At 47.1% G+C, this 57,671-nt stretch carries 55 protein-coding genes (2 of these 55 only partly in view); all 55 read left to right on the forward strand.

Translation table 11 applies throughout. The annotated features are described in order from the left end of the window. Positions 1 to 243, forward strand: the end of a protein-coding gene (gene fliM, locus ACIFQM_RS15810; RefSeq protein ID WP_192510529.1) for a flagellar motor switch protein FliM. The gene continues 756 nt to the left of window position 1, outside the view; the window shows 243 of its 999 coding nt (coding positions 757-999); the start codon falls outside the window, past its left edge; its stop codon occupies positions 241 to 243. Then, positions 233 to 1,540, forward strand: a complete 1,308-nt coding sequence (fliY, locus tag ACIFQM_RS15815) for a flagellar motor switch phosphatase FliY (protein WP_430040244.1) — start codon at positions 233 to 235, stop codon at positions 1,538 to 1,540. Before fliM ends, fliY begins: the two co-directional genes overlap by 11 nt. A gap of 29 nt (positions 1,541 to 1,569) precedes the next feature. Beyond that, positions 1,570 to 1,935 carry a response regulator gene (locus tag ACIFQM_RS15820; RefSeq protein ID WP_014281090.1) on the forward strand — a complete coding sequence of 122 codons (366 nt, stop codon included), beginning with the start codon at positions 1,570 to 1,572 and terminating at the stop codon, positions 1,933 to 1,935. A gap of 12 nt (positions 1,936 to 1,947) precedes the next feature. Further along, complete coding sequence (locus tag ACIFQM_RS15825; protein WP_014281091.1) at positions 1,948 to 2,481, forward strand: flagellar biosynthetic protein FliO; 534 nt, start codon at positions 1,948 to 1,950, stop codon at positions 2,479 to 2,481. Then, a complete protein-coding gene (gene fliP, locus ACIFQM_RS15830) occupies positions 2,478 to 3,233 on the forward strand; it encodes a flagellar type III secretion system pore protein FliP (RefSeq protein ID WP_430040241.1) in 756 nt (251 codons plus the stop codon). The genes ACIFQM_RS15825 and fliP overlap by 4 nt, the downstream gene beginning before the upstream one ends. Positions 3,234 to 3,270: 37 nt before the next feature. Further along, entirely contained in the window at positions 3,271 to 3,540 is a 270-nt protein-coding gene (gene fliQ, locus ACIFQM_RS15835; RefSeq protein ID WP_014281093.1) for a flagellar biosynthesis protein FliQ, read from the forward strand. A 9-nt stretch (positions 3,541 to 3,549) separates the two neighbouring features. Beyond that, complete coding sequence (gene fliR / locus ACIFQM_RS15840) at positions 3,550 to 4,335, forward strand: flagellar biosynthetic protein FliR (protein ID WP_430040238.1); 786 nt, start codon at positions 3,550 to 3,552, stop codon at positions 4,333 to 4,335. Next, the gene (flhB, locus tag ACIFQM_RS15845) at positions 4,335 to 5,447 is read left to right on the forward strand and encodes a flagellar biosynthesis protein FlhB (RefSeq protein WP_430040611.1); all 1,113 of its coding nucleotides are present in this window, start codon (positions 4,335 to 4,337) and stop codon (positions 5,445 to 5,447) included. The genes fliR and flhB overlap by 1 nt, the downstream gene beginning before the upstream one ends. A gap of 23 nt (positions 5,448 to 5,470) precedes the next feature. Next, positions 5,471 to 7,504: a flagellar biosynthesis protein FlhA gene (gene flhA, locus ACIFQM_RS15850; protein WP_430040236.1), complete on the forward strand. Its 2,034-nt coding sequence runs from the start codon at positions 5,471 to 5,473 to the stop codon at positions 7,502 to 7,504. Next, positions 7,501 to 8,907 carry a flagellar biosynthesis protein FlhF gene (gene flhF / locus ACIFQM_RS15855; RefSeq protein WP_430040234.1) on the forward strand — a complete coding sequence of 469 codons (1,407 nt, stop codon included), beginning with the start codon at positions 7,501 to 7,503 and terminating at the stop codon, positions 8,905 to 8,907. The genes flhA and flhF overlap by 4 nt, the downstream gene beginning before the upstream one ends. Next, positions 8,904 to 9,791: a MinD/ParA family protein gene (locus ACIFQM_RS15860; RefSeq protein WP_430048623.1), complete on the forward strand. Its 888-nt coding sequence runs from the start codon at positions 8,904 to 8,906 to the stop codon at positions 9,789 to 9,791. The genes flhF and ACIFQM_RS15860 overlap by 4 nt, the downstream gene beginning before the upstream one ends. A 30-nt stretch (positions 9,792 to 9,821) precedes the next feature. Further along, positions 9,822 to 11,342 carry a chemotaxis-specific protein-glutamate methyltransferase CheB gene (gene cheB / locus ACIFQM_RS15865; protein WP_430040230.1) on the forward strand — a complete coding sequence of 507 codons (1,521 nt, stop codon included), beginning with the start codon at positions 9,822 to 9,824 and terminating at the stop codon, positions 11,340 to 11,342. 33 nt (positions 11,343 to 11,375) lie between these two features. Further along, positions 11,376 to 13,475 (forward strand): chemotaxis protein CheW, encoded by a 2,100-nt coding sequence (locus tag ACIFQM_RS15870; protein WP_430065759.1) that lies wholly within the window; start codon positions 11,376 to 11,378, stop codon positions 13,473 to 13,475. Positions 13,476 to 13,537: 62 nt separating this feature from the next. Continuing rightward, positions 13,538 to 13,999 (forward strand): chemotaxis protein CheW, encoded by a 462-nt coding sequence (locus tag ACIFQM_RS15875; protein ID WP_014281101.1) that lies wholly within the window; start codon positions 13,538 to 13,540, stop codon positions 13,997 to 13,999. 3 nt (positions 14,000 to 14,002) lie between these two features. Further along, on the forward strand, positions 14,003 to 14,629 hold the full coding sequence (locus ACIFQM_RS15880; RefSeq protein WP_025684945.1) for a chemotaxis protein CheC: 627 nt from the start codon (positions 14,003 to 14,005) through the stop codon (positions 14,627 to 14,629). Then, the gene (locus ACIFQM_RS15885) at positions 14,622 to 15,119 is read left to right on the forward strand and encodes a chemotaxis protein CheD (protein ID WP_025684946.1); all 498 of its coding nucleotides are present in this window, start codon (positions 14,622 to 14,624) and stop codon (positions 15,117 to 15,119) included. Before ACIFQM_RS15880 ends, ACIFQM_RS15885 begins: the two co-directional genes overlap by 8 nt. A gap of 2 nt (positions 15,120 to 15,121) precedes the next feature. Further along, positions 15,122 to 15,544 carry a hypothetical protein gene (locus ACIFQM_RS15890; RefSeq protein WP_430040225.1) on the forward strand — a complete coding sequence of 141 codons (423 nt, stop codon included), beginning with the start codon at positions 15,122 to 15,124 and terminating at the stop codon, positions 15,542 to 15,544. 5 nt (positions 15,545 to 15,549) lie between these two features. Further along, entirely contained in the window at positions 15,550 to 16,338 is a 789-nt protein-coding gene (locus ACIFQM_RS15895; RefSeq protein WP_013309911.1) for a FliA/WhiG family RNA polymerase sigma factor, read from the forward strand. 45 nt (positions 16,339 to 16,383) lie between these two features. After that, positions 16,384 to 17,793: a DUF342 domain-containing protein gene (locus ACIFQM_RS15900; RefSeq protein ID WP_430040224.1), complete on the forward strand. Its 1,410-nt coding sequence runs from the start codon at positions 16,384 to 16,386 to the stop codon at positions 17,791 to 17,793. Positions 17,794 to 17,869: 76 nt separating this feature from the next. Further along, positions 17,870 to 18,190 carry a hypothetical protein gene (locus tag ACIFQM_RS15905; RefSeq protein WP_430040222.1) on the forward strand — a complete coding sequence of 107 codons (321 nt, stop codon included), beginning with the start codon at positions 17,870 to 17,872 and terminating at the stop codon, positions 18,188 to 18,190. A gap of 41 nt (positions 18,191 to 18,231) precedes the next feature. After that, a complete protein-coding gene (locus ACIFQM_RS15910) occupies positions 18,232 to 18,858 on the forward strand; it encodes a DUF6115 domain-containing protein (RefSeq protein WP_430040220.1) in 627 nt (208 codons plus the stop codon). Continuing rightward, positions 18,855 to 19,502 carry an endolytic transglycosylase MltG gene (locus tag ACIFQM_RS15915; RefSeq protein WP_430040216.1) on the forward strand — a complete coding sequence of 216 codons (648 nt, stop codon included), beginning with the start codon at positions 18,855 to 18,857 and terminating at the stop codon, positions 19,500 to 19,502. The genes ACIFQM_RS15910 and ACIFQM_RS15915 overlap by 4 nt, the downstream gene beginning before the upstream one ends. Positions 19,503 to 19,760: 258 nt before the next feature. Beyond that, the gene (gene rpsB / locus ACIFQM_RS15920) at positions 19,761 to 20,459 is read left to right on the forward strand and encodes a 30S ribosomal protein S2 (protein ID WP_013309916.1); all 699 of its coding nucleotides are present in this window, start codon (positions 19,761 to 19,763) and stop codon (positions 20,457 to 20,459) included. Positions 20,460 to 20,590: 131 nt separating this feature from the next. Continuing rightward, complete coding sequence (gene tsf / locus ACIFQM_RS15925) at positions 20,591 to 21,241, forward strand: translation elongation factor Ts (RefSeq protein WP_430040215.1); 651 nt, start codon at positions 20,591 to 20,593, stop codon at positions 21,239 to 21,241. A gap of 121 nt (positions 21,242 to 21,362) precedes the next feature. Continuing rightward, entirely contained in the window at positions 21,363 to 22,091 is a 729-nt protein-coding gene (gene pyrH / locus ACIFQM_RS15930) for a UMP kinase (RefSeq protein WP_013309918.1), read from the forward strand. After that, on the forward strand, positions 22,091 to 22,645 hold the full coding sequence (gene frr, locus ACIFQM_RS15935) for a ribosome recycling factor (RefSeq protein ID WP_430040213.1): 555 nt from the start codon (positions 22,091 to 22,093) through the stop codon (positions 22,643 to 22,645). The genes pyrH and frr overlap by 1 nt, the downstream gene beginning before the upstream one ends. An 84-nt stretch (positions 22,646 to 22,729) precedes the next feature. Then, positions 22,730 to 23,497: an isoprenyl transferase gene (locus ACIFQM_RS15940; RefSeq protein WP_430040211.1), complete on the forward strand. Its 768-nt coding sequence runs from the start codon at positions 22,730 to 22,732 to the stop codon at positions 23,495 to 23,497. A 17-nt stretch (positions 23,498 to 23,514) separates the two neighbouring features. Further along, a complete protein-coding gene (locus tag ACIFQM_RS15945; RefSeq protein WP_430065761.1) occupies positions 23,515 to 24,306 on the forward strand; it encodes a phosphatidate cytidylyltransferase in 792 nt (263 codons plus the stop codon). A gap of 81 nt (positions 24,307 to 24,387) precedes the next feature. Then, the gene (locus ACIFQM_RS15950) at positions 24,388 to 25,527 is read left to right on the forward strand and encodes a 1-deoxy-D-xylulose-5-phosphate reductoisomerase (RefSeq protein ID WP_430040207.1); all 1,140 of its coding nucleotides are present in this window, start codon (positions 24,388 to 24,390) and stop codon (positions 25,525 to 25,527) included. Between the two features lie 104 nt (positions 25,528 to 25,631). Further along, positions 25,632 to 26,903 carry an RIP metalloprotease RseP gene (gene rseP, locus ACIFQM_RS15955; protein WP_430040205.1) on the forward strand — a complete coding sequence of 424 codons (1,272 nt, stop codon included), beginning with the start codon at positions 25,632 to 25,634 and terminating at the stop codon, positions 26,901 to 26,903. A 50-nt stretch (positions 26,904 to 26,953) separates the two neighbouring features. Further along, the gene (gene proS, locus ACIFQM_RS15960; RefSeq protein ID WP_430040203.1) at positions 26,954 to 28,402 is read left to right on the forward strand and encodes a proline--tRNA ligase; all 1,449 of its coding nucleotides are present in this window, start codon (positions 26,954 to 26,956) and stop codon (positions 28,400 to 28,402) included. 183 nt (positions 28,403 to 28,585) lie between these two features. Next, on the forward strand, positions 28,586 to 32,902 hold the full coding sequence (locus ACIFQM_RS15965) for a PolC-type DNA polymerase III (protein WP_430040201.1): 4,317 nt from the start codon (positions 28,586 to 28,588) through the stop codon (positions 32,900 to 32,902). 312 nt (positions 32,903 to 33,214) lie between these two features. Next, complete coding sequence (gene rimP / locus ACIFQM_RS15970; RefSeq protein ID WP_014281118.1) at positions 33,215 to 33,676, forward strand: ribosome maturation factor RimP; 462 nt, start codon at positions 33,215 to 33,217, stop codon at positions 33,674 to 33,676. 102 nt (positions 33,677 to 33,778) lie between these two features. Next, a complete protein-coding gene (gene nusA, locus ACIFQM_RS15975) occupies positions 33,779 to 34,876 on the forward strand; it encodes a transcription termination factor NusA (RefSeq protein WP_430065763.1) in 1,098 nt (365 codons plus the stop codon). Between the two features lie 23 nt (positions 34,877 to 34,899). Further along, a complete protein-coding gene (gene rnpM / locus ACIFQM_RS15980; RefSeq protein ID WP_430040198.1) occupies positions 34,900 to 35,208 on the forward strand; it encodes an RNase P modulator RnpM in 309 nt (102 codons plus the stop codon). Further along, positions 35,201 to 35,524, forward strand: a complete 324-nt coding sequence (locus tag ACIFQM_RS15985; RefSeq protein ID WP_025720915.1) for a L7Ae/L30e/S12e/Gadd45 family ribosomal protein — start codon at positions 35,201 to 35,203, stop codon at positions 35,522 to 35,524. Before rnpM ends, ACIFQM_RS15985 begins: the two co-directional genes overlap by 8 nt. Beyond that, complete coding sequence (infB, locus tag ACIFQM_RS15990; protein WP_430040196.1) at positions 35,517 to 38,072, forward strand: translation initiation factor IF-2; 2,556 nt, start codon at positions 35,517 to 35,519, stop codon at positions 38,070 to 38,072. Before ACIFQM_RS15985 ends, infB begins: the two co-directional genes overlap by 8 nt. Positions 38,073 to 38,092: 20 nt before the next feature. After that, the gene (gene rbfA, locus ACIFQM_RS15995) at positions 38,093 to 38,443 is read left to right on the forward strand and encodes a 30S ribosome-binding factor RbfA (protein ID WP_014281122.1); all 351 of its coding nucleotides are present in this window, start codon (positions 38,093 to 38,095) and stop codon (positions 38,441 to 38,443) included. A 52-nt stretch (positions 38,444 to 38,495) separates the two neighbouring features. Beyond that, positions 38,496 to 39,473, forward strand: a complete 978-nt coding sequence (locus ACIFQM_RS16000) for a DHH family phosphoesterase (RefSeq protein ID WP_430040194.1) — start codon at positions 38,496 to 38,498, stop codon at positions 39,471 to 39,473. Beyond that, positions 39,470 to 40,405 carry a tRNA pseudouridine(55) synthase TruB gene (truB, locus tag ACIFQM_RS16005; protein ID WP_430065765.1) on the forward strand — a complete coding sequence of 312 codons (936 nt, stop codon included), beginning with the start codon at positions 39,470 to 39,472 and terminating at the stop codon, positions 40,403 to 40,405. The genes ACIFQM_RS16000 and truB overlap by 4 nt, the downstream gene beginning before the upstream one ends. A 57-nt stretch (positions 40,406 to 40,462) precedes the next feature. Next, a complete protein-coding gene (locus ACIFQM_RS16010) occupies positions 40,463 to 41,401 on the forward strand; it encodes a bifunctional riboflavin kinase/FAD synthetase (protein WP_430048615.1) in 939 nt (312 codons plus the stop codon). A 132-nt stretch (positions 41,402 to 41,533) separates the two neighbouring features. Then, the gene (gene rpsO, locus ACIFQM_RS16015) at positions 41,534 to 41,803 is read left to right on the forward strand and encodes a 30S ribosomal protein S15 (RefSeq protein WP_014281126.1); all 270 of its coding nucleotides are present in this window, start codon (positions 41,534 to 41,536) and stop codon (positions 41,801 to 41,803) included. Between the two features lie 245 nt (positions 41,804 to 42,048). Beyond that, positions 42,049 to 44,151, forward strand: coding sequence for a polyribonucleotide nucleotidyltransferase (gene pnp, locus ACIFQM_RS16020; protein ID WP_430040188.1), 2,103 nt, complete (start codon positions 42,049 to 42,051; stop codon positions 44,149 to 44,151). Positions 44,152 to 44,382: 231 nt separating this feature from the next. Then, positions 44,383 to 45,387 (forward strand): polysaccharide deacetylase family protein, encoded by a 1,005-nt coding sequence (locus tag ACIFQM_RS16025; RefSeq protein WP_430048612.1) that lies wholly within the window; start codon positions 44,383 to 44,385, stop codon positions 45,385 to 45,387. 66 nt (positions 45,388 to 45,453) lie between these two features. Then, on the forward strand, positions 45,454 to 46,719 hold the full coding sequence (locus ACIFQM_RS16030) for a M16 family metallopeptidase (RefSeq protein WP_430040184.1): 1,266 nt from the start codon (positions 45,454 to 45,456) through the stop codon (positions 46,717 to 46,719). Next, positions 46,697 to 47,143: a dUTP diphosphatase gene (gene dut, locus ACIFQM_RS16035; protein WP_430040182.1), complete on the forward strand. Its 447-nt coding sequence runs from the start codon at positions 46,697 to 46,699 to the stop codon at positions 47,141 to 47,143. Before ACIFQM_RS16030 ends, dut begins: the two co-directional genes overlap by 23 nt. A gap of 222 nt (positions 47,144 to 47,365) precedes the next feature. Beyond that, a complete protein-coding gene (dpsA, locus tag ACIFQM_RS16040) occupies positions 47,366 to 48,262 on the forward strand; it encodes a dipicolinate synthase subunit DpsA (RefSeq protein ID WP_430048609.1) in 897 nt (298 codons plus the stop codon). Beyond that, the gene (locus ACIFQM_RS16045; protein WP_430040178.1) at positions 48,262 to 48,855 is read left to right on the forward strand and encodes a dipicolinate synthase subunit B; all 594 of its coding nucleotides are present in this window, start codon (positions 48,262 to 48,264) and stop codon (positions 48,853 to 48,855) included. Before dpsA ends, ACIFQM_RS16045 begins: the two co-directional genes overlap by 1 nt. Positions 48,856 to 48,990: 135 nt before the next feature. Continuing rightward, positions 48,991 to 50,028: an aspartate-semialdehyde dehydrogenase gene (locus ACIFQM_RS16050; RefSeq protein ID WP_430048607.1), complete on the forward strand. Its 1,038-nt coding sequence runs from the start codon at positions 48,991 to 48,993 to the stop codon at positions 50,026 to 50,028. Positions 50,029 to 50,064: 36 nt separating this feature from the next. After that, on the forward strand, positions 50,065 to 51,282 hold the full coding sequence (dapG, locus tag ACIFQM_RS16055; RefSeq protein WP_430048605.1) for an aspartate kinase: 1,218 nt from the start codon (positions 50,065 to 50,067) through the stop codon (positions 51,280 to 51,282). A 41-nt stretch (positions 51,283 to 51,323) separates the two neighbouring features. Further along, positions 51,324 to 52,205 (forward strand): 4-hydroxy-tetrahydrodipicolinate synthase, encoded by an 882-nt coding sequence (gene dapA / locus ACIFQM_RS16060; RefSeq protein WP_430048603.1) that lies wholly within the window; start codon positions 51,324 to 51,326, stop codon positions 52,203 to 52,205. Between the two features lie 353 nt (positions 52,206 to 52,558). Continuing rightward, positions 52,559 to 54,238: a ribonuclease J gene (locus ACIFQM_RS16065; protein ID WP_430040174.1), complete on the forward strand. Its 1,680-nt coding sequence runs from the start codon at positions 52,559 to 52,561 to the stop codon at positions 54,236 to 54,238. 236 nt (positions 54,239 to 54,474) lie between these two features. Further along, positions 54,475 to 55,329 carry a ClpP family protease gene (locus ACIFQM_RS16070; protein ID WP_430040172.1) on the forward strand — a complete coding sequence of 285 codons (855 nt, stop codon included), beginning with the start codon at positions 54,475 to 54,477 and terminating at the stop codon, positions 55,327 to 55,329. Next, the gene (locus tag ACIFQM_RS16075; RefSeq protein WP_014281138.1) at positions 55,326 to 55,538 is read left to right on the forward strand and encodes a YlzJ-like family protein; all 213 of its coding nucleotides are present in this window, start codon (positions 55,326 to 55,328) and stop codon (positions 55,536 to 55,538) included. The genes ACIFQM_RS16070 and ACIFQM_RS16075 overlap by 4 nt, the downstream gene beginning before the upstream one ends. Positions 55,539 to 55,641: 103 nt before the next feature. Continuing rightward, positions 55,642 to 57,671, forward strand: partial view of a DNA translocase FtsK 4TM domain-containing protein gene (locus ACIFQM_RS16080; protein WP_430040170.1) — the 5' portion only. Its footprint extends 625 nt past the window's final position; only the first 2,030 of its 2,655 coding nucleotides appear in the window; it begins with the start codon at positions 55,642 to 55,644; its stop codon lies off the right edge, out of view.

Raw genomic sequence — 57,671 nt, forward strand, 5'->3', positions numbered from 1 at the left:
CGGGTCACAAAAGCGCAACTTCCCATTATTGCCGAGCTAGGTGAATCCCGAATAAATGTGGCCGAGTTTTTGGGCCTTTCGGTGGGGGACGTCATTTCATTGAACAAACCCGTCAAGGAAGGGCTCTCCATCCGGGTGGGCGAAAAACTGAAATTCTTTGGAAGTCCCGGCATGGTAAAAGATCGTGTTGCCGTACAGATTGATGAAATTGTCAGCGAAGGAGTTGAAGAAATTGACGAGTAAAGACTATTTGTCCCAGGAGGAAATTGATGCCCTGCTGAAACAGTCTGAAGCGGGCACGGATTCTACTCCCGCCAACAAGACCGTTGACGATTTTCTGACTCCTCTGGAGCAGGATGCTCTCGGAGAGATCGGTAATATTACGTTCGGCAGCGCAGCGACAGCTCTTTCCACACTGCTCGGTCAAAAGGTTGATATTACAACCCCTAAAGTTTCAATTATTACCCGTTCTGAATTCGAAACAACTTTTCCTAAGCCGCACGTTGCGGTACATGTGAATTATGTAGATGGATTTGAGGGTATTAACTCGCTCGTGATCAAAAAGCGTGATGCGCAGGTCATAGCGGATTTGATGCTTGGCGGTGAAGGAAATCCGGTAGATGAAGAATTGAATGAAATTCATATCAGCGCTGTGCAGGAAGCGATGAACCAGATGATGGGCTCGTCGGCAACCTCAATGTCTACTATGTTTAACCGTTTTGTTAATATTTCTCCACCTGGAATTGATATTTTGGATCCAATGCATGGTGATGGAGTATCCAGCCTGCCAGACGAACAGACGTTGATTACAGTATCCTTCCGTTTGTTGATCGGTGACCTGATTGACTCTACATTGATGCAATTGTTGCCTGTGCATTTTGCTAAAAAGATGGTGAGCATTCTGATGAATGGCGGAGAGGAAGATGAGCAACCGCAAGCGTCGGCACAGCAAGTAGCTGCAACGACTGCTCCAGAAGTGCCGCAACAAACCGAGATTCCGCAACAGCAACCCGCACCAACGTATCAACAGCCGCCTGTAGCCGCACAGATGCCTGTACAGACGCCGCAGGATGCAGGTTATGGACAGCAACCGCCTATGTACCCTCAAGACCCTGGATACGGTCAGCAGGGAGCACCAGGTTATGGAATGGCTGGAGGTGTCCCACCGCAGGCCCCTTATGGAGCGCCTCATCATTATGGTTCGATACCGGGACGAAATGTAAATGTGCAGCCTGTACAATTCTCAAACTTGCAGTCCGGTGCATTTGCGCAAGTGGATGAAAACAATTTAAATTTATTGATGGACATTCCCCTTAGAGTCACCGTAGAATTAGGAAGGACCCAAAAGCAAATTAAAGATATTCTAGAGCTCTCACAAGGTTCAATTATTGAACTGGACAAGCTTGCTGGAGAGCCAGTGGACATTCTTGTTAACAACAAACTGATTGCCAAAGGCGAGGTTGTCGTCATCGATGAGAACTTCGGCGTGCGTGTGACGGATATTGTAAGCCAATGGGACCGTATTCAAAAATTACAATAATAGCATAATTTAGGGAGGATTTATTTCAGATGGCAAACCGTATTTTGATCGTGGACGATGCTGCATTTATGAGAATGATGATTCGGGACATCCTGTCCAAAAATGGATATGAAGTAGTAGGAGAGGCCCAGGATGGATCACAGGCTATTGAAAAATTCAAGGAGCTTCGTCCGGACCTGATTACGATGGATATTACGATGCCCGAAATGGACGGCATTGCCGCTCTGAAGGAAATCAAAAAAATTGACGCGAACGCAAAGGTCATTATGTGTTCCGCGATGGGTCAGCAAGCGATGGTTATTGATGCTATCCAAGCAGGCGCAAAAGATTTTATTGTTAAGCCTTTCCAATCGGATCGGGTTATCGAAGCCATCAACAAAACACTGGGTGTGTAAGGCGCATCCGGTATGGATACACAACAGGGTGCCTCTGACGCATTGAGTACATCCAGCAATATAGGCAACATTGCCTGGGTCCTTTTCGTGCTGATCTTTATCATCGTACTGATCGTGTACTTGATACGGTTTTTGAGTAAAAGAAATCAGAGCTGGTTCAGCAACCGCTCCGTTCGCATACTGGGAGGCGTGGGGCTGGGTCCTAACAAATCCCTTCAGCTTGTTGAAGTTGGCAGCAGTGTGTACCTCATTGGTGTGGGAGAAGATATCCGGCTTGTTGACAAAGTATCCGATCCTGAAGAAGTGGAGCAAATTTTGGCCGCACTGGAGCAGGAAGCTTCTCTGCAGCGCGGCCCGATTGCCCCGCTATTCGCTAAAATTGCGGATAAGCTTCGCCGGAACACCGCGGCACAGCAGCAGCCTGAAGAGGAAACGTCTTTTCACGAGATGTTCGAATCCAAGCTTCGGCAGATGCCGAATCGTAAGGATAAACTCGAAAAGCTGCGCAATGAGGAGAATACTACAGATCGGTCGGGAGATTCATGAGAAAAAAGATTATACTTGCATGTTTGCTGCTGGTCTTGTTCAGCTTCATTTCGGTGACGGCGGCCTCTGCGGAACCGATTCCGAACATTGATATTCAAGTCGGCAACTCGGATAAAGGACAGCCCGGTGCCACCTCGCTGTCTATTATTTTACTTATTACTGTCATCAGTGTAGCGCCCGCGTTGCTTGTGCTTATGACAAGCTTTACGCGAATTGTGATCGTGCTGGGCTTTGTTCGCACCTCGCTGGGGACTCAGCAGATGCCACCTAATCAGGTGCTTGTCGGGCTGGCTCTGTTTCTTACCTTATTCATTATGGCGCCGACGTTCTCAGCTATGAACGAAACTGCCCTCCAGCCGTATCTCAAGGGGAATTTGACACAGTCGCAGGCGCTGGACAAGGCTGCGGTACCCATCAAGACCTTTATGTTCTCTCATACACGGGAGAAGGACCTACTGCTCTTTATGAAATACACCAAGATGGAAAAACCGAAAAACTATCAGGATATTCCATTAACGGTGATGGTTCCGGCTTATGCCATTAGTGAGTTAAAGACAGCATTTCAGATGGGCTTCATGATCTTCATACCTTTTTTGGTTATTGACATTGTGGTGGCGAGTACGCTCATGGCTATGGGGATGATGATGCTGCCGCCGGTGATGATTTCGCTTCCTTTTAAAATACTGCTGTTTGTGCTCGTAGATGGTTGGTATCTGGTCGTCAAATCATTGCTTCTGAGCTTTAACACATGAATGTTTCCCGTAGGGACAGCAATCAAGGAGGACGGCAATGACTTCGGAGTTTATTATTTCCCTTGCCGGACAAGCGGTGTACACAGTGCTTAAAGTTAGTGCTCCGATGCTGATTTTGGGACTGGTCGTCGGTTTGATTATCAGTATTTTTCAGGCGACAACCCAAATTCAGGAGCAGACTTTGGCATTTGTTCCGAAGATTGTCGCCGTATTACTGGCATTGCTCTTGTTCGGACCTTGGATATTGACGACATTAGTGGATTTTACGTTTAATATTCTGGACAATTTGTACAAATATATAGGTTAGGCTGAAGTTATGGACATGTTGTTACAGAGTTTTCCTGTTTTTTTGCTGATTTTTTGTCGGATTACCTCGTTTTTTGTTGTAGCACCTATTTTTTCGACCCGAGGAGTACCTAATATCTTTAAGGTTGGTATATCGGGATTTCTCGCATTGATTGTGTACCTCACTTATGGAATGCATCAGCAAGTACCGACGGATGCAGCGTATGTGCTGTTGGTGGGTCGCGAGGTGTTGATTGGGTTGTTGCTGGGTTTTACCGCTTATTTATTCATGACAGCGATCCAAACCGCAGGTTCCTTTATTGACCTTCAGGTGGGTTTCGGGATGGCCAGTGTGTTTGACCCGATGACAGGAGCTTCGTCGCCTTTAACGGGAAATTTCAAGTTTGCGATAGCCGTGTTGCTCTTTTTAAGTTTAAATGGGCATCATCACCTGATTACCGCTATTTTATACAGCTATGATTGGGTGCCGCTGACGAATAATTTTTTTGTAAAGCTGTATGGAGGCAGTGTGACGGAATTTCTGATTCGTTCCTTTGCTGAATCTTTTATGCTGGCTTTTCAAATTGCTGCTCCTATAGTAGTAGCTACTTTTTTAACGGATGTGGGACTCGGATTTTTGGCTAAAACGGCTCCTCAGTTTAACATTTTTGTAATTGGTGTGCCGCTTAAAATTATTGTGGGACTGTTCATGTTATTGCTTCTGATGCCGAGTTTTGCTTTTATTTTCGAAAAATTGTTTACTGTGATGTTCGAATCCATGCGCAACTTGTTGGATATTATGGGCAACCGTCTTTAATATCTGGTTTGGAGGAACGTAGTTTGTCATTTAAATATGCTATGAACCTGCAGTTGTTCTCAGGGGAAAAAACGGAAAAAGCCACACCCAAAAAGAAGCAGGATGCCAGGAAAAAGGGGCAGGTTGCCAAAAGTACGGAGTTGCCCGGAGCAGGTGTCCTGCTGGTAACGTTTTTCTGCCTAATGATTTTTGGCGGGTATTTCAAGGATCATGCGGTTCGCTTGTTTCGGGATGTTTTTGTAAATCGCTTATTAATGGAAGTAACGCCGAACACTACAATGCTGATGATGGGTGAGTATGGTGTGCAAATCATGATTATGCTGGCTCCTATTTTTATTGGGGCCATTGTCATCGGGATCGTGGCGAATTACATGCAGATCGGTTTCCTGTTAACCGGAGAGGGGATTACACCCAAGTTTAGCAAGATTAACCCGATTAAAGGATTTAAAAATATTTTTTCCATGCGATCACTGGTCGAATTCCTCAAATCTGTTTTAAAAATGACCGTGATCGGTTATCTGGTGTACGGCGTGCTGTGGAAAACAAAAGCAGACTTACCCAAGCTGGCCGAAATGTCCGGTGACCAAATGTTGAGCTTTACGGCTTCGTTAACAATGGAGCTGGGACTCAAAATTGGTGCGGTGCTGTTCGTTTTAGCAGTATTGGATTATATGTATCAACGCTATGAGCATGAGAAAAATCTGAAGATGTCCAAACAGGACATTAAGGATGAATACAAGAAAATGGAAGGTGACCCGCTGATCAAAGGGAAAATTCGTGAACGACAGCGTCGTATGGCCATGCAGCGCATGATGCAGGAAGTTCCCAATGCAGATGTCATCATTACTAACCCTACGCACTTTGCTGTGGCTTTGAAATATGATGGTTCGGAGATGGAAGCGCCGCAGATTATTGCGAAAGGGCAAGATTACGTAGCGCTCCGAATTAAGGAAATTGCCAAGCAAAACGGCGTTATAACGATGGAAAACAAGCCGCTGGCACGAGCGCTGTTTCAAAGAGCCGAAATCGGGGATGCCATTCCAGCTGATCTGTTCCAGGCTGTTGCCGAAGTGCTGGCGTATGTATATAAATTAAAAGGTAAAGTGAAATAAAGGGATCGGAGGCCAAGAGACCCGTGAAAATAAAAGAAATAACCGTCCTTGCAGGCGTCATCGGCATCGTTCTTATGATGATTCTACCGATCCCTTCATGGTTGCTCGACATTTTGCTCGTGATCAATATATCGATTGCTTTGATGATTCTACTTGTGTCCATGAACACGAAGGAAGCTTTACAGTTCTCTATTTTTCCTTCATTGCTGCTCATCACAACTTTGTTTCGTCTGGCGCTTAACATTTCGACGACCAAGCTCATTTTAGGTGAGGGACATGCCGGGGAAGTAGTGGCTACGTTCGGTAGTTGGATTGCAGGTGGACAAATTGCGGTCGGTTTTGTTGTCTTCCTGATTCTTGTGGTTGTGCAGTTTATCGTGATCACCAAGGGCTCCGAGCGGGTTGCTGAGGTAGGCGCACGGTTTACACTGGACGCGATGCCGGGTAAACAAATGAGTATTGATGCTGATCTGAACGCAGGTCTGATCAACGAACAGCAAGCCCGTGAACGGCGTAGTAAAATTGAGCGGGAAGCGGATTTTTATGGAGCAATGGATGGTGCCAGCAAATTTGTTAAAGGTGACGCCATTGCCAGTATCATCATTTTGATTATCAACCTGGTCGGCGGTTTTATTATCGGTATGGCTGTTCAGGGTAAAGGGTTTCAGGAGGCGCTGTCTACTTACTCCGTTTTGACCATTGGTGATGGACTGGTTAGCCAGATCCCCGCATTGCTCATTTCAACAGCGTCAGGTCTGATCGTTACACGTGCTACATCTGATGGAAACTTGGCGGATGATTTGACGGAGCAGCTCTTTTCATATCCAAAGCTAATTTACATCGTGGCTGCCACGATTGCTTTGTTGGGCTTGTTTACTCCTATTCATATCATTACGACCCTTCCACTGGCTGTTCTGTTGTTTTTGGCGGCCCGAAGAATGCAGGGCAATATGGAACGTAAGCAGATTGCTGATGAACAGCTGGAAGAAGAGCAACAGATTGAAGAGGTGCGCAGTCCGGAAAGTGTCATTAATTTACTTCAGGTCGATCCGATCGAATTCGAGTTTGGATACGGGCTGATTCCGCTGGCTGATACGCAGCAGGGCGGGGATTTGCTAGACCGGATTATTATGATCCGTCGTCAATGTGCGCTGGAACTGGGCTTGGTTGTGCCGGTCATTCGTATACGGGACAATATCCAGCTCAAGCCGAACGAGTATGTAATCAAAATTAAAGGCAATACGGTAGGCGGCGGGGAATTGCTGTTAAACCATTATCTGGCAATGAGCCCGGGATACGACGACGATTCCATTACAGGCATCGAAACGACAGAACCAGCCTTCGGATTGCCTGCGCTCTGGATTGATGAGAATACCAAGGATGTTGCGGAGCTTTCCGGTTACACGGTTGTGGACCCTCCTTCGGTTGTAGCTACTCATTTGACGGAAACGATTAAGAAACATGCCCACGAGCTGCTTGGCAGACAGGAAACGCGGTCGCTGGTCGACAATCTCAAGGAAAATTATCCGGTGCTTGTGGACGATCTTATTCCTTCTGTGTTGGCGATTGGAGATGTACAAAAAGTGCTGGCCAAGCTGTTAAAAGAAAAAATCTCCATCCGCGATATGGTGACCATTTTCGAAACGCTGGCTGATTACGGCACTTATACAAAAGATCCGGACGTGCTGACTGAATATGTTCGCCAGGCGTTATCTCGCCAGATTACTCAACAGTTCGCCCAGCAGGGAGAGACGCTACGTGTCATTACCGTGGGGCCAGGGCTGGAGAAGAAAATTGCCGAAAGCGTGCAACAGTCGGAGCAGGGCAGCTATCTGGCACTTGATCCGGTATCCACGCAGACGGTGTATCAAAGGATGATGGAGCAAATCAATCGTCTCATTCAATCTGGGCAGCAGCCTATCGTATTAACATCACCGACGATTCGTATGTATTTGCGGCAAGTGATGGAACGGACGATGCAGGATGTCCCGGTACTGTCGTACAGTGAGCTGGAGCCGAACGTTGAAATTCAAAGTGTCGGGGTGGTGAACTTATGAGAGTGAAACGATATGTAGTGGATACAATGCCGGAGGCCATGATGCAAATCAGAGGTGATTTCGGAACGGATGCCGTCATTTTGAGCACCAAGGAAATGAAGATCGGCGGATTCATGGGTATGTTCGGAAAAAAGAAAATCGAGGTCGTCGCTGCGGTAGAGGAGCAGCAGCTTCAAAAACCACGACGGGTCCAACCGTCACAGCAGCAGTCGGTTGAGGCTTTTCCACCCATGAATGCTCCTGAGCAGCAGGAAGTACCATCGTCACCAGTGGTTCCCAGACAAGCCGCACCTGAAGCCTATCGACGGGTAACGCAAATGACGAACAGTTCCAAGGAGGGGTTGGCTGATTTGCTGGCTGGCTCCGAACAAGCTGCCTCAAGCATAGAGCGTTCTTCATACGAGGCTGGTTATAATGTGGAAACAGAAAAAGAAGTTTTTACCAATAAATTGTTTAAGCTACCTTCAGAGGCAAGCCTTCCAGACAAGATAGGGGCAGAGGAAAATCAAGCCCTGCTTCATGAATTACGGGAAATGAAAGCTATGATGACTCGAATTTCCCGCAATTCTGTGATGGAAAATACTTGGCCGGAACCGTTACAAAAGATTTGTGAGCGTATGCTGGAGCAGGAAGTGGAACGCGATTTGCTGGAGCATTGGCTTGAACGGGTATATGAGCGCCGAAGTGAGCATCCGTCTGATCCTGAATCCTTTGATTGGGAACATGCTCTTCGTGCAGAAGTGGCCGGTTTCATTCGGGAAAGGCTGGACAAGGGCATCTCAAAAGATACCAAAATTGTGTATGTGGCAGGTCCAACCGGAGTGGGAAAAACGACGACCATTGCCAAGCTGGCGGCAGAACAGCTGTTTAAGCATCAACGCAAAGTCGGATTTATTACCTCTGACACGTACCGTATCTCGGCTGTCGAACAGTTGCGTACATACGCTACGATTTTGAATGTTCCGCTTGAAGTCGTGCAATCTCCCGGAGATGTTCACAGAGCTATTCAGCGTCTGGAGCATTGTGACTTGATCCTGATGGATACTGCAGGACGAAATTACCGTAATGAGCTACTCGTTTCGGAATTGCAAAGTCTGCTTTCACCTATTAAGGAAAGTGAGACGTATCTAGTGCTTAGCCTAACGTCCAAAAGCAAGGATATGCTCAACATAACCGGACATTTCAGTAAGTTTGGCCTTGGTAAGGTTGTATTTACCAAAATGGATGAGACAGGTAGTTGTGGTGGTATGTTTAATCTGTTGCACCAGTTTCCTATGCAACTGGCCTATATTACGAACGGTCAAAATGTACCTGACGATCTACTGCATCCAGATACAGAAATGGTGACAAACCTCCTGTTCGGAACCACAGAATCGTCAGGAGATACTGAGGATTCTGTATGAGTGATCAAGCCCAATCTCTTAGGCAAATGGCTTCAGCCCTAGATAAGTATCGACTGCCTGCACGTAATCGTCATGCCAAAATAGTGACAGTCACCAGTGGTAAGGGTGGTGTGGGCAAATCTAATTTCACCCTTAATTTTGCTTTGGCCTTGCAATCACTTGGCCGAAAGGTACTCGTATTTGATGCAGATATCGGTATGGCCAATATTGATGTGTTGATGGGTGCCAATTCAAGATACAATCTTCTTCACCTGTTAAAACGTGAAAAATCAATGGCCGAAATTGTTCAAACGGGCGTTGGAGGCTTACCTTATATTGCTGGAGGATCGGGCTTGAGCGAGCTGTTTACTTTATCCGATGACGATTTGAACTATTTTGCCGATGAGGTGGAGAAAATTGCCGCAGATATGGATTATGTTTTGTTTGACACCGGTGCGGGGTTATCTAAAGAAAATCTTAAATTTATCACATCCGCTGACGAATGTATGGTCGTAACTACGCCAGAGCCGACGTCTTTAACGGATGCTTATGCGCTGATCAAAGTCGTCAGTGGATTGCAAAAGGATACAGTATTCAAAATTATAGTCAATCGTGCCGATAACGATAATGAGGCCCGTCAAGTTGCTGATAAGATAGCGCTAGTTGCCCGACGATTTTTGGAGATCGACATTCCGTTGCTGGGACATATCAGTGATGACAATCATGTCATGCAGGCAGTCAAAAGGCAGGTGCCTTTTTCAATTGCTTATCCGGGATGTAAGGCATCCAGAGATGTGTTGAATCTGGCGCATCGCTTTGCAGCGATGCCACAGGCTCCACATTCAGGTGCTTTAAGTGGAATCAAAGGGTTTATGCAAAAATGGTTGCGGCGTTCGGCGCAATGATTTTGATGAAAGAAAACAGAGGTGTTTAACATGTGTGCTTACCGGGTGCTGGTTGTGGATGATTCGGCCTTTATGCGCAAAATTGTTTCAGATTTAATTGTAAGGGATGATTCGTTCGACATCGCAGGTACAGCCGCCAACGGCAAAGAGGCAGTAGAGAAAGTGAAGGAGCTACAGCCTGACCTGGTCACAATGGATGTCGAGATGCCTGAAATGAATGGCCTTGAAGCGCTCCCTCTGATTATGGCGGCCCATCCGCTTCCGGTCATTATGCTCTCTGGTATTAATGAACAAGGTATGAAGGAGACCATTATGGCTCTGGAAGCAGGAGCTTTCGATTTTATACGGAAGCCCTCCATCTCTCATGCTCAGGATATCCAGCAGGTGGGCAAGGCGCTATTGGAGCAGATGCACACCGCTATGCAAGCAGTCCGCAGCCGATTGGAGCGCAAGGAAGCTAACGAACGAAAAGCGGCGCTGGAGCAGATTCCAGAAGGAAAAGCTGTGGCTGACAAGGGAGCGGAAGGTAAGGCTCTTATTTCACCGATTGCTTCTGCAAATGCTGCACCGGTTCCGTCGAAGAGGGATACTGGAAAGTCTCTTCCGGCAGCCAAGCCTGAACAGAAACGGCCACAGACGGGCAGTTCTGTGTCTGACAGCCGTTTAAGTAAGCCGGTCGCCCAGCCACGGAAGACGGCGCAAGCACCTGTTACGCAGAAGAAGGAGGAGCCACCTAAGGCAGCTGAACGTACGCCAGGGCTACTAAATATTTCCGATACGGCTGCAGCCAAATTGTTGCACGCCACGGATAAGGGAGGGCTAATCAAGCCGGAGCCTCGAAAAACGGTGTCTACTACGCCGGTTCCTTCGGCTCCAGTTGCTTCTATGGCTGCTACGCCCCCAGTGACGGCGCCAATAGTTCCAGCAGTGCCTAAGGGGTTCTCTCTTAAAAAAGGAGGAGTGTATTCGCCCAACTTTCGCAAGCTGGTGGCAGTCGGATGTTCTACGGGTGGGCCGCGTGCGCTCAAGACGTTGCTGGAACACATTCCGGGGAATTTTCCCGCTCCGATTGTCATCGTGCAGCATATGCCGCCAAACTTTACCCGTTCGCTGGCACAGCGTCTGAATACGTTGAGTCCGCTCCGGGTGGTTGAAGCTGAGCAGGGGATGACGTTGGAGACTGGAACAGCTTATATTGCTCCGGGAGGATATCAATTGAGAATTGTGCCGGGAGCCAGTGGTAAATACACCGTATCACTGAAGACGGAAGAAGCTCGTAACGGTCACCGGCCTTCTGTTGACACGATGTTCGAATCGTTACTCCCGTTAACCACTCTGGAACGGCATCTGGTGTTGCTGACTGGCATGGGAAGCGACGGGGCTAAAATGATGAAAAAGCTTTATGATGCAGGGGTACAGTCCACATTTGCTGAAAATGAGGAAACTTGCGTAGTGTACGGAATGCCCCGCTCGGCTGTAGAGTTAAAATGTGTGCGCCACCTTCTGCCGATGCAGGAGATCGCCCCCAAGCTTGTACAAGTTGTGAAATAATCGGAGTGTAACTCATGGAGGAGGTGTCTCACAATGGACATGAACCAATATTTAAACATGTTTATTGATGAGTCGAATGATCATCTGCAATCTCTTAACGAAAAAATGCTTCAACTGGAAAGTAGTCCTACCGATCTGGGCATCGTTCAGGTGATTTTCCGGTCTGCCCATACCCTCAAAGGAATGGCTGCTACAATGGGTTTTGAAGACCTGGCATCGCTCACTCACCAAATGGAAAACGTTCTTGATCTAGTACGTAACAACAAGCTTGCGATGCAGGAATTTATATTCGATACCTTTTTTAAAGGGTTGGATGCGTTGGAGTCCATGGTACAGAACATTACAGAGGGTGGCGATGGAAAAGCGGATGTATCCTCTATTGTAGCTTCACTGCAATCCATCGTGCGTGGCGATTTCCAAAAAACTGGCACAGATGCTGTTACTGAGGCGGTTACGCCGAAAAAAGCGGCGGATAGTGAAAGCGCGGGTCTTGTGCTGGATCAGTTCCAGTATTCTGTACTGGAGCAATCTATTGCTGAAGGGCATCGGGTTCACTATATACAGGTAACGATTAGCTCAGAAAGCCAGTTGAAGGCTGCACGTGCCTTTATGGTATTTAATACGCTGGAGAACTCCGGTGAAATCGTAAAAGCTTATCCGTCTGTACAGGATATTGAGCAGGAGAAATTCGAACAAAATTTCTCGTTATATTACATAACGCAGAAAGAGGTAGGAGAGCTGGAGAAGGAAATTGCTGGTATTTCCGAAATCGAATCTGTCTCCGTTGTACAGCTGGATCAGGAATCGCTTAAGCAAATGAGCGAAGTCAAGGCTGGGCTGGCAGAGACTGCTGCGGTGCAGGAAGCCCCGGTAGCTGTACAACAACAGTCCGCTGCATCCCAGCCGCAGTCTCCAACTGCGGCCTCCGGTGCGAAGCCAGCTGATGGTAAAGCTCAAGTAGCCAAGCCTGCAGCACCTACGCACAACCGTACGATTCGTGTAGACATTGAACGTTTGGACGTATTGATGAATTTGTTCAGTGAATTGCTTATTGACCGTGTACGGTTGGAGCAGCTGGCGAGTGAGGCTTCTAATCCGGCGCTGACTGAAACGGTAGAACATATGAGCCGCGTAAGCAGTGACCTGCAAAATGTTGTGCTTAAATTGCGGATGGTACCCGTGGACACGGTTTTCAATCGTTTCCCGCGTATGGTGCGTGATCTAGCCAAATCGCTGGATAAAAAGTTGGATTTGGTCGTTACTGGCGCGGACACTGAAATGGACCGTACCGTTATCGACGAAATCGGTGATCCGCTAGTGCATTTACTGCGCAACTCTGTGGATCACGGCATTGAGCCAGTAGCGACCCGTATTGCGGCAGGCAAACCGGAGACAGGAACAGTTCATTTACGTGCTTTCCACAGTGGCAATAACGTTTTCATTGAGATTGAAGACGATGGAAGCGGCATTAATCGTGAGAAGGTACTGAAAAGTGCCATTTACAAAGGGATTATGACTGAGGAACAAGCAGCTGCAATGAGCGATGAAGAGGCCCATCAAGTACTTTTCGCTCCGGGATTCAGTACAGCTGAGGTCATTTCGGACGTTTCAGGACGCGGCGTTGGACTCGATGTAGTTAAATCTAAAATCACTTCCCTTGGTGGTAACGTTACGATTCATTCTGTCCTGGGAAAAGGAACTAATTTTTCTGTGCAGTTGCCACTGACACTATCCATTATTGCGGCCATGATGATACAGATCGGTTCCGAAAAATATGCGATTCCGTTGTCTTCTATTGTGGAGACTGCGATCGTCAAACGGACACAGATCCGTTCTGTACACGGCAACAAAATGATCGCTTTCCGCGAATCCCATATTCCGCTTATCTCCTTGAGTCAGCTGTTTGAAGTGCCAGACTTCAATGAGGATGAAGAAGAAGAGACAGAGGTTGTTGTTATCCGCAAGGGTGACCGTCTGGCAGCACTTTCTGTTCAGGATTTTTTGGGACAAAGTGAAATTGTCCTTAAAAACCTTGGCAAATACCTTCCGAACATCCAAGGAATTTCAGGCGCCACGATTCTGGGTGACGGTCAGGTTGCTTTGATCATTGACCCTAATGTTTTCATTAAATAATGTCTTCATTAAAAATGAAAGAAATGTGAAATTGCTGACATCCATAAGGAGGGTTTTTAGACATGGGAGAAGAAATTAAAGTTATCGTATTTAAACTTGGTGAAGAGGAATACGGTGTCGAAGTAGAAAAAGTCCAATCCATTGAGCGCATGGTGCCGATTACACGTGTTCCAAGAACATACGATTTTGTCAAAGGCGTATTCAATATGAGAGGTGTGGTCATTCCCGTTATTGATTTACGTGGTCGTTTTGGATTGTCTGAGGCGGAGTATACTGATCAAACCCGAATTATCATCGTTGCAGTGGGTGAGATGCAAGTCGGCTTTATCGTTGATTCGGCGAACGACGTAATTGACCTGAATACCGACAACATTGAGACACCACCGGAGGTCGTTGGCGGAGTCAAGGCTAAATATTTGCGTGGAGTCGCTAAAATCGGTGAAGAGCGCTTGCTCATCATGCTGAATTTGTCTGAGGTGCTGAATCGGAGTGAAATGAACCAACTGGAAGGCTTAGAGGATTAATTTATGGAAAATCTTGAGAATCTCGAAGATTTCAAGTTGGATGTTTTGAAGGAAGTCGGTAACATTGGTTCCGGGAACGCTGCTACAGCACTCTCCCGACTTCTGAATAAACCCGTTGATATGGGCGTACCTAAAGTACAGATGCTGCCTTTTGAGGAGATTGCCGAAAAGGTTGGCGGGAATGAGCAACTTGTCGTTGCGATATTTTTCAGAGTCGAGGGCGAAGCTCCAGGCAATCTCTTTTTTATATTGCAACCTCATGCAGCAAAAAGTCTGCTTTCCCGGCTGGCGAATATTCCCTCGGATGATGAGGACAGCTTTAACGAAATGGAGCATTCGGCTCTGTCTGAAATCGGAAATATTTTAGCGGGTTCATACTTGTCCTCGTTGGCTGATTTCACCCGGTTGTCCATGTATCCGACGGTTCCCGCACTAGCTTTGGATATGGCTGGGGCCATTCTCAGCTACGGATTGTTGCAGTTTGGTCAGATGGGGGATGCAGCCCTGTTGATTGACACATCGTTTCTGGAGGGGCAGAATCAGATTGAGGGTCAATTTTTCCTGATTCCGGATCCGGAATCGTTTGGTAAAATATTCAGGTCGTTAGGAGTCCCGATGAACGATGATTGAGGATAAAAGCATCATCAAAGTGGGCATGGCAGACTTGAACGTAACCAGCAATCCAAACTCGATTCGTACGACAGGACTTGGTTCCTGCGTCGGATTGACCCTCTACGATCCTCATTTAAAACTGGCTGGTATGGCACATGTAATGCTACCATCCTCAGACATTGCACGTGAAGGGCAGCTTAACATCGCCAAATATGCGGATACCGCGTTGCCGGAACTATTTGAGCGGATGCTGAAATTGGGAGCCGAACGCCGCAGACTGGTTGCCAAAATGGCAGGGGGAGCGCAAATGTTTGCCTTTGCCGGCAGCGGGGACACCATGCGAATTGGTCCGCGCAATGTGGAGTCATGCAAGGAAATGCTCGTAGATCTCGGTATTCCTCTGCTTGCGGAGGATACAGGTGGTAGTTATGGCCGAACGATTGAGCTGGACTGTGAAACTGGCGTTTTGAATATTCGAAGCGTACAAAAAGGTGTAAAGGAATTATAATCATGTTATTTGGCAGCTTACGCATTAATCTTTGGTCTGGAGTAGTCGGATTTATTCTGACTTTTGTGTTGTCCACTGGCAGCAATCTGCTGACCACGAGCTTAATTCGTGGCTTGGTCGCTTTCGTTTTTTGGTTCCTGCTTGCATTTGTGCTGCGCTGGACACTGGGTGTCGTAGCGCGGCCAGATCTGGGTAATGCCCAAAGCCGGGCAAGCTCTCAGGTGGATGGCGTGGGGGGGAAACTGGACCTGACGACACCAGACGAAGATGAAAACCTGAATGAATTGTTGAAGCCGAAACCAGAGCAGACGGACGGGAAAAACACCGATTTTGCGCCTTTAAACCCGCCTAAGCTGGTTTCAAACAAGGACTCTGAAGAATTGGCCAAGGCCGTTCGTCACCTGACAGACAAACAAGGAGGGTGAAGCCGATGAACGAGCGAAAAGCCGCTCATTTAAACCATTCCGAACTGTGGGAGCAATGGAAAGAACACGGTGACAAGGAAGCAAAAAAGCAGCTAATTGAGAAGTACCTGCATATTGTGGAATATGTGTCGGGACGCCTTGCAGTAGGTTTGCCTAAAAATGTATCTAAGGATGACCTGGCCAGTAACGGTGTCATGGGCTTGATTGATGCTCTTGAAAAGTTTGACTATGAACGTGGTTTGCAGTTTGAGACGTATGCTTCCTGGCGCGTTCGAGGAGCGATTTTGGATGGTCTTCGCCAAGGAGATTGGGTTCCACGTTCGGTCAGGGAAAAAGCGAAAAAAATTGAGGATGCTTACCAGCATCTAGAGCAGAGATACTTACGCACAGTAAGTGACGAAGAGATGAGCCATTATTTGGACGTCTCCGAAAAAGAGTTTCAAAATATGATCCAGGAGGTCGCTGTTATGTCGATCGTTTCACTGGAGGACCCGATCCGCGAAGAAGAATCGGAGACACGACTTTCCCTTTTAGTGGATGAAAAGGCGAAAAATCCGGATCACAAGGTCAATGAATTTACACTTCGTGATGCCCTTGCACAAGGCATTGACAAATTGACTGAAAAAGAACGTATCGTTGTTTCTTTATTGTATTACGAGGATTTGTCTCTCAGTGAAATTGCTGAGGTCATGTCGCTTTCCCCTTCGCGTATTTCACAACTACATTCCAAAGCCATATTGCGGCTGAGGGCGACACTGGACAAACAGCGGGATCTGCTAATGCGTAAAGATTAAACATACGGGAGGTTACAGTAATAGTTAGACGGAAGGAGCACCCCTGTGGAGAAGCAATATGCTTTGGACCAGTATTTAAAAGTGGTCGTCTCACCCGATAAACTTAGCGCTTATTTGGAGTTTGCCAAACGTGAAGAAGGCTTTTCGTGTTCTGTGGAAGAATTGGAGCGGTTCCTGAGTAACCAAAAAATAAGTCATGGTTTGATTACTGATGAGATTCATACGTTTGTGGCAAGATCGGAAGATTATTTCTTCACCAAATTGCTGATTGCTGAGGGAACACCGCCGATTCATGGTACGGATGGAAAAATTAATTTGGCTGAAGTTGTGACTGGTGAAGATGCACGTAAGCCGCTTGAAACCTCGGATGGACGAGTGGACTATAAAGAATTAACCCGTTTAAAAAATGTAAAGCGTGGACAATTGATTGCCGAGCGGATTGATCCATTGCCGGGTGTACCTGGTATTGCCGTCACGGGAGAGGGAATTCCTTATCTTCCAGGCAAAGAGGCACGTTTTAAAGTAGGGAAAAACGTAGTTGTTCATCCAGAAGGCGTTGCAATGTACGCAGCTATCGACGGACTGGTGACTACGACTGAAAAGGGTAAGCTCAATGTGTTTCCCGTATATGAAGTGAACGGGGATGTGGATTATAGCGTCGGCAACATTGATTTTGTTGGAACCGTCGTCATTCGTGGTAATGTCCTGACAGGTTTTCGTATTCGGGCGGCTGGCGACATTCGTGTCATTGGCGGTGTGGAAGGTGCTGAATTGGATGCGGAAGGTTCGGTTGACATCAGTGGTGGTATTATCGGATACCATAAGGGGTATGTGAAAGCTGCACAAAATGTGAAATGTTCTTTCATACAGGATGGTAATGTGATTGCGGGGGCCGATATACTTGTTTCCCAAAGCATTATGCATTCCCAGATCAAAGCCAGTAAGAATGTACTTTGCGGAGGGGCTAAAGGACTCATCGTAGGTGGTAGTGTACAAGCTGGTGAAAAGGTAGTGGCACGTACGATCGGTAATACGATGTCCACAGCCACTATAATCGAAGTAGGTGTACTGCCAGAGCTGCGCGATGAGTTGACTGAACTCCGGGCACGTTTGAAGCAACAGACAGACAGCCAGGATAAGACCAATAAGGCCCTCACCATATTGGACCAGCTTGCTGCTGCTGGACAGCTTGCCCCTGAAAGAATGGCGATGCGAATCAAGCTGACATCTACTAAAAAATCAAATGACAACGAACTTCTGGAAACCAAATCAAGAATGCTTGAGATCGAACGAACCTTGGAAGATACTAGCCGCGCACGGGTAGAAGTCAAAAACGTTATTTACGGCGGCTCTAAAATAGTTATCGGCAGATATACAAAATTTATTAAAGATTCAGTGGAAAGAATGGCGTTTTATTATCATGAGGGTGATATCAGTATGTCCTCCTCCGTGTAATCTGGCACAGGGATAACGAGTTTCCTTATTCCTCGGAAAACAGATACGGATGCCCAATCGGAAAGGGTGTGGTCCAATGAGCCTGAAAGCTGTTGAATTACAAATCGCCGTACCTCGTACCAGTGAAGCGGGTAAGTATCAAAGCGAATACCAGCAACGTCCGATGAATGAGCAAGCGTTGTTAGGGCAAAAGTCCGAGCAGGAGACGGAAAAGATTCGCCAGAGAAGCAGTTCGGTGGATGAATCTGCGGAAACATTCGTTGGTGAGAGGGAAAATGGAGGGCAGGGCAGTGATACTTCCAGTCAGAGCCGATCTCGGTCCGGTGAGAATATACTGCCCAAGGAGCATCCTGCAGAGCATCCATACAAGGGACATCATATAGATTTTTCGCTCTGATCCGACAGGTGGAGAAGCGTTATAAAAGGAGACGATGGGCAGTGGATCAACCATGGATATATATTGTTCTGCTGGGCGCCGCAGCTGTTGTCTACGCCTGGCTGCTGCCGAAGCGGCAGCCAGGCAAGGGAACAGAAGAGGCCGTCGTTCAAAAGGTCGAGGCCACCTTGGAGCAATATATGGCCGATATTGAAAACGGCAATGATGAGCTGATAGAGCTTGTATCCGGCATAAAGCAGGAACATGCAGTTAAACAGGCCTCATTGCAAGAGCAAGTGGCTGAGCTTCGGAACCGAATTGTGGAGCTTGAACGCCAGGCTGCGATTGCTTCAGCATCTACACAGACAGTGCCTGGATCTGAGGTACTACTACATACAGGTACCCCACATCAGGCGGTGGCAGCTTATGGCCAGTTCCGCAATACGCAGACTGTTATTCCCATACAAGCAGAGCAGTCTGACAACTCTATTGTAGCTGTGGAAGACCAGACCCCGTTGCAAGAGGCTGAGCCTGTAGCTCAGCAGGAATCTATCCGTGAGCGTTATCAGGAACTGTTCGAGCTGTATGAGCAGGGCAAATCGGTGGATTACATTGCTAAGCAATCAGGCATCCAACGGGGCGAGGTACAGCTCATATTACAATTGGCGGAAAGGGAGGACCTGACGTGATCAAAAATCGTTCATTTATGCTGGGCATGGGCACCGGACTTATTACAGGCGCACTACTGCTGCAATTGGCGATGATCGGTCAGGGTCAATCGCAGCCGTCTTCAGCGGACCCGAAAAACATGACTCGTGAGCAATTGGAGGAGGCGGCAGCCGGACTGAATCTTCAAATTAGTGAGAGTTCTGATCCGAAGATGACAGAAAAGGAATGGCGTAACAAGGTGATCAAGGAAGGCAATAAAACACCGGTTGCCCCCAAAAAGGCAGAAGCGGCGCAAATTCCGTCGACACCAAAGACACCTGCCAGCAGAACGCCTTCGGCTACTTCTAAGCCTTCAGCAAGCACGTCCGCACTCCAAAGTTCGGATAAGCCGCAAACTAAAGGTTCGAGTGCTACGACTACTCCAGACACCCCTAAACAGCCATCCACTCCGCAAGTGCAATATAGCATTGTATCGGGAAGCAATCTGAGGAGTGTGGCATCTGGTTTGCAGAAGGCAGGCATCGTATCGGATGCCAGTGCGTTTGAGGCTGAGGCTAAGGCTCAAAAAATCAATACCAAAATACGTACCGGTACCTATGAGTTTGCCAAGGGTGAGGATTTTGGTTCTATTATTACTAAAATTACAAAGAAGCCGTCCAACTGACCGTGATCGGGAAAGTGGGCGGCTTTTATTTTTCTCTAGAAAGCTCTACAGGCGGGAATAATCAGTCACCTTTCGCGCTTATCTTGCTATTGTCGAAAAGTTGGTTGCAACGCTTCGGGTGTTATGGTATATTAAATAACGGTGTTAAAAACGCACGTCGATTAATTTTGTAAAGGGTGCTTTCCAAATAGAAAGTCTTTGCAAGAAATGATGTCGGCGGAGGACACACAAAAAACCAAACTTAGGAGGTGTGTGAAGATGGCAGTAATCTCCATGAAACAGCTTTTGGAAGCTGGGGTTCACTTTGGTCACCAAACACGTCGCTGGAACCCGAAAATGGATCGTTATATCTTCACTGAAAGAAACGGTATTTACATCATTGACTTGCAAAAGACAGTGAAAAAGGTTGAGGAAGCTTACAACTTCGTAAAAAGTATTGCAGCTGAGAATGGTACAATTCTGTTCGTAGGCACGAAGAAACAAGCACAAGATTCTGTTAAAGAAGAGGCAGCTCGCGCTGGTCAATTCTATATCAACCAACGTTGGTTGGGAGGTACGCTGACTAACTTCCAAACCATTCAAAAACGTATTGATCGTTTGAAACAATTGGAAGCTTGGGAAGAAGACGGTACATTCGCTGTACTTCCTAAAAAAGAAGTTATCATTCTCCGTAAAGAGAAAGATCGTCTTGAAAAATTCTTGGGCGGTATCAAAAACATGAAGGGCCTTCCAAGCGCTCTGTTCATCATTGATCCACGCAAAGAACGCATCGCTGTTGCTGAAGCTCGCAAATTGGGTATCCCAATCGTGGGTATCGTTGATACAAACTGCGATCCAGACGAAATTGACTATGTTATCCCAGGTAATGACGACGCTATCCGCGCTGTTAAATTGCTGACAGGTAAAATGGCTGATGCAGTTATGGAAGCAAACCAAGGCGAAGAAACTACAGCATAATATTTCCTTACGGAAATCCTATAAGAATTAAATGAAAAGGGTGGTTGGCAGGTGTATAACCTCTCACTACCCTTTTTTTAAGGAATAAAGCTTGTGTACACCACTGAAAATCAAATTTGGAGGGAAATAATATGGCAGTTAATGCTAGCGCGGTAAAAGAACTTCGTGAAAAAACAGGCGCAGGAATGCTGGATTGTAAAAAAGCGCTTGAAGAAGCAAACGGTGATTTGACAAAAGCAGTTGAAGTGCTGCGTGAAAAAGGACTTGCAGCTGCAGCGAACAAAGCAGGCCGTATTGCTACTGAAGGCGTTGTTGAATCCTACATCCATGCTGGCGGCCGTATCGGCGTACTGGTAGAAGTAAACTGCGAAACAGACTTCGTAGCTAAAACAGACCAGTTCAGAGAATTTGTGCGTGACATCGCTATGCATATCGCTGCATCAAACCCTCGTTATGTTCGTCGCGAAGAAGTGCCACAGGAAGAGATCGAAAAAGAAAAAGAAATCCTGAAAGCACAAGCTTTGAACGAAGGCAAACCAGAAAAAATCGTTGAGAAAATGGTTGAGGGCCGCATTGGTAAATTCTATGAAGAGTTCTGCCTGTTGGAGCAATCTTTCATTAAAGATCCAGACAAAACAATCTCCACAATCATCAACGAAAAAATCAGCACCATTGGCGAAAATATTTCCCTGCGTCGTTTTGTTCGTTTTGAACTGGGCGAAGGTTTGGAGAAAAAAGAAGACAACTTCTACGAAGAAGTTATGTCTCAAGTGAAACAATAATTACCAACGAACGGTAATTGCATACAGAAGAGCGAAGAATTGGAACACATCAGTGTTCCTTTTCTTGCAACAGGACATCTATCCTGTACATAAAATATAGTCGATATTGGAGGGTGATCATTTGGAAAAACCTGTGTTTAAGCGTGTTGTTCTGAAAGTCAGCGGAGAGTCGCTGTCAGGCCCGAACGGTTACGGTATTGATGCGGATACAATTGCGTCGATCGCCGAGCAGGTCAAGGACGTTGTCGAACTGGGAGTAGAAGTTGCTATCGTGTGCGGAGGCGGCAACATTTGGCGGGGTATTGCTGGAAGCGCCAACGGAATTGACCGGGCAACAGCCGATTACATGGGTATGCTGGCAACGGTGATGAACTCACTGGCACTGCAGGATGCTTTGGAACAAATTGAAGTTCCTACGCGTGTACAGACATCTATTGCGATGCAGCAAATTGCTGAGCCTTACATTCGTCGTAGAGCTATCCGCCATCTGGAAAAAGGCCGGGTTGTTATTTTTGCAGCAGGTACAGGGAATCCGTTCTTCTCTACCGATACTACGGCTGCCCTGCGTGCTGCCGAAATTGAGGCTGAAGTGATTCTGATGGCTAAAAATAAAGTGGACGGCGTGTATTCAGCTGATCCATTTAAAGACAGCACAGCCGAGAAGTATGAGCAACTTACGTATTTGGATGTGCTCAATAAAAATCTCGGTGTCATGGACTCTACGGCTTCCTCGCTGTGCATGGATAACAATATTCCGTTGATTGTCTTTGCTATTACAGAGCAAGGTAACATTAAACGTGTCGTGTTGGGTGAGAAAATTGGCACGATCGTCAAAGGGAGTGTAAATTAATGCCACAATCTGTGAAAAAGAGCGCTGAAGAGCGCATGCAAAAAGCCATTCAGTCGTTGCAACGTGACCTTGCATCTTTGCGCGCTGGTCGAGCGACACCAGGTCTACTGGATCGCGTTCAGGTTGAGTATTACGGTGCAATGACTCCGGTCAATCAGTTGGCTAATGTAAATACACCGGACAGCCGGACTCTAATGATTCAGCCTTGGGATAAATCCTCCCTGGCCGACATTGAGCGTGCTATCCAAAAATCTGATCTGGGTTTGACCCCTTCCAATGACGGAAACACCATTCGCCTGAGTATTCCTGCATTGACAGAAGAACGCAGAACGGATCTGGTGAAGCTGACGAAAAAGAACGGCGAAGAAGCGAAGGTCGCCATTCGTAACATTCGTCGCGATGCGAACGATGATATTAAAAAAATGGAGAAAACTGATATATCCGAGGATGAATCCCGTAAATATCAGGAAGAAATCCAGAAAACAACAGATAAATTCATCGCCGAAGTGGATAAAATTTTGGCTGCAAAAGAAAAAGAAATTATGGAAGTATAAGAGACTGATAGCCCCTCCCTTACGGTGGGGTTTGTCTCTTTTCAAGCCAGAGGCACATTTTCAGAGAATGCTGGAGGAACTGGAATGATCAAATGGGTTCGGTCTTGGTGGAACGGGGAACAAAAACAGCAAACACCGGCCATATCAAAAGACAATATTCCGCAGCATGTTGCTGTTATTATGGATGGGAACGGCAGATGGGCCAAACGGATTGGAATGCCGCGAATTGTAGGGCATCAAAATGGAATGAAGGCAGTGAAGCGCACAGCGATTGCTGCAGATGAACTAGGCATTAAATATTTGACCTTATTTGCTTTTTCAACTGAAAATTGGTCGCGTCCTAAGGATGAAGTCGATTTTTTGATGCGGCTCCCGCAAGAGTTTCTGGCTATTGAGCTTGATGAGCTGATTGAAAAAAATGTACAAGTGCGTATGATGGGAAATAAGGAGCATTTGCCATCTCATACCGTTGATGCGTTGACTGAAGCGACTCGGCGAACCGAAAATAATACCGGACTTGTTCTTAATTTTGCATTAAATTATGGAAGCCGGCTAGAAATCACTGAATGTATGCAAGCGTTGGGTCGTGAAATTGAGGATGGGAAGCTTACATCCGGAGATATTACGCCTGAACTGATTGAGAATTCTTTGCTCTCAAGTGGTATGCCGGACCCTGACCTGCTGATTCGAACAAGTGGTGAGCTAAGACTCAGCAATTTTATGCTATGGCAACTTGCTTACAGTGAGCTATGGTTTACTGATATTTATTGGCCTGAGTTTAAGAAAGAGCATTTATACGAAGCAGTAGTCGAATATCAGCGAAGATCACGGCGGTACGGCGGATTGAAGTAAATGGAGGATGAAAGCCGTTGAGACAGAGATTGATTACCGGTATTGTGGCAGGCGTATTTTTTTTGGCGATGGTCCTGTGGGGCGGTTTAGCCTACCATTTGCTCATTTTGGCTATGGCCCTAATCGGATTCTATGAATTCGCGCGAATGACCAGGGTATCTCCTTTCGGCGGTACAGCGTTAGTTGGCTATGCAGGAATATTAGCTTTTGTATTTCCTTATCAGCCCTTGGGTCTGCACTCACCATTACCGTCTATAAGTCTGCTTTGGCTGCTGATGATTATTTTTATGATCATTACGGTGGGAACGAAAAATAAAATCACAATTCAAACGGTGTCCATACTATTTCTCGGTACCGTTTATATAGGCTTTGGATTTTCGTATATGGCGGAATCACGCCATATGGAACATGGGCTTTTATGGACTTTTTTGTTGCTGGCTTGCATTTGGGCAAGTGATGCAGGGGCTTATTTTGTAGGCAAAATGGCGGGGAAGACAAAGCTATGGCCTGCGATTAGTCCAAACAAAACAGTCGAAGGATCTATTGGCGGGATTGTTTTAGCGTTAGCTACAGCACTGGTATTTGCCGGATTGTCAGAAGGGCTGCTGCCGTGGGACAAAGCTTTCGCTATCGGTTTATCTTGTGCAGTTGTAGGTCAACTGGGCGACTTAGTGCAATCTGCGTACAAGCGGGTGTACAACATTAAAGATTCGGGTAATCTGCTGCCAGGGCATGGTGGTATATTAGACCGCTGCGACAGCTGGATTGTCGTTTTTCCAATTGTACATATGCTGATGCTGCTTCCATGATCCTTACCTGGTGGTTACAGTTTATGTTAGGTTAAAGTTAGCCACAGAGTAACGGTTATTTTCAAGATAGGAAGGTGCTTCATGAAAAGAATTACGGTACTCGGCTCAACCGGGTCTATTGGAACACAGACGCTGGATGTCGTATCTATGCACCCGGATCAGTTTGCCGTAGAGGCTTTAGCAGGTGGCTCAAATATAAAGTTGCTTGCTGAGCAGGCGCATCTATACCAACCCAAGAAGGTATCCGTCGGCACCAAGCAACTGGCGGAGGAAATCCGTCCTTTGTTGCCTTCCGGAATGGAACTGCATTGGGGGAATGAAGGACTCGTCGAGCTGGCTGCGAATACAGATGCAGATATGGTTGTGACAGCTGTAATGGGCAGTGTCGGATTGCACTCCACGCTGGCCGCGATTGAGGCTGGAAAACAGATCGGTTTGGCCAATAAGGAAACACTGGTTACCGCCGGTCATCTGGTCACAGAACGGGCTCGGGCGAAAGGAGTGCCGTTGCTGCCGATTGACAGTGAGCATTCGGCTATTTTCCAATGCTTAAATGGTGAGCGTATGAAAGATGTAGCACATATTACTCTCACGGCATCGGGTGGTTCTTTTCGTGATTTGACAAGGGAGCAGCTTCTGGAGGTTACGGTAGAAGATGCATTGAAGCACCCCAATTGGTCGATGGGTGCCAAAATTACGATTGATTCGGCAACGATGGTAAACAAAGGGCTAGAGGTCATTGAGGCGCACTGGTTGTTTGGACTTGATTATGAGCAGATTCACGTACTATTGCATCCTGAAAGCATCATTCATTCTTATGTAGAATTTGTGGATACCAGTATTGTCGCCCAACTGGGCAACCCTGACATGAGAGTTCCTATTCAATACGCTTTAACCTATCCTAAACGGATGAAGTCTCCGGCCAAGCCGCTGTCACTGGCTGAGGTGGGTCAGCTCCATTTTAAGGAAATGGACTTTAATCGTTTTCCTTGTTTAAGGCTTGCCTTTGAATGTGGTAAAATGGGTGGTACAGCACCAACTGCATTTAATGCGGCTAATGAGATTGCTGTTGCCCGTTTTCTGCGTGGAGAAATTTCTTTTCTGCATATTGAAGCCGTTATTGAGCGTGTATTGGAGCGGCATGTCAATGTCACTAACCCTGATCTGGCTGCGATCGAAGCCTGTGACCGTGAGGTTCGCAGCGTAGCTGCCGGGATATAAGCTGAATTTGGGTTCGAGAAGCGAATTGCGATTCTCTTGTGTGGGATCGGAGAATAATGATAATCTAGGAAGACAAACTCTCATTGAAAGGGGAACGGAAACGATTGGAAACGATTCGAATAGTTTTGATGACGGTGCTCATGTTTTTCGTCATAGTGACGGTGCATGAATGGGGGCATTATTATTTTGCCAAACGCGCCGGGATCCTGGTACGGGAGTTTGCGATCGGTTTCGGCCCGAAACTGTTTTCTTATAAAAGAAACGAGACGCGATTTACACTACGTTTGCTGCCGTTCGGTGGTTTTGCACGCATGGCAGGAGAAGATCCGGAAATCAATGAAATTGAAGCAGGACAAACAATTGCTGTACGCGTAACGGACGGTATGGTCAAAACCATTTATTTGGACCAATTGGATAACCGCAAAAATGTGGTGCGCGGCGAAGTGCAGCACATTGATCTGGAGCAGGCACTAACTGTAAAATTGGATGTGGATGGCGAAGAACAGCAATATACGGTGCATCCGCAAGCGATGATGGTAACCAAAGGGCAATCCATCCAGATTGCGCCTAAGGATCGACAGTATGGCAGCAAAACAGTAGGACAGCGTGCGATGGCTATTTTTGCTGGACCGCTGATGAATTTTATCCTTGCCTTTGTTCTGTTTGGTCTGCATATCCAAATGGTCGGCGTACAAGTGGACAACCCAATTTATGTTCAGATTAATGACATTACAGCGGGTATGCCTGCTGCTGAAGCTGATTTGCATAAGGGTGATATCATTGAATCGGTGAACGGGGTTGCGATTGGTGCAAACGTTGAAAATATGATCAAACTGATTGCCGATTCCCAAGACAAGCCGATGAAATGGGTTGTTCGTCGGGATAACAAAACTTTTGATCTGACGATTACACCTCGTGCAATGGAAGGACAAAAGGGGGGGAAAGTGGGCATCGTGCCTGAACTTCCGACACGGCAAGCAGGAGTCGGGGAAACGTTTAAATTTGCTGGACAGTCCATGGTACGAACGACCGATATCATTTTCCAGGGGTTTAGTCAGCTTATCCAACGTTTCTCCATTAATGATCTGGGAGGCCCGGTACGTACTTTTGAAGTGACAGGACAAATTGCCAAGCAGGGCATTGAGCAGCTTACGTATTGGACAGCTATAATGAGTCTTTATTTGGGGATATTTAATCTGTTGCCAATTCCGGCGCTGGATGGAAGCAGACTTGTTTTCCTCGGTGTAGAGGCAGTAAGAGGACGTCCAGTTGACCCGAGTAGGGAAGGTATGGTCCATTTCGTTGGTTTCGCCATGTTGTTCCTGCTCATGATTGCGGTCACCTATAATGATATTTTACGATTAATTAATGGTTAATTAGAGACGGACTTTTATAAAAGGGTCTGTATGGGAGGACATGCGTTTCTATGTCGAACGATAAACAGTTTGTCGAGGAAATTACGCCACAGAGCGAAGATTTTTCCCGATGGTATATTGATGTTATTAAAAAAGCTGAACTGATGGATTACTCCCCGGTTCGCGGATGTATTGTGTTCCGTCCCGACGGTTTTGAAATTTGGGAGCATATCAAGGAAGCCATGGATGTGCGTTTCAAAGAAACAGGTCATCGCAATGCCTATTTTCCGATGTTTATTCCCGAGAGTTTTTTCCAAAAGGAAAAAGAGCATGTCGAAGGGTTTAACCCTGAGCTTCCTTGGGTAACCGAGGCTGGCGGGGAAAAATTGGAGGAGCGCCTTGCAATCCGTCCAACTTCAGAGACAATGATCGGTCATATGTACTCCAAATGGATTCAATCCTATCGTGATCTGCCAGTGCTTATCAACCAATGGGCCAACGTGGTTCGTTGGGAAAAACGCACGCTTCCTTTCTTGCGTACGAGTGAGTTTTTGTGGCAGGAAGGTCATACTGCTCATGAAAATGAGGAAGAAGCACGCGAAGAAACGATGAAAATGCTGGAAGTATACCGCGAGGTTATCGAGGAAGTACTGGCTATCCCAGTTATTACCGGACAAAAAACGCCTTCTGAAAAATTTGCAGGTGCGAAGGATACTTTCTCACTGGAAGCGATGATGAAGGATGGGCGTGCGGTGCAGGCGGGAACTTCCCACTACATGGGAACCAATTTTGCCGTTGCTTTTGATATTAAATACTTGAGCCGGGACAATAACCTGGAATACGCTCATACCACTTCATGGGGAACAAGCACGCGTCTGATTGGTGCGCTGATTATGGTTCATGGGGATGACCGTGGTTTGGCTTTGCCTCCTAAGGTTGCGCCTACACAGGTCATTATGGTGCCTATCGGGCCGCCTAAGAAGCGTGAAGCAGTGATTGCCCGTGCAGATGAACTGTTCGCTGAACTGAAACAGGTGGGCGTACGTGTGAAAATGGACGATCGCAGTGATGTGAGTCCAGGTTGGAAGTTTAACGAATATGAAATGCGCGGTGTACCGGTGCGTCTGGAAATCGGACCTCGTGATATGGAAAATGGCGTTTGCGTGCTCGTATCCCGTATCAGTGGCGAGAAAAAGATTGTACAGCAGGATAACCTTGTTGAGGAAGTCCATGCGATGCTGGCACAGGTACAGCAGGAAATGTTTGATCGTGCCAAGAGCTTTATGGATGAAAACTTCTATTCCGTAGATACGCTGGATGAAATGAAGGCGCTTATGGAAGAGAAACGCGGCTTTACTTTGGCAGGCTGGTGCGGATCTGAAGAATGTGAAGACAAGGTCAAAGAAGTGACAGGCGCTACAAGCCGTAATATACCTTTTAAAACTACCGAGCAAAAGACCACATGCCTGTGTTGCGGCAAATCAGCCAAGCATACTGTAGTGTTCGCACGGGCGTATTAATAAAGAAGTAAAGCTATACCACTATACTCACTTCGTTCTCTCCGCTAACGAGCATAATTGTAAGAGGTTGCTGTGGTGGAGGATTGAGGGGGGCTACGAAAAGCTTTTGCGGTCGGAGATGTTTTAGACGCAGAAGCTTTTCATGTTTTCAGAATTGTAGATTTGGAAAACGGGGGGAGAGCCATGGGCGGAGCTGAAGAAAAGAGAAAACGGCTGGAACTGCTGATGAAGCAGGTAGTGATGCCGGAGGGAGTGGTGGAACCTTATTTCCTGGACGGTTGGATTGAGCAGGTGGAAATAAGCCGTACCAATAAGGATTGGAATATTATCCTCGCTAAGGAAACGCTGGTTCCCGCTCAGGTATATCGGGCCTTCTGTATTCAGGTACAGGAGAAAATGAACCACATCGCTAAAATCACCTTTCGGTTTCGGTATAATGAGCAGGTTCAGTCTGCGGATATCATCAGTGAATACTGGAAGCTTTTTCTGGAATGGGTGCACCGTGAAATCCCATCCGTGAACGGCTGGATGAACCGGGCTGTACATGAGTGGGAAGACGGCCTGTTATTGCTGACGATGAGCGATAGCATGTCACTGGAGCTGGCACGCAAAAAGCAGATTGACCAAGCAATCATCAAATTCTACGATAAATATTTTGGTCTCTCGATGCGCATTAAAATCCAGGTGGGTGAAAGTAACCAAGAGGCCTTGCAGCAGTTCCAGGAGAAAAAGATGCAGGAAGAACGTGAAGTTATTCAGCAGATGATGGAAAGCATGGAATCAGAAATGCCGCCTCTGGATGAAGAGGAAGGAGATGTACGGCTTCAATTTGGCTATGACATCAAGGAGCCGCCTGTTCCGATGCAAGACATTCAGGATGAAGAGAAGAAAGTCACGTTGCAGGGAACGATTTTTGGTCTCGATAGTAAAGAGCTGCGAAATGGAAGTACATTGTTCACCTATTATTTGACTGATTTTAGTGACTCGCTGCAAATGAAAATGTTTGCCAAAACAAAAGAAGATCTAAAAATTCTCAGCTTGCTGGCTAACGGAAAATGGGTTAAGGTCCGTGGCCGCGTCGAATATGATCGGTTTATGCAAATTCCTGAGCTGGTTATGATTCCTTCTGATCTGGTAGAGGTGCAGGCTCCTCCTTCCCGTAAAGATAATGCAGACGAAAAACGGGTTGAGTTTCACCTTCACACAAAGATGAGCGCGATGGATGCTGTAAGCTCTATTGACCAGTATGTTAAAACAGCCGCCAAGTGGGGGCACAAGGCGATTGCGGTCACTGATCATGGTGGAGTGCAATGTTATCCCGATGCCGCTAAGGCTGCCAAGAAAAACGGAATTAAAATGATTTACGGTATCGAGGCCAATGTGGTCAACGATGCGGTTGAGGTTGTAATGCAGGCACAGCCGCTTAATTTGAAAACAGCGACTTATGTCGTTTTTGATATTGAAACCACCGGGCTATCAGTTACACAAAATAGAATTATTGAAATTGCCGCTGTTAAAATGCATGAGGGTAAAGAAATAGACCGTTATGCCACCTTTGTAAATCCGCATGAGCGTATACCCTACAATATCCAGCAACTGACCAACATTAACGATGAAATGGTCAAGGATGCACCGGATGTGGAGCCTGTTATGAAGGAGTTCGTTGCTTTTGCTGGCGATGCTGTGCTGGTTGCCCATAATGCGCGATTTGATGTCGGTTTTATCCAGGCTACTCTTAGGAATATGGGATTGCCTGAGATGACGAACCCGGTACTGGATACACTGGAATTGGCCCGTTTGCTGTTTCCAACGATGAAAAATCATCGTCTGAACACATTGACCACCAAATACAAGGTTGCGCTCGAAAGCCATCACCGGGCCATTGATGATACAGTTGCGCTAACTGAAGTGCTGAATGGACTTTTGAATGATGCGGAACAAATTAAAGGTATGAAAATGCTCGACCGCTTGAATGACTATGTGGGTAAGGATTTATCGACCGTTCGTCCTTTCCATTGCTGTATTTATGCGCTGAATCCGATTGGCAAAAAAAATCTGTACAAGCTGGTTTCAATGTCACATACTGAATATTTTAAGCGTGTCCCTTGTATCCCTAAATCAAAATTGTCAGAGATGAGAGACGGGCTGCTTATTATTTCAGGTTGTGAAAAGGGTGAGTTTTTCGAGGCTGTGCTGAACAAGTCGGAGGAGGAAGCCGAGGAAATTGCACAGTTTTATGATGTGCTGGAGATCCAACCTTTAACCATGTACATGCATCTGGTGGAAAAACAACTGGTAAGTGGCCCTGATGCTCTGAAAACGGCAGTTCGTAAAGTATGCGAAATTGGGCGGCGGCTCGATAAGCCCGTTATTGCTACAGGCAATGTTCACTATTTGGAAACGCGTGATAAGCTGTACCGTGATATCACGATACATGGAATTACTGGTTTTAGCCCGTTAAAAGATATCCGAAAACCGGATGCGCATTTTCGCACGACAGACGAAATGCTGGCAGAATTCGAGTTTCTGGGCGAGGAGAAAGCCTATGAAGTCGTTGTGAAGAATACCAGCGAGCTGGCGGAGCGGTTTGAGGAACTGGAGCTGTTCCCTGACAAGCTGTTCACGCCTTTGCTGGATGGGGCAGACGAGGAAATCCGCAATACCTGCTACGAAACGGCTAAATCCATTTATGGTGAGGAATTACCCGAGGTGGTCGTAGCCCGTCTTGAAAAAGAACTGGAGCCGATTATTAAATATGGTTTCTCTGCCAACTATCTCATTTCCGAGCGACTGGTTAAAAAGTCCAATCAGGATGGATACCTGGTAGGTTCGCGGGGTTCTGTTGGATCTTCTGTGGTCGCTACCTTTCTTGGTATTTCCGAAGTTAATCCACTGCCTGCACATTATATTTGCGGTAATCCTGAATGCAGATTTAGCGAATGGATTTTGGATGGCAGCGTGCCGAGCGGATTTGACTTGCCTGACAAAAACTGTCCGAAATGCGGTGGCAAGCTGAAGGGTGAGGGGCAGGATATTCCGTTTGAAACGTTCCTAGGGTTTAAGGGGGATAAAGTTCCCGATATTGACTTGAACTTCTCCGGGGAATATCAGCCAGTGGCACATAACTATACGAAAGTACTGTTTGGTGAGAAAAGCGTATTCCGTGCTGGAACCATCGGTACGGTTGCAGAAAAAACGGCCTTCGGTTTTACGAAGAAATATGAAGAGGCGCATCATAAAAAATGGCGTGGGGCCGAATTAAACAGGCTGGCTTCCGGCTGTACGGGCGTTAAACGCAGCACCGGACAGCATCCGGGCGGGATTGTCGTCGTTCCAGATTATATTGAGGTCGAGGACATTACGCCAGTACAATTCCCGGCTGATGATACAAGCTCAGAATGGAAAACAACGCATTTTGATTATCATGCTTTTGATGCAAATTTACTCAAGCTCGATATTCTGGGCCACGATGATCCCACCATGATGAGGATGCTTCAGGATTTGACTGGGGTTGACCCAACGACGATTCCGATGAATGATCCGAAGGTTATGAGTATGTTCAATTCCACGGAGGCGCTTGGTGTAACGCCGCAGCAGATCCGTACTCCAGTCGCAACCTATGGTGTACCCGAGATGGGAACCAAGTTTGTACGTCAAATGCTAGTGGAATCACAGCCGAGTTCTTTTGCCGATTTGCTGCAAATATCGGGTCTGTCCCATGGGACGGGCGTATGGTTGGGGAACGCGCAGGATTTGATCAAAAACAATACCTGCAACATCAAGACCGTAATCGGTTGCCGGGATGATATCATGTTATTCCTGATTTATAAGGCGGGGATGGATGCAGGTCTGGCCTTTAAAATTACGGAGAGCGTGCGTAAAGGTAAGGGGCTTAGTGCGGAATGGATCGAGGAAATGAAAAAATGCAAGGTGCCACAATGGTACATTGATTCCTGCCTCAAGATCCAGTACATGTTTCCAAAGGCGCATGCCGCAGCCTATGTTATTTCAGCAGTGCGGACCGCCTATTTCAAACTGTATCATCCGATTGAATATTATGCGACCTATTTCTCGGTACGCGCCGCCGATTTTGATATTGAACTGTGTTGTCAGGGGTATGATGCCATTGCACGGAAAATTGTCGAAATCGAGCAGCTCGGTTTTCAGGCTCCACCAAAGGAAAAAGGAATGCTTCCGATCCTGGAAATGGCGCTGGAAATGACGGCTCGCGGCTTCAGTTTCAAGACGATTGATTTGTACCGTTCCGAGGCTACTCGCTTCAAGGTAGACGGAGATTCACTCATTCCTCCGTTCGGAGCGCTTCAGGGGATTGGGGAAAACGCGGCACGTAACATCGCAGCCTCCCGTGAACAGGGTGAATTTTTGTCTGTCGAGGATTTTCAGCAAAAGTCGAAGGCTAGTAAAACGATTGTCGAAATGCTGTCCCAGATGGGCTGTTTCCGTGGACTGCCAGAGAGTAATCAACTGTCTCTTTTTTAATTGAAATCCCGTTAGTCAAGCTCTAGCACTTGTCACATAACTACGGTTATGTTATAATTTTTTTGGTAATCATGGAGATAAAACCGTTGCTTAAAGAGTGGGGAAACCCACTCTTTACTGTTTGATATACAGTTACAACGTAAAAAGACGATTTTTGGGCAGAAACCGGTACACCGGTTTATTTGCAGTGAGCCCAAAATAAACATTACATCAAATGAAAATGGAAAATGCCGGTGATGGAGAAGCATTGTCCATGGCAATGGGGCGTCTCTTTTTCACCACAGGAAAGTTTACTTTTGGAGGTTATAATCTTTGAGCACACCAAAGATCAAGTCAGTAGTAGAAGAAATGGCCCAACCTTACCTCGATGAGCATGGTTTTGAACTGGTTGATGTCGAGTATGTCAAAGAGGGCAGCAATTGGTTTCTTCGCGTTTTTGTAGACAAAGACGGGGGAATTGATCTGGACGACTGTAGTATGATCAGTGAATACCTGGGTCAAAAGCTGGACGAAAATGACCCTGTTTCTACAGCGTATTTTCTGGAAGTGTCTTCACCAGGCGCTGAAAGACCGCTGAAAAAAGCGGAAGACGTAACCAAAGCGGTAGGCAAAAATGTATTCGTTACTACATACGAGCCGATCAACGGCCTGAAGGAATTTGAAGGTCGTTTGCTCTCTTTTGAAGATGGGGAACTTACCGTTCAGAGCGGACAAAAGAAGCATGCTATACCTTATGACAAGGTGGCTGGAGCTAGGCTCGCGATCATATTTTAATTCGGATTTGACCGTTGCTGTTTGACATGTACTTCATGTTTTTTTTGCCTCGTGTGCCGACCAGGACGCAGGTGCATCATTTGAAAGGGGGAGCAGTAATCCATGAGTATGGATTTTATTGAAGCAATGAACGAGTTGGAACGGGAAAAGGGGATCAGCAAGGATGTGCTGTTTGAGGCCATTGAAGCAGCCTTGATTTCCAGCTACAAACGGAATTTCAACACCGCACAAAACGTGCGTGTCGATATGAACCGCAACTCGGGTGTTATTAAGGTATATGCGCGCAAGCTGATCGTTGAGGAGGTATTGGATCCTCGCACCGAGATTTCGCTGCCAGCGGCTCGTGAGATTAACCCGTATTTTCAGCTGGAGGATATTGCTGAGATTGAAGTTACTCCTCGTGATTTTGGACGCATTGCCGCACAAACAGCGAAGCAGGTCGTAACCCAACGTATTCGTGAAGCAGAGCGCGGATTGATCTACAACAAGTTTGTGGACAAGGAAGAGGATATTGTAACAGGGACCGTACAACGTCAGGACCCGCGTAATATTTATATTGACCTGGGTAAGGTGGAGGCGGTTCTCCCGTTGGGCGAGTTGATGCCTAATGAGAAATTCAGCCATTTGGACCGGATTAAGGCTTATATTACCAAGGTAGAGAATACGACCAAAGGGCCGCAAATCATGTTGTCCCGCTCACATCCAGGTCTGCTTAAGCGTTTGTTCGAACTCGAGGTGCCGGAAATTTTTGACGGTGTCGTTGAGATTCGTTCTGTAGCGCGTGAAGCAGGCTTCCGTTCTAAAATCGCAGTTCATTCCCGCAATGTCGAGGTAGATCCGGTCGGTTCTTGTGTAGGACCGAGAGGAACGCGGGTGCAGACGATTGTGAATGAGTTGCGTGGTGAAAAAATCGACATTGTGCGTTATTCCGATAATGTTGACGAGTATGTGGCTAATGCACTGAGCCCGTCCAAGGTGCTTGAGGTGCAGGTGTTTGAAGAAGAAAAAATGGCGCGTGTCATCGTGCCGGATTATCAGCTTTCTCTGGCCATTGGTATCAAAGGGCAAAATGCCCGCCTTGCTGCCAAGCTTACTGGCTGGAAAATTGATATCAAGAGCGAAACGCAGGCGGAGGAAGAACTCGGTAGACCGAGAACATCCACCGATGAAATGCATCAGGATTCCGTTTCTGTAGATTAAACGGAGTGTAGGGGGATTAATGCATGAAACAAAGAAAGATACCTTTGCGCAAGTGTGTGGCCTGTCATGAAATGATGCCTAAGAAGCAGTTGATCCGTGTCGTCAAAACCCCTGAAGACGAAGTGCTGATTGACTTGACTGGCAAAAAGTCGGGACGCGGTGCTTACTTGTGCGGCAAAGCCGCCTGCTTCAAGCTTGCTCAAAAAAGCAAGGCACTGGATCGGGCATTGAAGCACTCGGTTCATTCTGATATTTATGAGCAGCTAAGTCGTGATTTTGCTGCCGTCGAGGAAGAATTCCTGGCGGCACAAGGCAGCGTGCAGGATGAATAAGGCGCTGTCTGGATTGGGCCTTGCCATGAGAGCTGGCAAGCTGCTAACAGGTGATGAGATCGTTTTTAAAGCGATCAGGTCTTCAGAAGCCAAGCTGGTCATTCTTGCGAAAGATGCTTCAATGAATACTCAAAAGAAATTCCGCGACAAATGCGGGACGTACAAAATCCCCTTATTGATAGGATTTGACCGGGAAAGCTTGGGAAGCAGCATCGGCAAGCCTGAACGGGTTGTGCTGGCTGTGACGGATCAAGGATTCGCGAAATTGATCAAGAAACATGCGGGGATAATGTCGGAGGTGGAGTATATTGAGTAAACAAGAAAGCAAAGACAAAGTTCGGGTATACGAATACGCCAAATCGTTGAACATGAGCAGCAAAGAAATTATCACCATTCTTAAACGGCTGGATATTCCCGTGAACAACCATATGAGCGTCATGGAACACGATGCTGTGGGTAAAGTGGAAAGTTTTTTTAAGGATATTAAATCCAATGCTGCGGCCAAGCAAGGCGGAGCAGGCACGGCGCAAGTAAGCTCGAACCAGGCCGGTTCAAGTCAGAATAGTGATCAATCAACTGAGCAAACCAAAAATCAACAGGAAAAGCAGGTAAGTATGAATAGGACAAACAACAACCAAAACAGTAACCGAAGCAGCGCTCCAAAAGCGCAAGGCAGTCAACAGGGCGGTCAAAACCGCAGTCAGAGTACAAGTAGACCAAGTGGACAGCAAGGTAGCCAGAATCGTAGTGGCGGCCAGCAACAGGGAGGACAACAGCGCCCGAGCACTAACACGGCTTCGCGTCCTCAAGGTAGCCAAAGCACTAACTCTCGTCCACAAGGGAGCAATCAAGGTGGTACGGCAGTAAGAACGGCTTCATCCACGGGAAGTAGCAATGCGAATCGTAGCGGTGGTGGCAATCGTACAGGCAGCAACTCCAATAATGGCGGTAATCGTTCTGGTCAAGGTCGTTTTGACGATAACCGTCAAGGAGGAGGACGCGGCGGTAACGGTGGTCGTGGTGGCAATAACCGCGGTGGTAGCAATCGTGGTGGGAAATTCAATAATCGTGGCAGAGGTCAACAACAGGAGCGCCGCGAGAAAATCGACAACACGCCTAAGAAAATCATTGTGCGTGGTGAGATGACAGTAGGCGAAACAGCGAAGCTTCTCCACAAGGATGCATCGGAAGTTATCAAAAAGCTGATCACGCTTGGAACGATGGCGACCATTAACCAGGAACTGGATATGGATACTATCCTTCTGCTTGCCGGAGATTTTGGTGTAGAAGTAGAAGTGAAAATTCCGGTCGAAGAGGATCGCTTTGAAACAGTGGAAGAAAACGATGATCCAGACCTACTGAAAGCACGTCCTCCCGTTGTTACGATTATGGGTCACGTCGATCATGGTAAAACAACATTGTTGGATGCTATTCGCTCCACTAATGTAACGGGTGGCGAAGCTGGTGGTATTACACAGCATATCGGTGCGTACCAAGTTGAAATCAACAGCAAAAAAATCACTTTCCTGGATACACCAGGTCACGAAGCGTTTACGGCAATGCGTGCCCGTGGTGCTCAAGTTACGGATATGACGATCATTGTTGTTGCAGCTGATGACGGTGTTATGCCACAGACAGTTGAAGCCATCAACCATGCGAAGGCAGCTGGTCTGCCGATCATCGTGGCTGTGAATAAGATCGACAAGCCGGATGCGAATCCGGATAAAGTAAAGCAAGAATTGACTGAGTATGAATTGGTTCCTGAAGAGTGGGGCGGCGATACGATCTTTGTCAACGTTTCTGCGAAACAGAGAATGGGTCTTGAGGATCTGCTCGAAATGATTCTGCTCGTAGCTGAAGTAAATGAATACAAAGCGAACCCGGATAAACGGGCACGTGGTACGATCATTGAAGCTGAACTGGACAAAGGTCGCGGTTCCGTAGCCCGTATCCTCGTTCAGAATGGTACACTGAAAGTCGGCGATGCTTTCGTAGCAGGTAACTGTTTCGGACGTGTACGTGCCATGGTCAATGACAAAGGCCGCCGTCTCAAGGAAGCTGGTCCTTCCACACCAGTTGAAATCACTGGTTTGACAGAAGTTCCACTTGCTGGCGATCCGTTCATGGTGTTCGAGGATGAGCGCAAAGCTCGTGCAATCGCTGACAGACGTTCGATTACGCAACGTCAGTCCGATCTGGGCAGCAACACCCGCGTAACGTTGGATGACCTGTTCCAGCACATCAAGGATGGCGAGATGAAAGATCTGAACGTCATTATCAAGGGTGATGTGCAAGGTTCCGTCGAAGCGCTGAAAGGTTCCTTGAACAAGATTGAAGTTGAAGGTGTACGCGTTAAAATTCTTCACAGCGGTGCAGGTGCAATTACCGAATCCGATATTATTTTGGCTGCGGCTTCCAATGCCATTGTGATTGGTTTTAACGTTCGTCCTGATAATCAGGCCAAATCTACAGCTGAAGCAGAAAAAGTGGATATTCGTCTGCACCGCGTCATTTACAATGTCATTGAAGAAATCGAGCAAGCTATGAAAGGCATGCTGGATCCTGAATATAAAGAAAATGTGATTGGGCATGCTGAAGTTCGTAACGTGTTTAAGGTCACTAAGGTCGGTACGATTGCCGGTTGTATGGTAACGTCCGGTAAAATTGCCCGTTCAGCAGAAGCGCGTCTGATACGTGATGGCATTGTTATTTTTGAAGGTAAAATCGACTCACTGAAACGCTTTAAGGACGACGCAAAAGAAGTTGCCCAAGGTTACGAATGCGGTATTACCCTTGATGGCTATAATGATGTTAAGGAACTCGACATTATTGAAGCGTTCGTCATGGAAACAGTGGAGCGCTAACGGCAGAGAGGTGAGCATCCATGGCTAAAATACGTACAGGTCGGGTTGGCGAGCAGATTAAGAAAGAGCTGAGCCAACTCATCCAAACTGAATTAAAAGATCCCCGTATCGGTTTTATTACGGTAACAGGTGTCGATCTGACAAACGATTTGTCCCAAGCGAAAATTTACTTGAGCGTGCTTGGGGATGAGGAGCAAAAAACTTCTTCCCTGAAAGCATTGGACAAAGCGAACGGTTATCTTCGTTCCGAACTTGGCAAACGGATACGGCTGCGCCATATTCCTGAGCTGATTTTCAAAATTGACGAATCTATCGCTTATGGCAGCCGGATTGAAAAGCTGCTAAGTGATATCGATAAGGATGAAAAATAGCAAGAGCTAGTTTATCCGAAGGAACCATGAACTGAATGTAAAGGAGACGGCAATGCATACCTATGAACAGGCGCTTCAACAAGCGAAGGAATTTATTCTGGAGCATGATGATTACCTGATCGTATCGCATGTACAGCCGGACGGAGACGCAGTCAGCTCCACCGTAACGGTGGGCTGGCTTCTCTCATGTCTGGGGAAGAAATTTACCATGCTGAATGAGGGAGCTATCCCCAAACGCATGGATTTTTTATGGCATGCCGATGAGATTATGGATATGAGCCAGCAACCGCCGGAACGGAAATACAACCGGATTATTTGTGTGGATTGTGCAGATTTTCGTCGTGTTGGTCTAACAGAGCAGTTTTTTGCGGAAGATGCCATCATTTTGAATATTGATCATCATCCGACGAATGATGCGTATGGAACAGTTAATGTGATTAAGTCGGATGCTGCGGCAACGGCAGAAATTCTTTTTGATCTACTGGAAAAGTTTGCGATCAACTGGGACGTTGAAGTGGCGACGGCTGTATATACCGGACTGCTGACGGACACAGGAGGCTTCAGGTATTCGAACACTTCGCCTAAAGTCATGTCTACAGTGTCACAGCTGCTTGCCTATGGTGTAGACGGTCCCTATCTATCCGAGATCCTGCTGGAAGAAATGACATTCCCGCAAATGAAGGTCCTGACCAAAGCATTGCAAACGCTCGAGACTTCGGAGGATGGTAAAATCGCCTGGGTGGTTGTAACCCCTGACGATATGAAGGAATGCGGAGCTGTTAATGAGGATTTGGAAGGTATCGTCAATTATCCGAGAAATATTCGTGGCGTTGAAGTAGGCATTTTCTTTAAAGTGACTAGTGATCAAGCGGTCAAAGCCAGTCTGAGATCGGCAGGTAACGTTAACGTAGCTGCGCTTGCTCAATCGTTTGGGGGCGGGGGACACGTACGTGCTGCAGGTTGTCGTCTGGAGGGTAAGCTGGAGGATATTATTGAGGTCGTTGTAGGGCGGGTGAAGGCCGAGCTATGAAACCGATGAAGCAGGAACAAGCAACTTGGGAAGGCGTGCTACCCGTCTATAAACCCGCTGGATTCACCTCTCATGATGTGGTGGCCAAGACTCGCCGTTTGCTGGGAATGAAGCGAATCGGACATACCGGAACACTTGATCCTCAGGTGACGGGCGTGCTGCCATTGTGTCTGGGACGTGCTACCCGGGTAGTTGAATACATGCAGGAGCTACCTAAGGAATACCATGCAACATTACGCTTGGGACTTGCCACGGATACAGAGGACCTTACGGGTACGATTACCGAGAAGTGTGACCATCCAGTAGAGGTAACAGAAGAGGAAGCCAAAGCGGTTCTGGAACGTTTTGTCGGTACGATTTCCCAAGTGCCGCCAATGTACTCGGCCCTCAAAGTGGATGGCAAACGTCTATACGAGCTGGCCCGAGAAGGCAAGACCGTAGAGCGTAAAAGCCGTGAAGTGACTATTTACGAGCTGGAAATGACGGGATTCGCGGAGACGGGATCATATGTGGATATTTCTTTTCGTGCATTATGCTCCAAAGGAACTTATATCCGTACGCTCTGCGTCGATATCGGCCGCGAATTGGGATATCCTTCGACGATGGTCAAGCTGGAACGAACCATGTCTGCGGGGATTCCTGGGGATCGTTGTTTAACATTCGAAGAAATTGAACGCTACGTAGCGGATGGCAGCCTGGGTGAGCGGCTTATTGCCACTGATGAGGCCATTGACTATATGCCTGATCATACGGTGACCGAAGTGAAGGTCGCTGCCGCTCTCCAAGGTCAGCGCTTGTCGCTGAGCATGATTTCTCCGCCTGTGACGGACAGCCAGCCATTCCGGTTGTATAAAGAGGATCGAACGTTTTTGGGCGTATATGGACGGGATGAATCAGGGGCTATCGCGCCAATTAAAGTTTTTTTACCTTGAATTGTGCTATAATTTTGACGAAGTTAGTCAAATGATGTGAAATGCAGGTGAAATAATATGATTACCGTATCGTTATCTTATCCATTGAGCGATGAGCTTTTGCACCAATGGGGACGTTCACAGGTCACGGCGATCGGTCAGTTCGACGGTCTTCATCTCGGACACGCAAGTGTCATACGCAAGGCTGTCGAGCTGGCTCGGGAACAGGAAGTGCCGGTATCTGTTATGACATTTCATCCTCACCCAAAGGAAGTCATGAAAAAAGGCGACTATGAAGGCTATTTGACCCCGCTTGTGGACAAGCAGGATATCTTGGCCGATATGGGTGTGGACGTACTTTATATTTTGAGATTTGACGAGGACTTTTCCAAAGTCAGCCCTGAGGCGTTCATCACGGACATCTTGCTTCCACTGCAGATTCAAACGGCAGTAGTGGGCTTTGATTTCCGGTTTGGCTACCGGGGAGTCGGACATGAGCATACACTTCGGGAACTGGGAGGAGAACGTATGTCCGTCCACACCGTACCGCCATTCGAGCTGGATGGGGAAAAAGTGAGCAGCTCCAGCATCCGCCGTGCCTTGCAGACAGGGGATTTAACGCATGCCTCTCGCTGGCTGGGACGCTCTTACCACATTCGGGGCACCGTAGTGGATGGAGAGAAGCGTGGACGCACCATTGGCTTCCCAACAGCCAATCTCAAGCTGGATGATACTTACGTAATTCCAGTCAATGGCGTATATGCTGTACGGGCATTGGTGGGTGAGTGTTGGAGAAGCGGGGTAATGAATGTAGGGGTTAAGCCTACTTTTCATGAAGGTGTGCTGAATCCGTCGTTTGAGGTTCATCTGTTTGATTTTGACCAGCAGATTTATGGCGAGCCTGTGCTGGTTGAGCTTCATCATTATATCCGTCCTGAACGCAAATTCTCTTCAGTGGACGAGCTGATTACCCAGATCGGCAACGACGCACAAACGGCTAAAAAGCTGTTAGGCTAATTTATTTACATAAGACAGGCGCTGTGTTATACTGACTTATGTTGTGTAAACAACGATGAACCTTGGCTTGGTTGTCCGCTTTCACCAGCGACTACGAGGCTAATGGCGATTATAATGAAGGAGGTGAACAGGATGGCATTGACTCAAGAGCGTAAACAGCAATTGATCGAGGAGTACAAAACTCATGAATCCGATACAGGATCTGCAGAGGTACAAATCGCTATCCTTACTGAAAACATCGTTAACTTGCAAAGCCACTTTCGTTCGCATAAGAAAGACCATCACTCCCGCCGCGGGTTGTTGAAAATGGTCGGTCAGCGTCGTAAACTTTTGGCTTACCTGAAGAAGACTGATGTTAGACGTTACAGTGCGTTGATCGAGCGTCTCGGACTGCGTCGTTAATTTTCAGACATGTAATGAGAAAAGAAGCCTGGTTGTTCACCGCTTGTCCCTGCTAAGGCGACGGCGGACAGCAGCCGGGTTCTTTTTTGAAGTAAGGAATTTTTTTGACGTACAGATCCTTTAGAAGTGCGAGTCTAGTAAGGTTCTGGTGCTTATAATGCATAGGGCTTCTTATGAATCAGGCCTGTCTAGGAAATACTGGATATGTATAGAACTTTTACTATGGAATGAAATGGAGGGATACCATGGAGCAACGTGTGGAAATGCAGCTCGGCGGAAGAAAGCTGGTGCTGGAAACAGGACGTCTTGCGAAACAGGCCAATGCCGCAGTTAAAGTAAGCTATGGCGAAACGGTTGTTCTCTGTACCGTGACCGCTTCCAATGCGCCGAAAGATTTGGACTTTTTTCCGCTGACGGTGAATTATGAAGAAAGATTATATGCTGTGGGGAAAATCCCAGGCGGATTTATTAAACGGGAAGGACGCCCAAGTCAAAAAGCGATTTTGTCCAGCCGCCTGACAGACCGTCCGATTCGCCCATTGTTCCCGGAAGGCTTCCGGAATGATGTACAGGTATTAAACCTCGTGATGAGTGTCGATCAGGATTGTGAGCCGGAAATTGCAGCGATGATCGGAACCTCGGCAGCGCTTAGTATTTCGGACGTGCCTTTTAACGGACCGATTGGCGGAGTTGCTGTAGGTCGTGTGGACGGACAATTCGTGATTAACCCGGACATTGCGCAGCAGGATGCAAGCGATCTGTACCTGGTTGTAGCCGGAACAAAAGATGCTATCATGATGGTAGAAGCGGAAGGTAACGAAATTCCGGAAGAAGTCATGCTGGAAGCTATCATGTTTGGCCATGACGAGATCAAGAACATTGTGGCAGTCATTGAGCAACTGGTTCAAGTGGCAGGTAAAGAGAAAATGCAGGTTAAACTGCATGCTGTCGATGAAAAAGTGAACAGCGAAGTTCGTGCTTATGCAGCTGAACGTTTGGTGGAAGCCGTCAAAATTGTAGAAAAACATGCCCGTCAAGAGGCGATTGATGCTGCCAACGAAGAGACGGTTGCACATTTTGAAGCACAATACATAGAGACGCCTGAGCTTTTGAAAGACGTGAGCGAAGTTCTCTATGATATCGTTAAAGAAGAAGTCCGTCGTCTGATTACGCATGATAAAGTGCGTCCTGACGGTCGTAAGCTTGACGAAATTCGTCCGATCGAAAGCGATACGAGCATTTTGCCGCGTACGCATGGCTCGGGCTTGTTCACACGCGGTCAAACGCAAGCGCTTAGCGTTTGTACACTTGGCGCATTGGGTGATGTGCAAATTTTGGACGGTATTGATCTGGAAGAAACGAAGCGTTTCATGCATCATTACAATTTCCCTCCATTCAGTGTAGGCGAGGCTCGTCCTTTGCGTGCACCGGGTCGTCGTGAAATTGGACATGGTGCTCTTGGTGAGCGTGCGCTTTCCAAAGTCATTCCTTCAGAAACAGAATTTCCATATACGATTCGTCTTGTTTCCGAGGTGCTGGAATCGAATGGCTCGACTTCCCAGGCTAGTATCTGCGCAAGCACACTGGCTATGATGGATGCGGGTGTACCGATCAAGGCTCCGGTTGCAGGTGTAGCGATGGGATTGATCAAGGACGGGGAGCATGTTTCCGTGTTGACCGATATCCAGGGTATGGAAGATCACTTGGGCGACATGGACTTTAAAGTGGCTGGTACAGCAGAAGGCGTAACTGCTATTCAAATGGATATCAAAATTAACGGTATTGATCGTAACATTTTGCAGGACGCACTCAATCAAGCTAGAGAAGGACGTCTGTTCATTCTTAGCAAAATGATGGAAGCCATCCAGACGCCGCGTGAGCAATTGTCACAGTATGCGCCGAAAATTATGACGATGCACATTAACCCGGATAAAATCCGGGATGTTATTGGTGCGGGTGGTAAAATCATTAACAAAATCATCGAAGAAACCGGCGTAAAAATTGATATCGAACAAGATGGTCGTGTATTCATCGCTTCCACAAACCAAGAGATGAATGAAAAGGCACGTTCCATTATTGAAGGTATCGTGAAAGAAGTCGTGATCGGAGAGATTTACATTGGCACAGTGAAGCGGATTGAAAAATTCGGTGCATTCGTCGAAATTTTACCGGGCAAGGACGGTCTGGTTCATATTTCCCAACTGTCTACTGAACGTGTAGCCAAAGTTGAGGATGTAGTTGCTATTGGAGATACGATTACGGTGAAAGTAACCGAAATTGATCAACAAGGCCGTGTCAATTTATCCCGCAAAGCGGTTCTGACGGCTGAAGATCCTGCAAAATCCTAATACCTGCGTACAGCGGATCACTATAACAGGAGTGTTGTTCGTTTTTACAGAATATTTGATATTTGAATAGCATCTTTTAAGCTTTTGGAAAGAGGCAGAGCTACGTTTCTGGCTCTTTTTTCATACATATGCATTAGCAGTGTCGAAGTGGGCTTTCAGGGGCCTGCTACGTCATAGTTCTTGTCCTCCCCGCATACAATGTGGACAAACGGGCGGGAGGATGAAGGGATCATGAGAAAGGCAAAGAGAGCAGCGTGGGTTGTATCCAGTCTGGTCATTACGCTGGTGATTGGGCAGTTTAGTGGGGTACGTGAGTATGTGAGTCAACTACGCGCCGGACACAGCACGGAAACGAGTGAGCCCGAGGTTGCAACAACGATGGCGATCGCGGCTTTACCTGATAATGCACTCATGCAGCGACTGCGATCATATGCTGCCCGGCAAAGAAGAGAGCCGGTTGATGCCAAAATTGACCGTGTGTGGAAGGCTATTCCTGGCTATAACGGCTTGGAGGTTGACCTGGACGCTACTTATCGTAAGGCAATTGCGGCTCCAGACCGACCCATACAATATGTGTATCGACAGCTTGCGCCCAAGATACATTTGAACCAGCTCGGCAATTTCCCGATTTTCCGGGGAAATCCAGAAAAGCCGATGGTTTCTTTCATGATCAATGTGGCTTGGGGAAACGAGTATATCGTGCCTATACTGGACACGCTGGATCAGGAAAAGGTCAAGGTTACGTTTTTTTTCGATGGTAGCTGGCTGAAAAAAAATCCTGAACTCGCAAAAGAGATTCAAAAAAGAGGACATGAGCTTTCGAACCATGCTTACTCCCATCCCAATATGAGCCGTCTGAGCAGGGAAAGAGCTACACAGGAAATAGAGAAGACGCAAGTGCTTCTTCAGGATATTTTAGGTGTGAAAAGCAGCTGGTTTGCCCCGCCGTCGGGCGATTTTAATCAGGAAACAGTTGATTTAGCAGCAGGTCTTGGGCTTAAAACAGTGCTGTGGACACTGGATACAGTGGACTGGAGACATCCTTCGCCGGAATCTTTAATTGCTAAAATCAGTAGCAAGGTCGAATCGGGATCACTGATTTTGATGCATCCGACAGATTCTTCATCGGCGGCTCTCAAAGGCATGATTCATGCCATTCGCAGCAAGGGACTGGTGCCCGGAACCGTCAGTCAGACGCTTTCCCCTGATCGGCAGCTACCTGCTCCGGTTGAGTGAACGTCTTTTTTCTGTTAGGATTGAACATTATGGCAAAGTTTGCAATTCAGTTTAGGAGGGCCAATCGTGGAAAGAATTCAACTCAAAAACGGCCTAAGAGTGGTCATTGAAAAAATTCCAACCGTGCGTTCCGTTTCTTTCGGCATCTGGGTTAAAACCGGCTCCCGAAATGAAACCCCGGACAATAGCGGTATTTCTCATTTTATTGAACACATGCTTTTCAAAGGAACAGAGCGTTTCGACGCGAAGGAAATTGCCGAGCAATTTGACGCCATCGGAGGGAATGTTAATGCATTCACTTCGAAGGAATACACGTGCTATTATGCAAAAGTGCTGGATGAGCATCTGCCGATTGCGGTTGATGTACTGTCCGATATGTTTTTTAATTCTAAATTAGATCATGAAGAGCTGGCAAAAGAGAAGAACGTGATCCTGGAGGAAATCTCCATGTACGAGGACACACCGGACGATATGGTACATGATCTCTTATCTCGGGCCGCTTATGGCGGCCATCCGTTGGCTTACCCCATTCTTGGTACCGAAAAGCATTTATTAGCTATGAACAGCTCCCATCTCAGCGATTATATGAAAGAACACTATACCATCGACAATACGGTTATCAGTGTGGCTGGTAATATTGATGATAGTCTGGTAGAGCTATTGGAGCGTCACTTTGGGCACTTTGATAACCATGGAACTGCTTCGCCCCTGACGGCGCCTGTGTTTAACGGTGAGCTGCTGTATCATGAAAAGGCAACGGAGCAGAATCATATTTGCTTGTCACTGCCTGGATTTGCAACGGGTGACGATCTCCAGTATGCTATGGTATTGCTGAACAACGCGATCGGTGGCGGTATGAGCTCACGTCTGTTTCAGGAAATTCGGGAAAAGCGCGGGCTGGCTTATTCGGTCTATTCCTACCATAGCTCCCATGCGGACAGTGGTATGTTCACCATTTATGCCGGTACGGCTCCCAAGCAGACGAAGGACGTGCTGGATCTGACACTTGAGCTGTTGCAGGATGTGGCTGTCAAGGGACTGGATGATAACGAGCTTCGTAAAGGCAAGGAGCAGTTAAAAGGAAGCTTGATATTAAGCCTTGAGGGCACAGGAAGTCGGATGAATCGTCTTGGGAAAAATGAATTGATGCTAGGTAGGCATTACACGCTGGATCAAATGATTGAGCATATTGAGCAAGTGACAGCTGATGATGTGAACAAGGTACTGGACCGGATGTTCTCGGAGCCGATTGCCCTATCGATGGTCGGAACGAGCGATTCAGCGGTTAAGGATATGAGGAGGGACTATTTTGTTAACTTACGTAGAAATTAACAGACTTGGGGGCAATGAGGATATTGAGCTGCCCCGTAAAATGTCAGAGCTTGCATCCGGGTTTGACCTGTATGCTGCGGTACAGGAAGATTTATTATTGGAGCCCGGCAAGCGTTGTCTTGTTCCAACTGGATTGGCTATAGCGATGCCGGCAGGGCTGGAGGCACAAATCCGTCCGCGTAGCGGACTGGCTCTCAAGCATGGTATTACCTGTCTCAACACACCGGGCACAATTGATGCGGATTATCGTGGGGAGATTAAGGTATTGCTTATTAATTTGGGCGAGGAACCATTTACCATTACACGTAATGAGCGAATTGCACAAATGGTATTTCAGACTGTGCCTGAGGTAGAGTTGAAGCAGGTAGACCGTTTGTCTGAAACAGTGCGTGGTGCTGGAGGCTTCGGTCATACAGGACGCTGAGTCTACAGTTTCCTTCAAGCGACTGAAAAGTCACGGCTTTAATCGGCATTTTGGAGAATGTAACTGAATTGCGTTTTTAAGCTAGAGCATGAATAGCATATGAATATAAATACACACAAAAAGCCGTCCCGAAAAAGGGGCGGTTTTTTTGTGTTTCTTCACCTATCTATAGGTGGTTGCATAGACTAAAAGCATATCGTGTCTCGGAAAGGAGTGATCCGGATGCTAACAGGAATACGCATCGTTGTATTGGGTGGCGATGCGAGACAGCTTGAGGTAATCCGAAAATGTATAGACATGGATGCTACCGTCAGCCTAGTCGGCTTTGACCAGCTTGAAGAGCCGCTCAGAGGAGCATCACGGGAGCCATTGTCTGTCAAGCTGCTGGAATCGGCAGATGCGCTTGTGCTGCCCGTTGTAGGATGCGATGAGGGAGGCAATGTGAATGCACTTTTCGGAGCGCAAAAGCTGCAGTTTCTGAATGAGCACGCCGCTGCTCTTCCGCCGCACTGCGTCGTATATACGGGGATGGCGCGGACGTACTTAAAAGAAATTTGTTCCAGACATGATTTAAAGCTGGTGGAGTTGCTGGAAAGAGACGATGTGGCCATATATAACTCGATACCTACGGCGGAAGGCGCACTGATGATGGCGATTCAGCATACGGATTTTACAATTCATGGTGCAAATTGTATGGTTCTGGGCATGGGACGGACTGGATTTACCATGGCAAGGGCGCTACAAGGATTGGGAGCCAGAGTGAAGGTCGGGGTACGTAGAGCAGAGGATGCGGCGAGAGCGGTGGAAATGGGATGGAAGCCTTTCATGACAAGGGATTTGGCGGATGAGACTCAGGGAGTTGACTTGATTTTTAATACGATACCCTCTATGATTATCACAGCGCAAATCCTGTCTAAATTGCAACAGGCTACCGTGATTATTGACCTTGCTTCCGCCCCGGGCGGATGTGATTTCCGTTTTGCAGAAAAGCGTGGAATCACGGCCATGCTCGCCCCCGGACTTCCTGGTATTGTCGCTCCCAAAACTGCTGGTGCCATTATAGCGAATACTTTGGTGCAGTTGTTAATGGAAGATAATCCTGATCGGGGTGATGCGTAATGAGTTGGCAAGGGAAAACGATAGGTTATGCAATTACAGGTTCACACTGCACATTTGAAGAGGTCATGCCTGTTATACAGCGTTTTGTTGACGAGGGCGCGAAGGTCGTTCCCATTATATCCAGTACGGTATTAACAACGGATACCCGCTTCGGTACTTCGCAAAGTTGGCAAAAACAGTTGAAAGATATAACAGGGAATGATATCATTTCTACAATTGTGGAGGCTGAGCCACTGGGTCCCTCCCAAATACTCGATGTACTGGTGATTGCACCCTTGACGGGGAATTCGATGAGTAAGCTGGCGAATGCCATGACAGACAGTCCGGTTCTGATGGCCGCCAAGGCGCAATTGCGCAACGGTCGTCCACTTCTTTTGGCCATATCAACCAATGATGGGCTTGGCTTGAATGCTGCGAATATCGCCAAGTTGCTGGTAGCCAAAAATATATTTTTTGTGCCGTTCGGACAGGACAATCCAGTTAAAAAGCCCAATTCACTTGTGGCTGACATGGAGTTGATTCCAGAAGCCGCTTACGCTGCTATGCATGGCAAACAGCTTCAACCGATGATTGTGGAACGCAAGACTCCATGAAGTACTATAGTTAACTGCTGAGCATCCCTCGCCTAGAAGATGATTCGATGATGCATCGGGTCTAATTTCTTGTTGGCGGTGGATGCTTTCAGAATAAAAAAATGGTTTTTTAGTCGAGAAGGGGAGATACACCAGATGAGCAATAGAAAGTTTAATGTAGCTGTCGTTGGAGCGACAGGCGCCGTAGGAGAACAAATCGTAAATCTGCTGGAAAAACGTGATTTTCCTGTGGATAAAATTAAATTTCTTTCTTCGCCTCGTTCTGCCGGCACTTTAATTAGCTTTAAAGGTCAGCAAATTCCAGTAGAGATTGCAACCCCCGACAGCTTTGAAGGAATCGACATTGCCTTGTTCAGTGCAGGCGGAGACGTAAGTAAGGAACTGGCACCACATGCTGTTCGTCATGGCGCAGTGTGTATTGACAACACAAACGCCTTCCGGATGGATCCTACAGCTCCTCTTGTCGTTCCTGAGGTGAACAGCGATAAAATTGCCGAGCATCAAGGGATTATTGCCAACCCGAACTGCTCCACCATCCAGATGGTAGCTGCTTTGAAACCATTATATGATCAGTATGGCATTTCTCGTATCATCGTATCCACATATCAAGCCGTGTCCGGGGCTGGAAGCCGTGCCATTGATGAACTAAATCGTCAAAGTGCTGCGATCCTTAACGGTGAAGAAGTTCAGCCTGATCTGCTGCCAGTCGGCTCATTGCCGGTAAAGCATCAAATTGCTTTCAATGCTATCCCGCAAATCGACAAATTCCAGGACAACGGCTATACACTGGAAGAAATGAAAATGGTACATGAAACGAAAAAAATATTTGATGATGAATCCGTAGACGTAACAGCAACGTGTGTACGTATTCCTGTTGTATACGGACACTCGGAATCCGTCTATGTAGAGCTTAAAAAAGATTATGATTTGGAAGAAGTCCGCAATCTGCTTGCATCGACACCGGGAGTAACCCTGGTAGACGATCCTGCTGCGCAGCTCTATCCGCTGGCATCCGAAGCCGCAGGGAAACCTGATGTATTCGTTGGACGTGTACGTCGTGATTTGGGCAACAGCCGTGGATTGAATCTGTGGGTCGTATCCGACAACCTGCTCAAAGGAGCAGCATGGAACGCGGTGCAAATCGCGGAGATTATTGCTGCAAATGCGGAATAAGGTTCCTGAAGCAGGGAATAAGATGGGGGAAGAGCGATGAGTATTTTAGTACAGAAATTTGGGGGAACCTCGCTGTCCACACCCGAAGCGCGTCAACTGGTGCTAGGACATGTGAAGCGAGAGCTGGAACAAAATTTTCAACTGGTTGTCGTTGTGTCGGCCATGGGGCGGAAAGGAGAGCCTTATGCCACGGACACGCTGCTCGAATGGGCGGCGTCTAACGGCGACAGTCTTCCTAAGCGCGAACGCGATTTACTGCTGTGCTGTGGTGAAATCATTTCTGCCGCTACATTATGCAGCCTGATGGAAAATGAAGGTATTCCTGCTACGGTGCTGACTGGGGCACAGGCGGGCTTTATTACGGATAATCAATACGGCAATGCTCGTATTTTGGATATAAAGCCAGACCGTATCGTGGAAGAGCTGAACCAGGGCCGTGTCGTCATTGTGACGGGCTTCCAGGGTCAAACTGTAAGCGGTGATATGACTACCTTGGGGCGTGGTGGCAGCGATACTTCCGCTACCGCTCTGGGTGCCGCTCTACAAGCGGATGTGGTAGACATATATACGGATGTGAACGGCATCTTGACCGCTGATCCGCGCATCGTGGAAAATGCAAAACCGCTTGCCCATGTCAGCTATACGGAGATTTGTAATATGGCTCATCAGGGGGCTAAGGTTATCCACCCCCGTGCTGTTGAAATTGCCATGCAGGCGAATATTCCGGTTCGGGTTCGCTCTACCTTTTCCGAAGGGGAAGGTACGCTGGTCACCCATCCAGAGGGCTTTAAGGACGTACAGGCAGACATTGTTGACCGTTTCGTGACCGGTATTGCGTATGTCGGCAACGTCACACAAATTAACGTAGAATTAAAGCTAGGCTCGGAGCATTTGCAATTACAAGTATTCAAATCTATGGCTGAGCATGGCATCAGCGTCGATTTTATTAATGTAACTCCATCCGGGGCGGTTTATACCGTGTTCGATGCTGATGGAAGCAAAGCGGTTGAAGTACTGAACGGTCTGGGCTTGGAGCCTAAAATTTTGGCAGGGTGCGCTAAAGTATCCGTTATAGGCGGTGGTATCAATGGGGTACCTGGCATTATGGCGACGATTGTAGAGGCATTGGCAGACTCAGACGTACAGATTCTTCAATCGGCAGACTCCAACACGACGATTTGGGTACTCGTTAAAAAAGAAGATATGGTGCAGGCTGTACGCGCATTGCATAATAAATTTGAACTCCATCAATAGGCGCAATGTCCGTGCTCGGACTTGCAAAAAAAGGAGGCAGCATGGTGAACTTCGGCAGACTTATTACCGCAATGGTGACACCCTTTGATCAGCAAGGAGAGATTGACTGGACTGCATTGTCCTCGTTGATTGATTATTTAATAGAAGAACAACATTCGGAGTCTCTTGTCGTATCAGGAACGACGGGCGAGTCTCCAACCCTGAGCGATGATGAAAAAATCAAATTGTTTGCATTTACTGTAGAAAAAGCAGCCGGACGATGTAAAATCATTGCCGGTACTGGTAGCAACAATACACGTCACTCCATTCATCTGACCCGTGCTGCGGAGCAGGCGGGGGTAGACGGTATTTTGTTGGTAGTGCCTTATTACAATAAACCGAATCAGGAAGGGATGTATCAGCATTTTGAGAGCATTGCAAATTCCACAACCCTTCCAGTCATACTGTATAATGTACCAAGCCGTACCGCAGCCAGCCTGACCGTAGAAACGACGCTGCGTCTTGCGCAAATCCCCAACATTGTAGGAACCAAAGAATGCGCGTCGCTGGCGCAGGTCACACAGATTGCAGCCGCAGCTCCAGAGGGATTCTTCATTTATTCGGGAGATGACGCTTACGGGTTGCCTGCTATGGCTGTAGGGGCTTATGGTATTATCAGCGTGGCGAGTCATGTAGTAGGCGCAGAAATGAAGCAGATGATTGATTCACTTGTAGGGGGACACGCACAGCAGGCAGCAAAATTGCATCAGCAGTTGTTTCCGGTTTTCAAGGGTTTGTTCGGCTGTCCTCATCCACTGCCTAATCCGGTGGCTGTAAAATATGCATTGGAGTTACGGAATGTTTCGGTCGGTTCTGTTCGGTTGCCGCTTATTCCTCCGACCGAAGAGGAAGCGGAATTTATTAAGAAATTATTTGCCCACTAATCGGGAAGAATGAATTTTAAAATGTTAAATGAATACAAGTAGTACCCTTGTTATAGGCAGTCGGGAGTAAAAAAGCCGGAGGATTTTATAGTCTTGAAAGGTACTCAGGCATGAGGGCGTTCTTATAGGGCGCCCTTTTTGCTGTGCCTTTTAACCATGTATCAAGATAATTGAACAGGGAGTAATGGTTTTAGACGGCAGTGGGAAACCTATGCGCAACGAACAGGATGACTTGTTTTTTCTTATTTTAATCATGTATAATGAGGTCAAGTGACTGGGTGCGGTATTCTTTTGAAAATTAAATAAATAAATCAAGGTACGACGTCCAACTACCATAGGAGGTTTAGATTCATTTGTCTAAAAAAACAAACAACGATAAATTGATGATTTTCGCTTTGGGCGGCGTCGGTGAAATCGGGAAGAATATGTATGTCATTCAATACGGCAATGACATTGTCGTGGTGGATTCGGGTTTGAAATTCCCGGAAGAGGACATGCTTGGCATTGATATCGTTATTCCTGATATTTCCTACCTTACGGAGAACCGCGACAAGGTAAGAGGCATTGTGCTGACTCATGGTCATGAGGACCATATCGGCGGTTTGCCTTACGTGCTGAAACATTTGAATGTACCGGTATACGGTACCAAATTGACGCTGGGGCTGGTGGAAAACAAGCTGAAGGAAGCGAATCTGCTTGGGGAAACCAAACGTATTTTGATCAATGCTGATTCCGAAATTAAACTGGGTTCCACGCTGAAAGCAACATTCTTCAGAACAAACCACAGTATTCCGGATTCGGTGGGTGTATGCATTGATACTCCTGAGGGCGCTGTTGTTCATACAGGTGACTTCAAGTTTGATCATACTCCAGTTAACGGACAATATGCAGATTTGCAGCGTATGGCTGAAATCGGTACACGTGGCGTACTGGCTCTTTTGTCAGACAGTACCAATGCGGAAAAACCAGGCTTTACTCCATCGGAAAAAAGCGTCGGCGTCGTGCTGGAAGACATTTTCCGTAAGTCGAAACAGCGTGTAGTTGTAGCTACTTTTGCTTCCAACGTACACCGTATTCAGCAGGTTATTAATGCTGCTGAATCGACAGGACGCAAAGTGACGGTTATTGGTCGCAGTATGGTTAATGTCGTAGGGATTGCTTCCGATTTAGGCTATTTGGAAATTCCGGATGGAATGCTGATCGAGCCTGAGGAAGTTGGCAAAATGTCAGCGGATCGCGTAGTTATTCTCTGCACAGGTAGCCAAGGCGAGCCGATGTCTGCTCTAACAAGAATGGCGCGTTCCACACATCGTAAGGTGGATATTCTTCCGGGAGATTCGGTTATCATCGCTGCTACACCGGTACCGGGTAATGAAAAATATGTCGGTCGCACGATTGATGAACTTTTCCGTTTGGGTGCCAATGTTTATTACAGCGCAGCTAATCCGGGAATTCACGTTTCCGGACACGGAAGCCAAGAAGAACTCAAACTAATGCTGAATCTGATGAAACCTAAATTTTTCTTGCCAATTCATGGTGAGTTCAGAATGCAACGTCGTCATGCCCTCCTTGCCGAATCGGTAGGTGTAGAGCCGAACAACATTTTCATAACAGATATCGGTGAAGTTATTGAGATTCAGAACGGTGGAGCACGCAGAGCTGGTAAGGTTACAGCGGGCAATGTGTTAATCGACGGACTGGGTGTAGGAGATGTAGGGAATATCGTATTACGCGACCGCAAATTGCTGTCACAGGACGGTATTTTGGTTGTTGTTGTCACCCTGAGCAAGCAGGACGGCACGATCAAGTCTGGACCGGATATCATTTCCCGTGGTTTCGTATATGTCCGCGAATCGGAAGGTTTGCTGGATGAAGCGAATCGTATTGTCTCAAGCACACTGCATAAGCTCATGAGCGAAAATGTAAACGAATGGGCTTCCCTTAAAACAAATGTCAAGGATGCGCTGGGTCGCTTCTTGTATGAGCAAACTCGTCGCAGACCAATGATTTTGCCAATCATTATGGAAGTGTGAGTCAATTGAAATTTGCTCAAAAACCTGAATTAAAAACTTAAGTCACAGGCACACAGTCGCCTCTCTTCCCGCAGGAAATATTGGACGGTTTCCGCGGGAGGGGAGGCTTTTTTGGCTTTTCCGGGTGAGGAAAGCAGGAAATCCATGGGGGTGGGTATAAAATATTCCATTTCCATCCCATACTATAGGGTGATACGGGTCACAAAAACGCGTAAAGCGAAAGGAAGATCGCCCACATGGAACAATACAGCAACCTATCATCCAGCAAACAGGAAACAGAAACACCGGATCAACCTATGCCTGAAGTTGGGCAAAGACCCATTTCCCCCGCTATGGAAGCCTTGCAGCAACTGGGACAAACCTCCATGCCCGGAAGCGAATCCAATATTTTTTGTATGACAATCATTGGTCAGATTGAAGGGCATCTGATTCTGCCACCGCAAAACAAAACGACCAAATACGAGCACATTATTCCCCAACTGGTAGCAGCGGAGCAAAATCCCCGTATTGAAGGCTTAATGATTCTGCTGAATACAGTAGGTGGGGATGTCGAGGCAGGGCTGGCTATTGCTGAAATGATTGCTTCAATGAGTAAACCGACCGTAACCATTGTCATTGGAGGCGGGCATAGTATCGGTGTACCTATCGCTGTCTCTTCCACCTACTCTTATATTGCCGAGAGCGCGACGATGACCATTCACCCAATTCGTATGAATGGCTTGGTTATCGGAGTTCCACAAACGTTTGAATATATGGAAAAAATGCAGGAGCGTGTTGTACGTTTTGTGGTTTCCCATTCGCGTATTACCGAGGAGCGGTTCAAGGAGCTTATGTTTAAAACCGGTGAACTGAATCGGGATATTGGTACTGCGGTTGGGGGAGCCGATGCAGTGAAATACGGGTTGATGGACGCGGTTGGTGGCATCGGAGAAGCATTGAAACAACTGAACACCATCATTGAATCTCGACGTCAGCAAAACGGGATTACAGGGACTCAGCAGCAGGCTCCGTTCGTACCTTTTTCCCAAAATGCTACAGATACCTCGACTGGAACGCTTCCTAATGAGCATAGTGGGGAGTTGCCTCAATGACCTTATATACCGTAATGCCAATGGAAATGGTGTGGGAGGGCATGTGGAAGGAGGCGGAGACGTTTGCGGAGATTCGGGTTGACGGTTTACTTATGCAGGTGCAGCCGCTCGAAAGTCGCAGGGGGATTATCGTGCGATTGCTAGATTGTCCGCTGGAAACTTACCTGAATCCGCGTTATGCACCCGGACAAGTCATCGAATGGTCGTAGAAGGTGTCGAATAGGGTGAAAATAGGTCGTTTGATGTTGAAAAAGAACATATGTGCGGATACCGGGTGACGTGGTATAATATTCTTCTGGGGGGTGACCTTGAATGTCCAGAAGAAGGAAAAGGAAAAAGAAAGCCGCGTTTGGCGGAGTTCTAAAATTCGAAATTTACGGCATTGTGCTGATAACTTTGGCGGTCATTGCGCTGTCGGGTGAAGCGGCAGTCGGTCGGTCGCTATCCAAGATGTTTGGGCTGGTACTGGGGAAATTTTATTTTGTCATACCCCTGATCGGCATTTATTACGGTCTGATGGTGATGATTCACCGCAAATGGCCAAACCAGTGGAACTCACGTAAAACGGGGCTGTTGTTGCTGGTATTTGCCTTTACGCTTATGAGCTCTATTTCATCTATGGAGCAGCGTTTGGGGCCGATTAATGCACTTCAACCAGGCGGGGTGATGAGCCAGATACATATAGATATGCGTGAGCAGTTGCTATCGCCTGACAAGGAAGGCCATACCTCAATGCTGAACAAGGATATTAGTGGGGGATATATCGGCGCATTGCAGCTTACTGTGCTGTTGTGGCTGTTTGGTCTTACGGGTGCCAAGCTGATCATGATTGTAATGTTTGTGATTTGTTTTATGCTGCTGACCCAGCTGTCTTATGTGGATCTGGTGCGAATTGTTCGGACGAAGATGCTGGCAGCAGGGGGTAGCGTTCGGAAAAAATGGATTGGTAAAGCCACTCCACTTTCGGCATCTGGCAGAGGTACCGGGAATAAAAAAATCAAGTCCGAGTCGATTCCTGCATATGAGGAAGATATGGATGATGATTTTGATGAAATGCAGCCTCCGGCGCGTAAGCAGCCGATTTTCTATCAGCTGTTTGGCCTGAAAAAAATGGCTGGAAAGGACAAGGATGATCAAGAGCATGCTTATGAAGCTGAGGAAGGACAGCCCTTGTGGAGAAACCCCAAGCAAGCAGAAGAATTGTCCGATACTGCTGAACACATAGAGGAGGAGGTCTCTGTTCCGGTAAAAGGATCACCGATCATTCGGGATTTCTTCGAGCAGGTGAAGCATGAGGAAAGAAGACCTGAGGATGAATCAGAGGCATCCTTGGCCGGGTCAGAGCAGACGGATTCAGCTTATGATGAGTCGCTGGATGATAACTTTATGGATACCGCTGCGAACACAGATACGGACGGTATGGCAACAGCAGGCCATAATACACCAGACAGTGCAGATGGACAGGCCCAAGCGAATTCAACGGGGGCGTTAGGCGAAGAGACTACAGGCACAACTGCGGCCATTCCTGCTCCACCGCCACCCAAGCCATACAAGCTCCCGTCGTTCCGTTTGCTTGCCAAGCCACAAAACGTGGGCAAAGGCCTTGGGCAAAAGGATTACATGCAAACGGCACGCAAGCTAGAGGCCACATTGGAAAGCTTTGGCGTACGGGCAAAGGTACTGGAGGTTGTTCGTGGACCTGCGGTGACGCGTTATGAAATTCAGCCGGACATTGGTGTGAAGGTCAGCCGTATTGTAAGCCTGACGGATGACATTGCGCTTGCGCTCGCTGCGAAGGATATTCGTATGGAGGCTCCAATTCCAGGCAAATCGGCTATCGGTATTGAGGTTCCGAACAACGAGGTTTCTATTGTAACGATGCGTGAGGTTATGGAGACGACCATTTTCCAGGAGTCTGTATCCAATTTGTCCATTGCGTTTGGACGTGATATTGCAGGCCAGACGATTGTTGGTAATTTGGCTAAAATGCCCCATTTGCTTGTAGCCGGAGCAACCGGTTCAGGTAAATCGGTGTGTATTAACGGTATTATTACGAGTATTTTGTACAAGGCGAAGCCAGATGAGGTTAAATTTCTCATGGTCGATCCCAAAATGGTGGAGTTGAACGTGTACAACGGTATTCCGCACTTGTTGGCACCGGTCGTTACCGATCCGAAGCGCGCTTCACTCGCTTTGAAAAAAATTGTAGTAGAAATGGAAAAGCGTTACGAATTATTTTCCAAATCAGGAACCCGTAACATAGAAGGCTATAATAATTTGATGAAAGACAATCCTGCTGCGTTCCTGCCTTACATCGTCGTTATTGTGGACGAGTTGGCGGA

Source organism: Paenibacillus sp. NRS-1782, assembly GCF_050467685.1.
GTDB classification, from domain to species: domain Bacteria; phylum Bacillota; class Bacilli; order Paenibacillales; family Paenibacillaceae; genus Paenibacillus; species Paenibacillus terrae_A.

Coding starts and splice junctions, on each gene's coding strand:
- ACIFQM_RS15820 (WP_014281090.1), top strand. CDS start 1,570: ATGGCAAACCGTATTTTGATCGTGGACGATGCTGCATTTATGAGAATG.
- ACIFQM_RS15825 (WP_014281091.1), top strand. CDS start 1,948: ATGGATACACAACAGGGTGCCTCTGACGCATTGAGTACATCCAGCAAT.
- fliP (WP_430040241.1), top strand. CDS start 2,478: ATGAGAAAAAAGATTATACTTGCATGTTTGCTGCTGGTCTTGTTCAGC.
- fliQ (WP_014281093.1), top strand. CDS start 3,271: ATGACTTCGGAGTTTATTATTTCCCTTGCCGGACAAGCGGTGTACACA.
- fliR (WP_430040238.1), top strand. CDS start 3,550: ATGGACATGTTGTTACAGAGTTTTCCTGTTTTTTTGCTGATTTTTTGT.
- flhF (WP_430040234.1), top strand. CDS start 7,501: ATGAGAGTGAAACGATATGTAGTGGATACAATGCCGGAGGCCATGATG.
- ACIFQM_RS15860 (WP_430048623.1), top strand. CDS start 8,904: ATGAGTGATCAAGCCCAATCTCTTAGGCAAATGGCTTCAGCCCTAGAT.
- cheB (WP_430040230.1), top strand. CDS start 9,822: ATGTGTGCTTACCGGGTGCTGGTTGTGGATGATTCGGCCTTTATGCGC.
- ACIFQM_RS15870 (WP_430065759.1), top strand. CDS start 11,376: ATGGACATGAACCAATATTTAAACATGTTTATTGATGAGTCGAATGAT.
- ACIFQM_RS15875 (WP_014281101.1), top strand. CDS start 13,538: ATGGGAGAAGAAATTAAAGTTATCGTATTTAAACTTGGTGAAGAGGAA.
- ACIFQM_RS15880 (WP_025684945.1), top strand. CDS start 14,003: ATGGAAAATCTTGAGAATCTCGAAGATTTCAAGTTGGATGTTTTGAAG.
- ACIFQM_RS15885 (WP_025684946.1), top strand. CDS start 14,622: ATGATTGAGGATAAAAGCATCATCAAAGTGGGCATGGCAGACTTGAAC.
- ACIFQM_RS15890 (WP_430040225.1), top strand. CDS start 15,122: ATGTTATTTGGCAGCTTACGCATTAATCTTTGGTCTGGAGTAGTCGGA.
- ACIFQM_RS15895 (WP_013309911.1), top strand. CDS start 15,550: ATGAACGAGCGAAAAGCCGCTCATTTAAACCATTCCGAACTGTGGGAG.
- ACIFQM_RS15905 (WP_430040222.1), top strand. CDS start 17,870: ATGAGCCTGAAAGCTGTTGAATTACAAATCGCCGTACCTCGTACCAGT.
- rpsB (WP_013309916.1), top strand. CDS start 19,761: ATGGCAGTAATCTCCATGAAACAGCTTTTGGAAGCTGGGGTTCACTTT.
- tsf (WP_430040215.1), top strand. CDS start 20,591: ATGGCAGTTAATGCTAGCGCGGTAAAAGAACTTCGTGAAAAAACAGGC.
- frr (WP_430040213.1), top strand. CDS start 22,091: ATGCCACAATCTGTGAAAAAGAGCGCTGAAGAGCGCATGCAAAAAGCC.
- ACIFQM_RS15940 (WP_430040211.1), top strand. CDS start 22,730: ATGATCAAATGGGTTCGGTCTTGGTGGAACGGGGAACAAAAACAGCAA.
- ACIFQM_RS15950 (WP_430040207.1), top strand. CDS start 24,388: ATGAAAAGAATTACGGTACTCGGCTCAACCGGGTCTATTGGAACACAG.
- proS (WP_430040203.1), top strand. CDS start 26,954: ATGTCGAACGATAAACAGTTTGTCGAGGAAATTACGCCACAGAGCGAA.
- ACIFQM_RS15965 (WP_430040201.1), top strand. CDS start 28,586: ATGGGCGGAGCTGAAGAAAAGAGAAAACGGCTGGAACTGCTGATGAAG.
- nusA (WP_430065763.1), top strand. CDS start 33,779: ATGAGTATGGATTTTATTGAAGCAATGAACGAGTTGGAACGGGAAAAG.
- rnpM (WP_430040198.1), top strand. CDS start 34,900: ATGAAACAAAGAAAGATACCTTTGCGCAAGTGTGTGGCCTGTCATGAA.
- ACIFQM_RS15985 (WP_025720915.1), top strand. CDS start 35,201: ATGAATAAGGCGCTGTCTGGATTGGGCCTTGCCATGAGAGCTGGCAAG.
- rbfA (WP_014281122.1), top strand. CDS start 38,093: ATGGCTAAAATACGTACAGGTCGGGTTGGCGAGCAGATTAAGAAAGAG.
- ACIFQM_RS16000 (WP_430040194.1), top strand. CDS start 38,496: ATGCATACCTATGAACAGGCGCTTCAACAAGCGAAGGAATTTATTCTG.
- truB (WP_430065765.1), top strand. CDS start 39,470: ATGAAACCGATGAAGCAGGAACAAGCAACTTGGGAAGGCGTGCTACCC.
- ACIFQM_RS16010 (WP_430048615.1), top strand. CDS start 40,463: ATGATTACCGTATCGTTATCTTATCCATTGAGCGATGAGCTTTTGCAC.
- rpsO (WP_014281126.1), top strand. CDS start 41,534: ATGGCATTGACTCAAGAGCGTAAACAGCAATTGATCGAGGAGTACAAA.
- pnp (WP_430040188.1), top strand. CDS start 42,049: ATGGAGCAACGTGTGGAAATGCAGCTCGGCGGAAGAAAGCTGGTGCTG.
- ACIFQM_RS16025 (WP_430048612.1), top strand. CDS start 44,383: ATGAGAAAGGCAAAGAGAGCAGCGTGGGTTGTATCCAGTCTGGTCATT.
- dpsA (WP_430048609.1), top strand. CDS start 47,366: ATGCTAACAGGAATACGCATCGTTGTATTGGGTGGCGATGCGAGACAG.
- ACIFQM_RS16045 (WP_430040178.1), top strand. CDS start 48,262: ATGAGTTGGCAAGGGAAAACGATAGGTTATGCAATTACAGGTTCACAC.
- ACIFQM_RS16050 (WP_430048607.1), top strand. CDS start 48,991: ATGAGCAATAGAAAGTTTAATGTAGCTGTCGTTGGAGCGACAGGCGCC.
- dapG (WP_430048605.1), top strand. CDS start 50,065: ATGAGTATTTTAGTACAGAAATTTGGGGGAACCTCGCTGTCCACACCC.
- dapA (WP_430048603.1), top strand. CDS start 51,324: ATGGTGAACTTCGGCAGACTTATTACCGCAATGGTGACACCCTTTGAT.
- ACIFQM_RS16070 (WP_430040172.1), top strand. CDS start 54,475: ATGGAACAATACAGCAACCTATCATCCAGCAAACAGGAAACAGAAACA.
- ACIFQM_RS16075 (WP_014281138.1), top strand. CDS start 55,326: ATGACCTTATATACCGTAATGCCAATGGAAATGGTGTGGGAGGGCATG.